This window comes from Pseudomonas sp. SWRI81, assembly GCF_014268545.1.
Taxonomy (GTDB): Bacteria; Pseudomonadota; Gammaproteobacteria; order Pseudomonadales; family Pseudomonadaceae; genus Aquipseudomonas; species Aquipseudomonas hamedanensis.
In genome coordinates this window covers 1-55,066 of sequence record NZ_JABWQS010000043.1, presented here as the reverse complement: position 1 = coordinate 55,066, position 55,066 = coordinate 1, and the positions used below count along the sequence as shown (strand labels likewise).

The following is a 55,066-nucleotide window of genomic DNA, read 5'->3' as shown; positions in this document are numbered from 1 at the left end:
CAGATGGAGCGCCCTGATCAATAATCGGGTCTTTGTGTTCGCCTCCCTTCCAAAGCCAGTTGCTACTGACCTTCAAGGCTCTGCTGATCTTTTCGATATTTTCATGGCGTGGACTGGCTACCGCGTTCGTCACAATTCTATGAATTGTCGGTTGCGGAACACCGGAGCGTCGGCCGAGTTCGCCTTCTGACAGCCCCAATTCCTGCATGCGTTGGGCGATGCGGTCTCCGATCACTTTTTCTATGCCTTGATTCAAAAACGTATCGGCAAGTGTATTGAATCATTCAATACGTTTGTGTATTGTTGTGGTCAATGCGAAAGCGCATCGGTGAACGATATGACTATCCAAGAAATGCTTGCGGAGCTGCTGCGGTCTGGTTTGTCCCAGAGAGTTATTGCAGATCGCGTAGGAACAACACAGCCGACTATCAATCGCGCCGCGAAAGGTGCAGATGTTCGATACGTAACGGGTAAGGCAATCGAATGCCTATACACCCAAGAGAAAGAAGCGGCCGATCTTAAGTCGGCTGCTTAAAAGGTGCTGAGCTGGGGCCTCTCACCAAAGAATCCCCCAGCCCAGCTACGACGATACACAGCACATGCACATCGGTCGTGGTCGTAGGATAGGGTTTACCCTGGGCTATGGCTACACCGTAAACAGGGGATTTACGGTTATGAGTCGCACAGATCTTTTGCCGGACGCTGGTCCGGTCCTGCCACTACGCCAAGCGATTTATCGCGCTGGTCGTGACTACAAGGGCGGAATCACCGCCCTTGCCTTTGAAATGGTGTTGGACAACGACACCCTCCAGAAGAAACTCAAGCTCGATGAAGAACGCCGCTGGCTGAATCCAGATGAGCTTGAGGAAGTGATCAGGCTGACCGCTGATCCACGCTTGCTGGACGCATTGATGCGTCCAGCAAGTGCGGTTTGGTACCGGCCCGTGCCCGTACCGGCAACCCGTGATGCCTTGAAAGCGGTTGGTAAGCTACTCGGAGAAACCGGTGAATTCGTGGCCAAGATGCACGACGGCGCGGCGGACAACGTCTGGGAGCTTCATGAAGTCGTGGATCTCGAAAAGCACGGAATGGATGTGATACGCGAAGTCCTTGGAATCATGGCGGGCGCTCGTCAGGCGATGGAGGATCGCATCAATGGCTGATGATATCGACCGCGCAAACGAGCAGGCGCAATACCTGCTTGATGTTGCTATTCATCGCAGTCGCCGCGTGCCATCGAGCCGCCCTAGCGCGCAGTTCTGTGACGACTGCGACGAACCAATCCCGTTGCTTCGACAGCAGAAGGTTGAAGGTTGCGAGACCTGCATCTCTTGTCAGGAGTTGCGGGAGGCCCGGCGATGAGTGAATCGGGCAAAGGAACAGCCATCGCTATATGGGCAAAGCGTTACATCAGTACTTTTGACTTGGCACTCGTATCGATTGATCCAGGTGAAAAGGCTCCGAAAGGCCTAGGGTGGAATAAGCCCGGTGGCTATATCACCGACGCCAACACGGCCGAGGCGTTCTGGCAACGAAACCCAAATCACAACCTTGGTGTCGTGCTGGGGCCGAGCCGCGTTTGTTCACTGGATGTTGATGACGTTCAATGGACGCGGCATGTTCTGTATGAACTGTTGGGCCTTGACCTTGATGCGATGGCAGTAGTGTTCCCGACTATCGTCGGGAATCCGCTGCGATTCCGGGTGGTGTTCAAGGTGCCGGAAGGCATCGAACTCACGCGTCATTCACTTTCATGGCCGAATGAAAAAGACCCGGACGGTTCTATTTTCAAACGGTTGATGGACAAGGCTAAGGTTGCGAAAGAGCAGGGTGATCTTGCCGCAGAAGCTGCTGCACGAACCGAAGCCGAGCCGTTCAAACGCTTCACGGTCTTTGAACTACGTGCGGGATTGGTGCAAGACGTATTTCCACCATCAATTCATCCCGGTACCGGCAAACCTTACATCTGGAAAACCGCTCCAAGTGCTACTGACGGGCTGCCGATGCTGACCAACGAGCTGCTTACCATTTGGCAGAATTGGGAGTTTTTTAAGCGAGATGCTGAAGCTGCGTGTCCATGGGCGATTGTGCCACCAAAGCCACCGGTTAAAACCCAAAAGCGTCCTGCACTTGGTGGCGGCAAACAGCCCTCGGTAATTGATGAATTCAACCGTTGTCACGATGTTGCGGAGCTTCTTCGTGCCCATGGATACATCAAGCGAGGCAATAAGTGGCTGTACCCTCAAAGCGGCACCGGTCTGCCAGGGGTGACGATCAGTGAGGACAAGGTTTATTCGCACCACGGTGCTGACCCTCTCGCGAACGGGCATCAGAACGACGCCTTTGAAGTGTTCTGCTTACTCGAGCACGGTGGCGACCAGTCGAAGGCTGTGAAGGATGCTGCGCGAATGTTGGGCATGCAATACGCCGCTCGTCCAGATCCGAATGATCTTCCCCCCACCCCTTCCGGTGAATTGAGCGGGCCGATCTCCGACGAAACATGCCCGTCCAGCGAGGCCGCTCCTGCTCCTGACGGGGGGGCGGGGGAGGTCATAACGTTGGATCACATTCTGCGTCGTTTTGCGTTGGTCGAGGGCACCACGCACGTGTGGGACTGCGACCAATCGAAGGTAATGAAGAAGTCCGCCTTCGAAGCTCGCGTGGGCAAGACTCTAGCTAAAGCCTGGTTGGACGACACCGGAAAGAGGCTGATTTCTGACGACCATGTTCGCGACATCGAGCAGGCGCGCCGCATGGCCGGGAAGAAAGGCGGCGCATTCGGGATGTCTCCAACTGATCGCTACGTTTACATCGATGGCACCAAAGACGTTTGGGATCGCGAAAAGAAGCGGCGCATAGCCGAGGGCGCGGTGAAGATGGCTCTGGGAGACACTTATCCGTTGTGGTTGAACAGCAGCGAGCGCCGCACCGTCGATGTTGAGCACATCGTGTTTGATCCGACCATGACGAAGGATCCTGCGGTGTACATCAATACCTTTGACGGGTTGCCGCTTGAGCCAGTCAGGGATGATGCAGCGTGTGCCAACCTGCGTTGGCTGATCTCATTTCTTTGTAACCATGATGAGGCGGCAACCGATTGGTTAACTCGCTGGCTGGCGTATCCGCTTCAGCACTTGGGCGCCAAGATGGATACCGCTGTGTTGATGCATTCGATTATGGAAGGTTCGGGCAAGAGCCTTTTGTTCGCTGACGCGCTCGGCATGCTTTACGGCCAATATGCGGCGACTGTTGGTCAAACGCAGTTAGAAAGCAGTTTCAACGCTTGGCAAAGCCGAAAATTGTGGTCGGTCTTTGAAGAAGTCGTCAGTCGCGATCAACGTTACAACCAGGTGGGCAAGATCAAGCACCTGATCACTGGTAAAACTGTGCGAATGGAGTCGAAATTCATTAATGGCTGGGAAGAAGCCAACCACATGAACGCGGTGTTTCTCAGTAACGAGATTCTTCCGTGGCCAATCAGCGACAGTGATCGACGAATGCTGGTCATGTGGCCTATGGAGACCCTGCCAGTCGCAAGGCAAAAGGCGATTGGTCGTGAACTGGAGCAGGGTGGGGTGGCGGCGCTCTATGGTTGGTTATTGTCGGTCGATCTCGGGGACTTCAACCAGCGCACGCGGCCGCCATCGACCGAGGCGCGTGAGCGTTTGGTGGCCTTGAGCCGGGCCGGCTGGCAAACATTCTTGCATCTGTGGAAGTACAGCGAGCTGGGGCATGGGCTTTGGGCGCCGTGTCTTTCGACCGACCTCTATTCGTTGTTTCTCGAATGGTGCCAGCGCAACAAAGAGCACGTGATGAGTCAGACCAAGTTCTCTCTATTCATCAGTTCCGAGGTGGATAAAACGCGGGCGATACCCTGGACTGACGGCAATAACCGTCGCTTCGGCGCGTTTTTCTTTCCCGTGGATCTGGATGCTTCCCCGCCCCCATCACTCAAAGCGGCAGAGCTGGGCAAGCAGGTGGAGAACTGGCGGGCGAAGGCCAAGCTGGCGGGCTGGCACGTGGACAGCTGGGATCACATCAAGGCGCTTGCAGCATGACTATTTTCAAAAGTGTGTTGGGTGTGTTGAGTGTGTGTCGAGTTGATTTTGAATACCCCACACAATTTGAGTGCCCTAATTACATGCCTTCGCGGGTGTTGTGTGGGGTGTGTTGGGTTTTGTGTCGCGCACGCGCATGCAAGACGTTCTTTGCAACGAATTCAACGGAAGGAATTTTTTCTTATGCGAAGACTGATAAACCCAACAAACCCAACACACTCAACTCAAGTTTGATTGAAGCATTGAATTTAAAGGGATTTATCTGTGTTGGGTTTGTGTCAGGTTGCGGTTTTTCTGTGTTGGGTTCGGTTTTTCGGGGGGAGGAGCAATGATCGATGACATTGAAAGCCTGATGCGGCACTGGGGGGAGCAGCAAGCCCGGTTCGGCCATGAGGCCAGCTTGGGCAGTCAAATGGGCGTCATCATGGATTGGAAGGGGAGTGCACCACGCGGAACACCTGGCCCCCGCCCGCTTCTCGGGGGCGGTACAGGCATGGACTACGCGGCCGCGGAGGTCGACGCGGCTATTGCTGAGATGGAGAGTGGTGCAGGGCGTGGGCCAGCCTTGGCGAAGTTAGCTCGGTTTCGATACCACTACGGGGTATCAGTGCGTGAGCAGATGCGTGAAGTTGGTTTGGCCGAAGGCGCTGACCGGACTTACCGAAACTGGGTGCAGGCACTGCACCAGAAGGTGATGGTGATCTTGATGGCGCGTATGGGCGTTGCTCATGGCTATACCGTTCGTCGGCGTAATTTACCTCAGAGTTGCGTCAAGGTTGCGTCAAAGTCGCGTCGAGGCGGATGACCGAAAATAGCCTCTTTTCGGTTTTTCCGGAGGCGGGTAAAAAGTCACCACGATATGGAATTTGCGCCTCGGCGCTGACCTCGCACGTGCTGTGCAGCTTCACTCGGCCTTCCCTGTGCCGGTCACCCAACCCCGCTTCGGTGGGGTTTTTTATGCCCGACTCATTTTGCTCAACAATTCTTCACGCAGATATTTTTTGAGCACCAACGCCACGAGGAACAGTACGAGTAAACCAATGGCGGCTAGGTTCAATGCGGCATACCGCACCCAGAACTCCATCTGACTATTTGTGAAAAGCAAATAGATGCTGTGAATGTGGCTCGTAATCAGCACCAGTAGTCCGGTCCAGATGACACAGACTTTGAAGTCCACGAGCCGCTCTCCACTGATCGTGAAGTAACCAATTACAAGTGGGAGGAATAGTTGAGCTGCTTCGATTTTAGTCATTGCGACACCGTGCTGGAGTTGAGTTGAGTGCTCAGCTTAAGGCCACTCACGAGCGCCAACAAATCAAAATACAGGCCATAAATTCACCCCAGTTCAAACTAACTATCGAATGCAAAAATTGGTTTAGGAGGAGTAATGACAAGCGAGCAGCATGCGTTGGCAGAGATGCCTATTTGGCTGGTGATCGTGCTGGCCTTGGTCGGAGGCGTATCGGGGGAGATGTGGCGAGCCGACAAGGATGGGGCGCGGGGTTGGGCGTTGTTGCGCCGTCTCGCGCTTCGGTCCGGGGCCTGCATTGTCTGCGGTGTGTCGGCGATGATGTTGATGATCGCCGCGGGCATGACGATCTGGACGGCGGGCGCCTTGGGTTGCCTCACGGCAATGGCCGGCGCGGATGTGGCCATCGGATTGTACGAACGCTGGGCCGCCAAGCGGCTTGGCCTTTCCGAGTCGGCATCGACCGACCGAACCTAGGTGCGGGGCCGACCGGGGGAGGCGATTTTTCCGGGTCCTCCCCGAGGGTCGCCCCCTACACGGGTTACGGAACTCACGATCAAGCGCGGGCTAGGATGTACCAGGGCTGTCTGACTTATTTTCGAGGACGACCTAGTTTTGTTGGCAGGTGTAACTGAATTGAGCGGATGGTCTGGAGATCTTCGTGAGTCTCAGTGTGCAGGTATCGTCCAAGATATTTACGGACTTGTAGTTACCAATATTCAGCCTGACAGTCTCGTTGTTGATATTCCCAACCACCCATGTTGGATAGATGTCCTCAACGCCGAATGTGATGTGATTCTTCACGAGTTCAGCGCTTGACCCAGCGGTCAGCACAAGCTCCTGCGGAGTAATCGAGACTTGCTTCAGCTGTTCGGTGAGCAGCTTTGACTTCGCGCGAAGGTCATCGTTTTCGGCTTTCGCTGTATTGAGCTTCTCAGTTAGCTGATCGTTGTTTTTCTCAAGCTCTTCGTTTTCATTTCCGAGCTTGACAAGGTCGCCTTGAGTCTGGAGTTGCTTATCTAGCTTCTCGCTCACGGAATTCAGCTGCTTCAACGTTTCTGGGAGTTTCCATGTGCTGGACTTCTCATACGCCTTTATCTGGTTGTTAAGGTCGTTGATATGGTTTTGAGTCGAGCTTTGGTTGTGCTGGTCTAGCCAAACTCCCAAGGGAATCAGAACGAGGAGTGCCGCCCCAGTTCGTTGCCACGTAATGTTGATCTGCATCGCTTCTCAATTCTGTGAAAAAGGCCGGAATATACTATGAAACCTGATAGGAAAGTATTGGTTGCAGCACCGCGTTCGTGGGGACCCTGGCAAGTTACGTCAGGTACGGGGTCGGAAACCCGCGGGAAAGCGTTAGCGGGAGCGCCCCCAGCTTACTGAAATTTCAATCATTGAAATCTTGAAAGGATTCATTGAAATACGTTGAAAAAGGAGGGCTCATGACAGAACCAACCTACCTGTCGAAGAGCGCCTTCGCGGCCCGGCTCGGCAGGTCGCCGAGTTACATCACCTGGCTGAAAGACAACAACCGTCTGGTGCTTTCGCCCAACGGTAAACAGGTTGATGTGCATGCCACCGAAGCGCTGATTCGCGACACCGCAGACCCGAGCAAGGTCGCCGTCGCCGAACGACACCAGCAGGACCGGATTCAGCGTGACGTTTACAGCCAACTCTCCACGTCGGTCGAGCCGACTTCCACGGCTGCGCCGCCGCAGGTGCTTACCGGCGACGGCAAGCTTCCTGACTTTCAAAAGGCCCGCGCTCTGCGCGAACACAACATGGCCATGCTTGCCGAGATCGAGCGGCTGAAGGCTCAGGGTTCTTTGGTGTCCAAGAAAGCGGTCGAAACTGGAGCCTACGACGCGGGTCGACTGCTGCGAGATCAATTGTTCGGGCCGCTGCCTCAGCTGTCCCATGACCTGGCCACCATGACCGACCCTTGGTTGATCGAAAAACATCTTGCGGCCACGTTTCGCAAAACGCTGGAAGAGGCTGAGCGCCTCTCTTCAGCAGATCTTGAACATGCCCTGACACCGGACTGAACCCATGCACACGGAATTTTCTGACGGTGCAAAGGTGTACCGTGAGAACTATTTCCGTGGACTGCGCCCGGATCCAGATCTTTGGATTGATGAATGGGCCGACGAGTACATGCGGATCCCGCGAGACACTGGCGCCCCTGAGCCTGGCCAGTACCGCACCTCACGGACACCTTATGCCCGCGAGCCAATGCGTTGCCTGTCGCCGGCTCACCCTTGCAGACGCGTGATCACCATGGTGGCCTCGCAGTTGATGAAAACGCAGATCGCCCTGAACTGGATGGGTGGCCTGATCCATATGGCGCCGTCAAACATCCTAGCGCTGCTCCCCAGCCTTGGTCTTTCCAAGCGGGTTTCGGGGCGGATCAGCAAGACCATCAAGGCCACTCCCGTCCTGCGCGAGCGGGTCGCGGCCACCCGCTCGCGGGACGCACGCAACACGATGGACACCAAGGAATTCGAGGGTGGCTCGTTGTATGTCACCACCGCCGGTTCTGCGGCCAACCTTTCGGAGCTGTCGGCGCGTTATATCTACGGCGACGAAGTCGACCGCTGGGAGAATGACGTCGGCCAAGAGGGTGACCCCATCAAGCTGGCAGAGACGCGGGCGACCAACTTCGGTCGCAACGCCAAGATCTACTTTTCCAGCTCGCCGACGATCAAAGGCGCCTCGCGGATCGCTGACCTGTTCGAGTCCAGCGACCAGCGCTATTACTACGTGCCATGCCCTACCTGCGGTCACATGCAAGTGCTGGAGTGGGAGCGGCTGCATTACAGCAAGGACTTCAGCACTGTTCATTACGAGTGCGCTGCCCCTGAATGCGACGTGCTGATTGAGGAACACCACAAGAGCGACATGCTTGCCCGAGGCGAGTGGCGCGCCCATGCGGCTGGTGACGGAAAGACCGTTGGCTTTCATCTCAATGCACTTTATTCGCCAACCGGCTGGATGGACTGGGCTTCACTTGCCATCGAATTTGAGGACGCCAAGAAAGCACAGGCTCAAGGTGATACGAGCCTAATGCAGGTGTTCTACAACACCCGTCTCGCGAAGGTCTGGGACAGCGCACTCGAACAGACCAAGGCGGAAGTGCTGATTGCTCGGGCGCGGCTGGAAAACTACACCCTCGGTGCGATGCCGGTCGGTGTGCTGATGCTGACCGGCGCCGTCGACGTCCAAGCCAACCGTCTGGAGTTGATGGTGATGGGCTTCGGCGTCGGGATGGAGCGCTGGGTTGTTGACCACCAAATCATCTGGGGCGACCCGGCAGACGAACGCACCTGGGCGGTGCTGGACGAGAAACTCAAGGCTCGTTACAGGCATCCCTGCGGTGTGGGTCTGGCGATTCTCGCCGTGGGTGTCGACTCCGGCGGCCACCACACCGATGAGGTCTACCAGTTCTGCCGCGTTCGCCGCTGGCGCAACATCTTCGCCATCAAGGGCGCAAGTAAGCCGGGCAGGCCGGTGATTGCACAGCGCCCATCCATGGTTGACGTAACCTGGAAAGGCCAGACCGAACGCAACGGCGCCGAGCTGTGGTTCGTCGGCACCGACACCGCCAAAGACTGGATCTACAACCGTTATCCATTCCCGGACGGTCCTGGATCGCTGCACTTTGCCAACGACCTACCGGACGAATTCTTCGCCCAGTGCGTCGCCGAACGCAAAGTTGTGCGCTACGTGCGCGGCCACAAGCGCATCGAATGGGTGAAGGGCAAGGCAGAGCGCAACGAAGCGCTCGATTTGATGGTGTACTGCCTCGCCATGGCGCATTACCTCGGCATCAACCGCTACCAGGAACACGATTGGGACCGGGTGCGACAAGCCCTGGCCCAGTCCGGTTTGTTCGATGACGCCTTGAACATCAAGCCTGTTCAGGGCGAGCGACTTGATGTTGAGCAAACACCGGCGCCTGCTGCTGTACGTCAAGCCCAGCCCGCACCAACACCCGCTGCACCGGTTACGCAAGCGCGACCGGCAGCACCCCCTCAACGCCGCAGCTCTGCCAGCGGCTATCTGAAGAGACGCTGATATGTCCTTTACAAAAAAGCACCTCGACGCGGTTGAGGCGGCCATTGCTCGCGGTGAGAAAACTGTGCGCTACACCGACCGTACCGTGGAATACCGTACGGTGGATGAACTGCTCAAGGCGCGTGAAGAAATACGCTCGTCACTCGCCAGCGCCGCCGGACCGCGGTCACGTGTGGTCCGGTTGTACCACGCAGGGAAGGGGCTCTGATGGCCCGACATTTTCCAACGTTGACCCGTAACGGATTTGTCCTGCCGTCCAACATCAAGGCTAGCTACGAGGGCGCTGGGGAAGGGCGCCGCTCCACCGGCTGGGACGCTCCCGACAACGGGATCAACAGCATCAACACCCCGGCACTGCGCAACCTGCGGTCGCGCTCCCGGGCGGCGGTTCGCAATGACCCGTATGCCTTCAACGTCATCGACAAGCGCGTCAGCAACCTGATCGGCACGGGCATCACACCTCGGCCAACGACTGATGACGATGCCTTGCGCAAGCTGCTGCAGGAGCTGTGGGGGGATTGGGTCGATGAGTCGGACGCGGATGATCGCACCGACTTCTACGGCCAGCAGGCGCTGGTGGCGCGCACGGTGGAAACATCGGGCGAGTGCTTCGTGCGGTTGCGGCCGCGCGGGCTTGATGAAGGCTTGGCCGTTCCGCTGCAGTTGCAGATCCTCGCACCGGAATTTGTGCCGCACGACAAATTCGAATCCACCAAAAACGGCAACGTGATCCGCGCCGGTATCGAGTTCACCCCAGGCGGCAAGCGTGTGGCGTACTGGATGTATTTGTCGCATCCGCGTGATGCGGCCTCGCTGAACGCCGGGTACAACCAGCTGGTTCGCGTGCCGGCGACTCAGGTGCTGCACATCTTCGAACCGGTGGAGCCTGGCCAGTTGCGGGGTGTGCCGCGTCTGTCGCCGGTGCTTAAACGCCTGCGCAGTCTGGACAACTACGACGACGCGGTGCTGTTTCGTCAGGAAGTGGCCAACCTGTTCGCCGGTTTCATCAAGCGTCCGGCGCCGGACTCGGGACCACTTCCCAGAGATCCGGTGACCGGTCAGCCGCTCGATCTGGACCGCGATGGCTTCACCCCGATGGTCGCGCTCGAACCCGGCACCATGCAGGAACTTGGGGCGGGCGAAGAGGTTGAGTTCTCCAAACCACCGGACGCCGGCAACAACTACCCGGACTTCATGCGGCAGCAACTGATGGCCGCTGCAGCGGGGTCGGGGACGCCTTACGAAATCCTCACCGGCGATATGCGCGGCATCAACGACCGAGCGCTTCGGGTGGTGCTCAACGAGTTTCGGCGCCGTCTGGAACAACTGCAATTCAGCGTGTACGTCCATCAACTTTGCCGTCCTGTACGGGCTGCGTGGATGGACATGGCGGTGCTGTCTGGCGTTCTGGTGCTGGACGATTACGCACAGAAACGCCGCCAGTACCTGCGCACTCGCTGGGTCCCGCAAGGCTGGGCCTACATCCAGCCAGTGCAGGACGTGCAGGCACGCCGTATGGAAGTGCAAGCCGGCTTTGCCTCGCGCAGTGAGATGGTGCTGCGCACCGGCTACGACGCCGAAACGGTCGATTTGGAAAACGCCGCCGATCTGGCACGGGCCTCAAAACTGGGCCTCAACTACAACACCCTTGATGCCGTCGAAGACACCGACGACAAGGAGCAACCATGAGCAAAAAAGCGCGACCGCGCATTTACAACCGCGCAGGCAAACGCGTCGAAGTTCAGGACAAGACCTGGTACGCCCTGCAGGCCAGCGGCGAGGCCACTGAGCGAGTGATTGAGGTTTTCGTCTATGGCGAGATCGGCGCGTGGGGCATCACTGCCAACCAGTTCGTGCAGGATCTGCGCGCCATGGATGATGGTGTGTCTCCGGTGATCGCCGCGTTCAACAGTATCGGCGGCGACCTGTTCGACGGACTGGCCATGCACAATGCGCTGTCGCGTCTGGGCGAGCGCTGCACCGGGCGAATCGATGCACTGGCCGCGAGTGCGGCCAGTGTGGCCGTATGCGGTGCACACCGCGTAGTAATCGCGGCGAACGCCATGTTGATGATCCACAACCCATACACCTATGCAGGCGGTGGCGCTGAGGACTTCCGCCGGGTCGCTGATGTATTGGATCAAACTTTGGAGGCCATCATCGCGGCCTATAAGGCTAAGGCGCCTGACATCGATGATGCCGAGCTGCGGCGGATGGTTGATGCCGAAACCTGGCTGACTGCTAACGAAGCGGTGGCTCTTGGTCTTGCAGACGAAGTCGGCGACGGCATCAAGGTCAAAGCATGCCTCGGTCAAGGCGCGGTGTTGCAACGGTTCCAGCACGCTCCGGTTGAGTTGGTGGCCCAGCTCGACGAGCAACCTGAACCGGATCCCGAACTTGAACCTGTCGATCCTCCCCTGGTGCCGCCTGTAGTCGACTCGGCAAAGTTGGCACTGATGATTACTCAGCGTTGCACGGCGGCGGGCATCAGCAATCTGGTCGAGCCGCTGCTCAATTCTACCCAGCTCGAAAGCGAGGAAATCGTTCTCGCCGGCCTGGCTCGCGCCAAGGCGGTGAACGACCTCTGCGTCGCCGCGCGTCTGCCGGAATTCAGCGGCGAGTATGTCGCGGCCGGTCTGGATGCGGCGGCGGTCCGGGCGCGTCTGTTCGACAAGATTGTCACCAGCGGCAAAGGCTTTGAAATCGACAACAGTCTGCCGCTGGCGGACGACCCGGCACCCAAGGTGCTGGCCAAACAACCTGACCCCAACTCGATTTGGGCTGCTCGGCAAGCGGCTCAAACTGGAACCGCGCGCGGCGCGAAAGGAGCATGAGCATGACCATCAAACAGGAACCGATGCACGCAGGTGAATTCCTGCTGTCCGAGGGCGCCGGCACGATCTCGCGCGAAGCGATCAATGTCGCGGCGGGTCCAGCATTGTGGCCGGGCCAAATTCTGGGACTGGTGACTGCCACCGGCGAATTCGCACCGTACGAACCGACTGCTGAGGACGGCACTGAAAATGCAGTCGCCATTCTCTACGGCCCGCTCGGTGAATCCGACGTTGTACGTCGCGGTCGCGCCGTAGTGCGGCTGGCCGAGGTCAGCGAAGCACATTTGACCGGCCTCGATCTGGCCGCCGAGAAAGCACTCGCCACTCACTTGGTGATCGTCCGCTAACTCGATCCCTCTTTTTATATGCATCCCGCCGCGTGCGGGATTTTTCGTTTCTGGAGAGTACCCATGGCCGATATCGCCATTTTTGATGACGAAGCGTTTACCGTTACCTCGCTGACCGCTGCACTCAATGATCAACCATACCTGCCCGGTCGCATCAGCGCCTTGGGGCTGTTCCGCGAGGAGGGCATTACCACCCTGACCGTGCAGATTGAAAAGGACGGCGACACCCTGGCACTGGTACCCGCTGGTGAACGTGGTGGTTCTGGCCTGGTAGTTGCGGCGAGCAAGCGCAACCTGATCCCATTCAACACTGTGCACCTGCCTGAGCGCTTCACGATCAAGGCTGACGAGATCCAAGGCATCCGTGCCTTCGGTACTCGCACTGAGTTGCAGGCGGTGCAGGACGTGGTCAATGCGCGGCTGGCTAAGGCGCGGCGTCAGTTGGACGCCACGCACGAATTCCAGCGTATGGGCGCACTGAATGGCCAGATCCTCGACGCCGATGGCAAAACCGTACTGCTCGACCTCTACGACCGTTTCGGTGTGGACCGTCAGAGACTGTCCATGGGACTCACGGATGCGGGCACCGAACTGCGGGTCAAATGCGGTGAAGCGCTGGATATGCAGGAAGACGCGCTCGGCAGCGTGACCAGCACCGGTTCTCGCGCCTTCTGCGGCAAGAACTTCTGGAACAAGCTGATTGTTCACAAGTCGGTCAAAGAGACCTACCTCAACAGTCAGCAGGCAGCAGCCCTTCGCGGTGATGCCCGTGAAAGCTTCGAGTTCGGCGGCATCATCTGGGAACGCTACCGTGGCAAGGTCGCTGGCGTATCGTTCGTCCATGACGACAAGGCGTTGCTGGTTCCGGAAGGCGTGCCGGATCTGTATATCTCGGTGTTCGCGCCGGCTGACTACATGGAAACGGTCAACACCCAAGGCATCCCGTACTACAGCATGATCGAGCCGCTGCCCTTCAACAAAGGCATGGCCGGTGAAGCCCAGTCCAACCCGCTGCACCTGTGCACCCGACCGCGTGCGCAGGTCCTGCTGGAACTCTGACCGTGGGCTTTCGCGATCTGATCGCCGAGGTCGACGCGGTGGTGTTCGAAACGCTGGGCGATACCGCACGGATTGAGGGTCGCGAAGAGCCGGTGTTCGGCATGTTCGCCGCGCCCTGGCTGCAACCCAAGTTCGGCAAGCTCAACACCGGGTTGCGCGAGCCTCGCTTCGAGATCCGCGTCAGCGATTCGCAAGGTCTGGAACAGGGCATGCTGGTCAGCGTTGACTTGCCTGCCTTGGACGGCGGCGGTGACTACGACTTGATACAGCTCGAACCGAGCGGCGACGGACTGGTCGCCCTGATTCTGAGGTTACGGCCATGAGCGTCGGCAGCTATTTCAAACCCTCGGCCGGGGGCGGGATGATCTCTATCCAGTCATCGGCCGCAGATTTTCAAGCGTTCCAGGATTTTGCCAAGGTGGTGCCGAAAGCGGCTGCTGCGGCGCATCGGCGCGCGATCAACAAGACGTTGGGCTGGTTGCGCACGCACATCGCCCGAGCTGTCAGCCGGTCGGAGCGTATTGCTGTTGCGGCGGTGCGTCAGCGGTTGCGCAGCTATCCAGTTTCCGGCGCGGCTGCGAGCGGCAAACTGTGGTTTGGTTTGAACGCCATCGAGTCCAGCCGGATCGGCCGGGCGCGGCAAAGCGGCACCGGCGTGTCAGTGGCGGGGCGGCGTTACCAAGGTGCCTTTCTCAAAAAGGTCTACGGCAATAAACCAGACATCTGGATCCGCACAGCCAGCAAGCATTTCAACGCGGATGACTACCCCGACAGCACGGTGTCACCCGGTCGCGGGCCGAGTTCGGGTTGGGTCGCCGAAAACGGTAGTCGTTTCCCGCTGGCCAAGGCCAAGGTATCGCTGGAGCAAGCCCGACCGCACTTTGAAAGCTGGGTAAAAAAAGCGGATGAGCGCCTGCTGGAGATCCTCAAGCAGGAACTCAACTTTGAGCTGCAGAAATACCTAAAGAGGATCGGCAATGTCTGAAGAACCGTTCAGCCTGGACCAGCTTTACCGGGCGGTAGAACAGCATCTGCGTACCAACTTGCCGGGCGTGCAGGCCGTCACAGCCTGGCCAGACATTAAGGATCGCGTCTTGCTGCCAGCGGTGTTTCTGGAGGTGGCCGAGATCGAGCCAGGTACCGATATCGGCACCGGCGAAACCTCGCTGGTTTGCAAGTTCGAGGCTCGAATCATTGTTGACCCGATCAAGCCGCACCATCATCAACAGGCCGTGCAATTGGCGACCCAGTTGGCGGTGCTGCTGCGCGCGCAGACGTGGGGGTTGCCAGTTGAACCCGCCGAGTTTGTGCAATCGCTGCAGGACTGGACCCAGCCGCACCTGGATGGATACACGGTGTGGCTGGTGGAGTGGACTCAGCAGGTTTATCTCGGCGTTGAAGAGTGGCCGTGGCCGGACGAACCGCCGGGGATGTTGCTTATTGGCTTCGAGGACGACGTCAAAGAGGACTTTGTCCCCGCGGAGGCGATGTGAGCAGCTACGCGAGCGCCCAGCATGACCGCATGATCGCGGGGGCGGTGAAGGCTTGCTACGTGGTTGCGGTGGATCTGTCCGCTTCGCCGCCGGTATGTCGCGTGTCGGACGGTAGTGAGTGGGTCAGCGCTTGGGTGCGCTGGCACAGCATCGCAGCGGGCAAGGCCAGGCACTGGCGGGCGCCGTCTTTGGGCGAGCAGGGCAGTTTGATCAGTCCCAGCGGTGACGTGTCACAAGGCACGTTTGTCCCGGGCTTGTATGGCAATGCCGGACCGCCGCCAGACAACCGCGACCATGTTGAGGTCTGGCGTTTCGATGATGGCGGCTCGCTGATCTACGATTGGCAGGCTAAGAGCTACACCATCACCCTGCCGAGCGGTACGGTCACCATCAAAGTGGCCAGCACCGAAGCGGTCGTAACCGATAGCGCCGTGAGCGTGACCACCGGCAACATCAATCTGAAAGCGGCGGTGATGATCGACGGTGCGCTACATGTCACCAAGGGCATCACCAGTGCCGGCGCGATCATTGACGCCACTGGCAACAGTAACCACCACACGCATTAATTCATTCACGACAGCCCGCCCAGTGCGGGCTTTTTCATACCCGGAGAAACACATGGCCAAGATCGATACGACTGTCACCGAGGTGCAAGCGTCCTCGGAACCGGCGACTGCATCCTCAGCGTTCTCATCGCCTGAATTCTTGAAATTCCGCGACAAGCTCTACACGTCGCGACTGTTGATCGTCCCTGGCACTGACCGTTCCTACCCGGTCGACAAGGCAACTGTCGTGGTGCCGGCCTCCGACATCGAAGCAATCAAGTTCCTGAAGGCCAGCGAAGAACACGAGCCGTTCAAGGAGTGATATCGATGATCGGAATGGATCGCCACACCGGCCTACCCATATCCGGCATCGAGCATCTTCGGCAATCCATTGCCGACATCTTGAGCACGCCGCTGGGCAGTCGCCGGCACCGTATGGAATACGGCAGCAAGCTCCGGCGGTTTGTCGATCTACCCATCAACGAAGGCTGGAAAAGCGCCGTACAGGCTGAGATTGCCCGCGCCCTCGGGCGCTGGGAGCCGCGTTTGAAGTTGGATCAAGTGCGGGTCACTTCCGTCATTGGCGTGAAAATCAATTTGCAAATCGTCGGGAAATACCTGGGCGACAGCGTCACGTTGGAGGTGGCCGCATGAGTGCCGTAGATCTGTCGTCGCTGCCGGCGCCGACTGTGCTGGAGCCTTTGGACTTCGAAGAGGTTTATCAGGACGGGCTGAGCGTGTTTCGCGGGTACATGGGCGGTAACTGGACGGCGGCGCTGGAAAGCGATCCAGTGGTCAAAGTGCTTGAGGTCGGGGCTTACAACAAGGTCAGCAACCGCGCCCGAGTCAATGACGCCGGCAAGGCGCTGTTACTGGCGCACGCCATTCGCGGCGACCTCGATCACTTAGGGGCCAACGTCAATCTGCAGCGCCTGGTTATTCAGGCCGAGGATCTGCTGGCAGTGCCACCGGTGCCTAAGGTCATGGAAGACGACGATCCGTTTCGCGAGCGTATTCAGTTGGCCTATGAGGGGTTGACCACGGCCGGCCCGCGTAACAGCTACATCCTGCATGCACGCAATGCCTCAGGGCTAGTGGCAGATGCCACGGCCGAAAGCCCGAAGCCCTGTTACGTCACGGTCACGGTGCTGGGGTTGGATGGGGAAGGTGAAGCGCCTCCGGAACTGCTGGCCACTGTGGCCGCTGCTCTCAATGACGATGACGTGCGGCCGGTTGGTGATCGGGTGACTGTGCAGAGCGCAGAGGTGATCCGTTACGAGATCGACGCCATTTTGCACATGGCCAGCGCCGGCCCGGAAGCGGATGCCAGTTTGGCCGAGGCGAAAAGCCGCCTAGCTGCCTGGATCAATCCACGCAAGCGGCTGGGTGTAGAAGTCGCACGCTCCGCTGTCGACGCCCAGCTGCATGTTGCCGGCGTTGCGCGGGTTGAGTTGGTCGGGTGGCAGGATCTGTCCCCGACCAAGGCGCAAGCGGCGTTCTGTACCCGCTACAACGTGAGGCTGGCGAGCTGACATGAAAAGTCTCCTGCCGCTCAACAGCACACAACTGGAACGGGCCATGGAGGCCGCGTTCTTCGAAAAGACAATTGTCCCTCTGCGCGACCTCTACAACGCTGATACCTGCCCGGTGCATTTACTACCGCACCTGGCATGGGCGTGGTCGGTGGATCGCTGGGATTACCGGTGGAGCGAAGCTACCAAGCGCGCGGCCATCAAGGCGTCGTACTACATCCACAAACATAAGGGCACCATCGGCGCCCTGCGCCGCGTGGTCGAGCCGCTGGGCTATCTGATCGAGATTGTCGAGTGGTTCCAGACCGTGCCGGAAGGCGTGCCGGGCACCTTCGCGCTGAAGGTCGGGGTGCTGGATACCGGCATCACGGAGGAAATGTATCAGGAACTGGATCGCCTGATTGACGATGCAAAACCAGTCAGCCGACAACTGACCGGACTGGCGATCAGCCTCGAAACTCAAGGCAATTTGAATGTCGGTGTGGCCCTCTACGACGGAGATGTGCTCGACATCTACCCACCTGAAATGCAGGACATTGAAATCACCGGCAGCTTCGGCGTGGTCGGCTGTGAGCACTCCATAGACATCATGGATATTTATTAAATGATTGATGCGAATTCAAAGTTTTCCGCGATCCTGACGGACGTGGGGGCGGCCAAGCTGGCGAATGCCAATGTGCTGGGCGTGCCTTGGAACATCACGGAAATGGGCTTGGGCGATGCTAACGAGACCGACCCGCAGCCCAGCGCCAAGCAAACCAAGCTGATCAACGAGTGGCGCCGCCGCCCGCTGAATCAACTACGCATTGACCCGGTCAACCCGGCGGTGATCATCGCCGAGCAGGTTATCCCGGACAACGAGGGTGGGCGCTGGATTCGTGAGGTCGGGCTGTATGACGCTGACGGTGATCTGGTGGCGGTGGCCAACTGCGCGCCGACCTTCAAGCCAGTGCTGTCGCAGGGAGCGGGCCGCACGCAAGTGGTACGGGTGAACCTGATTGTTTCCAGCACGGCGCAAATCAGCCTCAAGATCGACCCGTCGGTGGTGCTGGCGACGCGTGAGTATGTCGATTCGCGCATTCTGGAAGAACTGAGCAAGCTCGACATTAAGCAGTCTGTACGCGCGGCTACCACGGCCAATATCGCCCTGGTCGGTTTGCAGGTAGTGGACGGTGTTTCGCTGAATGCCGGCGATCGTGTGCTGGTGAAGAATCAGGCGGCCGCCAAGGATAACGGCCCTTATGTGGTGGCTGTCGGTGCTTGGTCGCGGGCCAAGGATGCCGACAACAACGCGAAGGTCACGCCGAATCTGACGGTAGCGATCGAGGCTGGCGCAACGCAGGCCGACACGATCTGGCAACTGGTGACGGATGGTCCGATTGTCGTGGGCACCACGGCGCTCACGTTCAAGGACATTACAGATGGTTTGGCCCGGCTGTTTTCGCCAAGCTTTGCCGGGAACCCCACGGCCCCGACGCCGGAACAATTCGACGGCAGCAAGTCAATTGCGACGACGGAGTTTGTAAAGCGTAGTGGTGTCGAGTTCTCGGGCTTCACCACGAACGCCGCGAGCTTGGTTTTGACGGACGTGCACGTCGGCGGCCTTCACAGCTTTTCCGGTGTCGCGCAGCTTCAGGCTACTTTGCCGCCGACGGCAGGTGTCGCGCAGGCCGCTACCATCACGCTTGTTTGTGCCGGCAATGGTGGGCTGAAAATTGTCCCGGCCGGCGCTGACGTCGTGTACACCTCGACCGGTGTGGCTGGGCCGTTGGTCCTCGCCCTGGGTGACACGGCTGAATTCATCCGTCTGGAAAATCAGTGGCGACTGGTGGGGGGAACGGCTGCGCTCGCCTTCGCTGGTGTCATGTCGGGAGCCAACTTCATCACGCGACCGCAGTTCGACTCAGGTAAGGCGCTGGCGACTACGGAGTTTGTGCAGAGGGCGTTAGGCAATCACGCGGGAGCAGCTATCGCGAATGCCAACACCACGTTAACCGCCAGTGTTTTCGGAAAATTGCTGCTGCTAAATTCGGGAACCACCTTCTCGGTTACGCTGCCGCCTTCTTCTGTTGGCTCAACACCAGTCGGAAGCTCGATCACGGTGCAAAACGTCGGCTCGGCTTCAGCGACGATTGTGCCTGCTGCTGGAGATACCTTGGGGGTGATTGCAACGCAGCCAATGACCAGTTTGGTCGTTCCCCCCGGCTCTTCGGTAGAGCTGGTATTACAAGGCACGAATTACTTTATTTCTGGCACATCGGCTCTGAAATTTTCACCAGAGTTCGCCCTGAATTCGGCCGTCGCCGGTTGGCTAAAACATCCAAGCGGGGCGGTAGAGCAATGGGGGATGGGCACCACTGATGCTAACGGCCAGATTTACATTGCCTATCCCATGTCGTTTCCGACAGCGATGCGCTGTATCAGTGCGACGCATACAGGCAGCTCGGGGCTTATGCCTCTTGTTGTTTACGGAACCGACACAAGAAACGGTTGCACTCTCCGCCTGAACAACAAGGACGGTGCCGCGCTTCCGGGATGGGTAGTGTATTGGCGGGCAATAGGGGTTTAAGTATGAATGAGAAAGTCTATTTCAGTCCGTCAGAGTGCGGAGCGTATTCGGTGGCTATGCATGGCAATGAAATGCCGGCGGACGTGGTCGAAGTGTCCGCGAGTGTTTGGCAATCGCTGCTGATTGAATTGTCGAACAGCCCCAAGAAATTGTCGTCCCGGCCCGACGGTCAGCCGGTGTTGATTGACCCGCCACCTTTAGATGCGGAGGCGCTGGCCGTTGCTGAGCGCGCCTGGCGTGATACGCGATTGGCGCTGACGGATCCGCTGGTGTCCCGACACCGCGACGAGATCGAGGAGGGCGGCGCAACTTCACTCACGGCCGACCAGTACACGGAGTTGCAGGCCTACCGCCGACAGTTACGCGACTGGCCGCAGGGGAATCAGTTCCCGCTCGCCGAACACCGCCCGGTCGCGCCGCCTTGGCTGATCGAGCAAACCCAATAGACGCTCCGCACTGACGGGGCGTTTTATTTTCCGTTACGCGTAACACGAACACCCTCACAGCCTCGCTTAAGCGGGGCTTTTTCGTTTCTGGAGACTGACCCTTATGAGTTTTTTCCACGGCGTCACGACCACATCGGTCGACACCGGCGCGCGCACTATTTCGCTACCATCGTCATCGATTATCGGTTTGTGCGATACCTTCACCCCGGGCGTTCTCGGCGGCGGTACGGCGAAAGCCGGCGAGTTGAAGTTGATCACCACCGAGCGCGAAGCCATTGCCGCCTTCGGCGCTGATTCGGCGATCACCAAGGCCTGTCAGGCCGTCTACGTCAAAGCCAAGGCGGTGATCGTCGCCATTGGTGTCCCCAAGCTGGAAGACGCTGCGCTGCAAACCTCGGCGATCATTGGCGGCGTTCTGGCCTCGGGTCAGCGTACCGGCTTGCAGGCGCTGCTCGACGGTAAGAGCCTGTTCAACGCGCAGCCGCGGCTGTTGATCGCGCCGGGCCATACGGCGACTCAGGCGGTGGCCACGGCCATCGACAGCGTGGCGCAGAAGCTGCGCGCTATCGGCATCATCGACGGCCCTGGTACGACCGACGAGGCCGCTATTGCCTACGCTGAGAACTTTGGCAGTCGCAACCTGTTCATGGTCGACCCGGGCGTCAAATACTGGGACACCGTTACCAGCTCGACGGTCGACGCGCCCGGCTCGGCTTGGGCGGCAGGTCTGTTTGCCTGGACGGACGCTGAGTACGGCTTCTGGGCGTCGCCATCGAACAAGGAGTTTACCGGCATCACCGGCACGGGACGCGCGGTCGAGTACCTGGACGGCGACGAGACCTGCCGGGCCAACCTGCTCAACAACGCCAATATCACCACGATCATTCGCGATGACGGCTACCGCCTGTGGGGCAACCGCACGCTGTCGAGCGATCCGAAGTGGGCGTTCGTGACCCGCGTTCGCACGCTGTTCATCCTCATGGACGCGGTGCAGGCTGGGCATAAGTGGGCGGTCGACCGCTCGATCACCAAGACCTACGTGACCGATGTCACCAACGGTCTGGATGCGTTCATGGCTGACCTGAAAGCCCAGGGCGCAATCATCAACTTTCAAGTGTTCCCCGACACCGAACTGAACACGGCCAGCCAGATCGCCCAGGGCAAGGTGTACTGGCGTATCCGTTTCACCGACGTGCCGCCGGCAGAAAACCCGAATTTCCTTTTCGAAGTCACCGATCAGTGGATGACCGAAGTGCTTGAAGCAGCCTAAGGGGGCGTAGCAAATGATTCCTCAAACCTTGTTCAACACCAACCTGTTCGTCGACGGCGTGAACTTCTCCGGCGACGTGCCGAGCCTGACGTTGCCCAAGCTGACCACCAAGACAGACGAATATCGCGGGGGCGGCATGGCCGGCCCCATCGAGATGGATCAGGGTCTTGAAAAAATGGAAGCGTCTTTTGTTACCAAGGGCGTGCGCCGTGAGTCGCTGAAGTATTTCGGTCTGGCCGATGGCACGGCGTTCAATGCCACCTTTCGGGGTGCCTTCAAGGGCCAAAAGGGCGCGGTGACAGCGGTCGTTGCCACTCTGCGGGGGCGGCTCAAAGAGATCGATCTGGGTGACTGGAAAGCCGGTGATCCGGCCGAGATCAAACACGCGATTGCGGTCACCTACTACAAGCTCGAAGTCGACGGGCGCCTGATGTACGAAATCGACATGGTCGCCGGTATTCAGGTGATCGACGGCAAGGACCAACTCCTCGAAGTGCGCAACGCGCTCGGCCTGTAAGGAAGATTCAGATGACTCAAGCAATCGCTAAAAACCTGCCGGCCTGGCTGTCGCTCAGTGCACTCGGCGCTGTTGTAACGTTGACCCGTCCAAGCAAGGCCAACAGCATCGACGTCGAGACGTTGAACCTGCGCAACCCGACCGTGCGTGAGGTGCGGGCGGCCGACCGCGCAGCCAACGGGGACGATGAACAGCGCGAACTGATGCTGTTCGCAGGTCTGGCCGAGGTCGGACTGAAGGATCTGGAAGGCCTCAAGCTGACCGATTATCGCCGCGTGCAAACGGCGTATTCGCACCTGGCACCGAAAACCGATTATTCGGACTCGATGCCGGCGTGGTTGTCGCTAACCACCGATCAGGTGCTGGTGACGCTGTCGTGTCCGAGTGTAATCAACGGCGTGACCGTAGATAAGCTGGCCTTGCGTTCGCCGACCGTGGGCGACGTGCGGGCGGCGAACCGTGAAGTGGGTGGCGATGATGAGCAGCGCGAGCTGGTGTTGTTTGCTGCGTTGTCCGGTGCGCCTGTCGCGGATCTGGAGGGGCTGAAGCTGGTGGATTTTAACCGCTTGCAGGCCGGCTATTTTCGCATGGACAACGACGACGGGCTTTAACCCCAGCGTGATCAAGTCGGCGGCGAAGCGTCTGGCGGCGGAAACCGGATTTTCCGCCGCCGAGATCCAGTCGATGCCGTTCGCGGACATGGTGTGGTGGCTCACGGATTGAGCCGCCACCGGTAGTTCTGGGCACATGAGGGCCATGACATGGCAAACAAACTCGCCCTCGGGCTGGTGATCGGCGGCGCCGTCAGTTCCACGGTCGGCGGCGCGTTCAAGGACGTGACCGGGCGCATCAAGCGCCTTGAGGCAGAAGGCAATAAAGCGCGCGTGCTGCAGCGCACGATTGGCGACACCATCCGCCTGCGCGAAGAGTGGAAAAAGGCTCACGACACCGGCGCTGCCGGTGCGTCCAAATTACTCAGCCGTTTGAACTCAAACCTCGACAGCCTGAAAAAACAGGGGGTCGAGGTCGGGCGGCTGGAAAAAGCCTATCGTTCGATGGGGCAGACGGCCAGCAAAGCCGAGCTGAAAGCCAAGGGGCATCAGCAGATTGATTCTGGCGTAAACGGCATGAAGGGCGCCGTCGGTGCGGCGGTGGTCGGTGTCGGTGCGATGGCGGTGCCGACCAAGGTCAGCGCTGACTTTGGCGCGATTGTCCGTGACATCGCGATCAAGGCCGGCATTGCCAACAAGCCGCAAGAACAGGAGATGTCGCGCAAGATCATCGACACTTCACGCGACACCGGCATGGCGCGCAACGATGTGGCCGACGTGGTCAATCAGTTGGTCGGCGCCGGCATGGACTTGAGCAAGGCGCTGGAATACGCGCCTGTCGCGGCCAAGTTTGTCGTGGGGCAGGGATCCAGCGGTGTCGACACGGCGAAGATGATCAACGCCTTGGGGCAGAACGCCAAGATCACCGACCCCAAGCAGATGCAGCAGGCGCTGGAAGCGATCGCCTACCAAGGTCAGGCGGGCAGCTTTGAAGCGGCCGACATGGCCAAGTGGTTCCCGGAACTGCTGGCCAACATGGCCAGCAACGGCATCACCGGCCTGGATGCGGTGACGCAACTGGGCGCCATGTTGCAGGTTCAGATGAAGCAGGCCGGCAGTTCGGACGAAGCGGCCAACAACCTGAAAAACTGGATGGGCAAAATCGGTTCGACCGATACGGTCAAGGCTTACGAAAAAGCCGGGATCGATTACAAGGGGTCGATGCAGACCGGCTTGCAAAACGGAATGTCGACGCTTGAGACCAGTATGGCGCTGGCTCAGAAATACATTCAGGCCACCGATCCGGCGCGCGCGGCGAAAATGGCCGAGGCCACGGCAAAGATCAGCGAGCAGGCCAATCCAGAAAAGGCCAAGGCCATGATGGCCTCGCTGGAAGAATCGTTGCGCACCGGCGACCTGTTCGCCGACATGCAAGTCAAGGCCGCGCTGTCGGCCTACATGCAGAACAAGGCGCTGTACAGCCAGCTCAAAAATGATTCGCGCGACGCGACCGGGATCCTCGATAAAAACCTCGCCGAGCGGCGTGAGTCGTCGTCGCAGAAGTGGGCCGAGATGGCCCAGTCGATGGATGACGCAATGCGCAGCATCGGCGATGCGCTGCGCCCGGTGACGGACACCGTGGCCGAGTCGTTGACCAAGGTTACTAAAGGCATTACGTCGCTGGCTGATAGCGCGCCTGGGGTAGTTGCCGGTATCGCCACGGTCGGGGCGGGGCTGATCGCCTTAAAAGGTATCTTCAGCACGATCAAGATCAGCAAGGGGCTGCTAAACCTTGCGCGTGGGTCGCGCGGTGGCCGGGGTGGGAGCGAAGCCCGCCATAAAAAATCCGGGGAGCTTGATCTGGTAGCGACTGGACTGGATGTTGTTTCGCGGGTTAAGGAAGCGGCAACGGGCGGTGGCCTTGGTACTGCAAGTGATGCAGGTAACGACGGCATCCAAAAGGTTTTTGTCGTCAATGCCGGCGCTATGGATGGCGGTGTGGATGCGTCGGGCGAATCGCGCCGACGTGGACGTGGGGCAAGGCGCAGTGTTCGGCGCCGGTCGTTGCCGAGTTCGAGAGGCCCTCGCCCGTCTGTGCCTCGTCCACCTGTTCCGGTTTCACGGCCGCCTGTACCGGTTTCACGTCCCCCTGTTTCGGTCCCATCAGGCCCTTCCGTTCCAAGTGGAGCATTGTCCAAGCTCGGCGTCGTCGCAGAAACGGTCGGTAAGGTCGGCAAGGCGGCCAAGGCCATTCCTGGTGGCACGCTGCTGGAGTCCGGCGCGATGGCTTTTGAAACCTTTCAAAACGCCAAGACCAAGGATGAAAAAGCCGAGGGCTACGGTGCGGCCGCTGGCAACCTGGCCGGCACCATGGCGGGTGCAGCAGCTGGTGCTGCCATCGGTTCGGTGGTACCGATCATCGGTACGGCCATTGGCGGTCTGATCGGTGCCTACCTCGGCAGTCAAGGCGGTGCGGCACTGGGCGGATCGTTGGGTAAGTCGCTGTTCGGTGGCGAGGATCAAAAGCCCGAGCAAACGGCGAAGGCGCCGGTGCCGACCACGCCGCTCATGATGGCGTCTGCGGCGCAGCAAGGCCCGGTGCTGGGGGATGTCGCGCGCTCGATGGCGGTAACGGCGCCGCTCAAGTCGGCGGCGATGGCGATTCAGCCCAAAGAGTCAGAAAAACCGGTGCCGGCCAAAGTGGATCAGCAGTTTCAGTATTCGCTGAACATGCCGGTCACGGTGCAAGGTGATGTCAAAGATCCGCAGCGCCTGGCACAGGATCTGCTGCCGCACATGCAGCGAATGATGGAAGGCGCTGCGAAGCAGAATGCCGCCAAGCTGTACGACGAACCCCATGTGTAAGGAGGCCTCATGGCTTATATGGAAAGCATGCAATCGAGTCTGAAGTACCTGGTCGAGGCAGCGGAAACCGGGCGGCGTAGCGCGGATGGCATGCTGACCCCGGTGAACGGTGCGATTCGCGAACTGACAGGCGCCGCGTCCGAGCTGGAGAACATCCCGATTGTTGGCCCGGCCATCGGCGCCAAACTTCAGCGGGTGATGCGCGGCGTCGACGCCGCTCAAGCCAAGGTCGGTCAGGTGGTAGCGGTGTACGGCCGCGCCACTCGGGCGGCCGCCGAGGTGCAGGAGCGGCTAGGGACGTTGAAGGAACAGGCGGGCAAGGCGGCCACGGCGATCAACAACGTCGCCGGCAAAGTCAGCCCGGCGCTGGCCAACATCGTGCCCACCAGTTCCTTTGCCGCGGACGCCACGCCGGCGCCGGAGGCGGTGAAGCCGTTTCCCCACCTGATGATCATTCAGCCGCGCGATCCGAAGATTGAGCCGTACTACTTCAACCTGGACACGGCAGCTTTCGACGAGCTGAGCCGTTCGACCGAATTCCGCTGGGCTTCGCAGGAGCGGTTGTCGCGTCGGCCGGCAAAGCAGGCCGTTGGTATGGGCGACGAAAAGTTAACGCTCAAAGGCACGATCTACCCGGGCTTCAAGGGCGGTTTAAAGCAGCTCGACACGCTGCGTTCCATTGGGTCCGGGCTACAACCGCTGACCCTGACCACGGGTTATGGCGAAGTGATCGGAACGTGGTGCTTGAAAAATATCAATGAGGAACAGTCCGCACTTCTGCACGGCGGGATTGCTCGCAAACAGGGTTTTACATTGGAGTTTGAGCGCTATGGCGACGACATGCAGGACGTCTGATGGCGACATGCTTGATGTCATTTGCAACAACGTTTACGGCCATCTGAATGGCAGCGTCGAGGCCGTGCTCGATGCCAATCAGGGGCTGGCCGATGAGCCTCAGCCGTTCCGGTCGGGCGTGATTATCGTCCTGCCAAATCTGCCAAGTCCGACAAGTGAGGACATTAGCTTGTGGGATTGAGCCGGGGCGATGCCTTCGCCGGTTCCGCTCCGCCTCACGACACCTTGTTTTTCTGACCCGCCTTGTGCGGGTTTTTATTGGAAAGAATCCATGACTCCCATGTTTCGAATCGTCGCCGATGGCGCCGATGTCACGGCCAAGATCAATGATCGGCTGTTGTTACTGCGTACCTCTGACAAGCCGGGTATGGAGTCCGACGAGTTTGAGTTGCGTATCGACGACCGTGATGGGCAAGTGCAATTGCCACGGCGTGGCAGCTCAATCGAGATTTACCTGGGTTATGCCGAAACGACCTTGGCGCGCATGGGTAGCTACACCGTGGACACCGTCGAGGTGTCAGGCCCGCCGGATACCATCGTGATCAAGGGCAAGGCCAGCGACATGCGTGGCAGCGGCAAGACCATCCGTAGCGGAAGCTGGGAAGACGTGCCGCTGTCGAAGATCGTGGCTGACGTTGCCGCGCGCAATGGCTGGACGCCGGTGTGTCCGGTGTCGACCAAGGTCGCCCGGGTCGACCAGCTCAACGAGTCTGATTTTAATTTCATCACCCGTCTGGCCAAGCAATACGACTGCACGGCCAAGGTGGCCGACGGCAAGCTGCTGGTGATGCCGCGCCAAGGTGGCCAGACTGCCAGTGGTAAGGCGTTTGGCGCCATTACCCTGACCCGACGCGACCTCAGCCGCTGGCAGTTCAGTCTCGGTGATCGCAATTCGCACAAAGCGGTGGCCGCCAAACATCAGGACAAAAAGAACGGCAAGCTCGCGGTGGTCACCATCGACAATGATGATGCGCCGGACGGCCTGCCGGCAGTGCATACCGACCGCCATATCTACCCAAATAAGACCGCTGCTGAAGCGGCGGCTAAGGCCCGTCTGTCGGCGTTCAATCGCTCAACCGCGGATGTGCGGCTTGAGATGCCCGGCCGCACGGACATCTTCGCAGAGCGTCCCATCATCGCTCAGGGTTTCAAGGTCGGGCTTGATGGTGAATACCTGGCGGATTCGGTCGAGCAGGTGTTCACCCAGTCCGGCTGGTCGACCACGGTCGAATGCAACGCCGGCAAAGCCGGTAAATCCAAGGGCAAGAAAAAGAAAGGGCCGAAACCACCCCTCAAGGTTGTGAACATCGAGAAGCAGTAACCCTATCCCATTGCCGCCTGAGTGCGGTTTTTTTATGTCTGGAGTTTGTATGTCCATCACTGAACAAAAACTGCAAAGCATCATGCCCAACGCCCGCCGCCAAGCGGGCGTTTTTGTATCCGCCCTCAACGCAGCCATGGCTCATCGACAGATCAACACGCCGAAGCGCCAAGCCGCGTTTCTGGCGCAAGTCGGTCACGAGTCGGGTCAGTTGCAGTACGTCCGGGAACTGGGCGGCGATCAGTACCTGAGCAAATACGACACCGGCAACCTGGCTGCAAAACTGGGTAACACGCCGGCAGCAGATGGTGATGGCCAGCGCTATCGCGGTCGCGGCCTGATCCAGGTCACAGGCCACGACAATTACCTGCGCTGCAGCTTGGCGCTGTTCGGTGACGAGCGATTGCTGCGCACGCCTGAACTCCTGGAGCTGCCGCAGTGGGCTGCCGAGTCGGCGGCATGGTTCTGGTCGGTGAATGGGCTGAACGCGCTGGCCGATCAAAACGAATTCAACACGATCACCCGCCGGATCAACGGCGGCCTCAATGGCCTGCAAGATCGGCTGGAGTTGTGGGGGCGGGCGAGGGCGGTGCTATGCGTCTCGGCGAACTGATCCCGGCGCCGTATCGGCTACTGGCAAAAGGAGTGCTGCTGATCGTCTTGGTCGGTGGTTCTGCGTCCGTTACCTGGCAAGTACAGGATTGGCGCTACGGCAAACAGCTCGCAGAGCAGGCCCGACTCCACACCGAAACCCTTAACCAGTTGGCCCTGGCCACGGTGGCGCAGCAGCGTGCCGAACAGGACAAACGCCTCGCGCTCGAGCAGCGCTTGGCTACCAGCGAACAGACCCATTATCGAGCCTTGAGCGATGTCCAACGTGATCAAGGTCGCCTGCGCGACCGCCTTGCCACTGCTGATCTGCGCTTGTCAGTCCTACTCGACGCCACCACCGGCGCCGGCAACGGATCGCTGTCAGCCACCACCGCCACCGGCGGCGTGGTTCATGGCCCCACAAGAGCCGAACTTGACCCAGCGCATGCTCAACGAATTATCGGCGTCACCGACGACGGCGACCGGGGGCTGATTGCCCTCGCGGCCTGTCAGGCATACGCCAAAGAAGTCTCAACACCGAAGTGAAAAAGAGCGGCCGGTCCAGATGCGTCAACATCCGGATCGACCGCCGTCCCTGCAGATGGTCCCTGCAAGTCCAGCCAAGGCTCTTGCTCCGTGCACAAAGCGCGGCGAGCCTAGCACCTGTTTATATATACAGTAAAGGTCTTGCTCTCAATGTCTTCACCCATCATCCCTTGGATGGGCGGCAAACGCCGCCTGGCCGACCGCCTCATTCCGCTTTTTCCGCCACACGAATGCTACGTCGAAGTCTTTGCCGGCGGTGCCGCGCTCTACTTCATGAAGCCCCAGCCATCGCCGGTCGAAGTCCTTAACGACATTAACGGCGACCTGGTCACGCTTTACCGCGTCGTGCAGAACCACCTTGAAGAGTTCGTGCGCCAGTTTAAATGGGCGCTGAGTTCTCGACAGGTGTTCGAATGGCAGAAAATGACCCGCCCCGAAACCCTCACCGATATCCAGCGTGCCGCCCGATTCTTCTACCTGCAGCACCACGCCTTCGCCGGCAAGGTCTCGGGTCAGACGTTCGGCACGGCGACGACTGCCCCGGCCATCAACCTACTGCGGATCGAGGAAAACCTCTCGGCTGCGTGGCAGCGCCTGTCCGGCACCTACGTCGAAAACCTCCCTTGGCTTGAATGTGCTGAACGCTACGACCGTGCCCACACCTTCCACTACATGGATCCGCCTTATTGGCAGACCGCCGGCTATGGAGTGGACTTCCCGTTCGAGAACTACGAACGGATGGCCGACTTCATGCGCCGCTGCAAAGGCAAAGTGATGGTCAGTATCAACGACCATCCGGATATCCGCCGCGTGTTCAAAGGCTTCCACTTCGAGACCTTGGACATTCGCTACACCACGACCAACCAGCGACAGGGGAAGGCTGAAGTCAGTGGGGAGCTAGTAATCATGAATTGGGAGCCAGCAGAGTTGGGCGGATTGTTCTGATCACCATGGGGCATACCCAGGACACCCGATGCCCCAGAGCTGCAACAGTTCGGTGAGTTTGATAAGAAACTCGACAGTCGCCATTAGAAGAATCAGAACATTCATTTTTTATTCTCGCAAAGAAACATGCCGCGCTTTTGGGCGCGGTAGCGGAAAGGAGTAGGTCGATCTGTTTTTAAACTAGATGTTTATTGCGGTATTCGTCAATGGTTGATCGAAATTAATTACCTCTGCTTCCGCGACTCCACTCAGGGAAGTTGTAGTAGGGCTGAATGTGTATGCGCCCGCATCACCTTGTAGGTACTAGGGCTAGGGGTGTATATGGCGGTCGGGGATTAGGGCAATGGGTGTATATCGCAAGCTGGTATCGGGCAAAGGGTGTATATGACGGATCTGACCTATTTTTCGAATTCGTCCTACACCTGTTTATTACACGCAAAGTGGAAATTACGTACATACGTATGTAAGTGAGGCGTGGTCTTTTTCCGGCTGAGGGAGATCGAAGCGCTTGTTATTACTGGCTTCGCAAGTATTCGCTACGCGTAAACAGTTAATCTGTTATTTACACGAAAGTTGTAAATCGAGTTGCAAGCAATCAACGTGCGCAGGTTAGCCCGGCGTTGGGTTCGCGGGTGCGATGAGCGCAGCCCCTTGGTTGCGAACGTTGCCAATCGATCGATCCACCTTGAACCATTCAAATGCATCTGTCGGCTCGCCCTCATTCAGCACCAACTCTTCGGCGCGCTCTTTGGGTGTTGCTGGATCCAGCCATTCACGCGCTAGCTCAGGTGAAAGCGCTACCGGCCGTCGATCATGGATATCCACCATACCGCCGGCACTGTCGGCGGTGATGATCACGAAGCCGTCGTGTTCGCTGGGTGCTCGCCCAACGCTTGGATATTGCCCAATTGCAGCGCACAGAATTGGCGCCCGGTTCCGGCGGCGAATCAAGTACGGTTGCTTTTTAGGTCCTCCTTCATCCACCCATTCGAACCAGTTATTGATCGCGACGATAGCTCGATGCGGCCAGATGGCACGAAAGAATGGGCCGTGCGCGACTTTCTCTACCGAGCATTGATGGGGGCTGCACGATCTTTCGCCCAATGGGGCCGCCATCCCCAGCGGACCATATCTGCATGCAGAAATCCTTCCTCCTGGTGAAAGAGCGCAAGCTGTGTTGTGGGAGCTGCGTTGTAGCGTTCGAGCGGCAAATCCCCGATGTGGTTGACGAGCGCGTTGGGCATGCTCAATGCGGCAACGAAGTCGTGAATGCCGCTGTACTGCGAAAGTCGTCCGCACATTGCCCGCCCGCCTATCTGATATTTCCTACAAAAATTGACCGCAAGCCATTCAGAAAGTTAACTGTATATTCGTACAGTTCTGGAAGTCGTGCGTCATGAGTTACTCAATTCTAGGTCCCATCAGTCAGGGCGGCTTGAAGGTGCCGCTGTGTCTCTTCCGAGTCCCGGCCGGCTTTCCTTCGCCGGCAGCGGATCACATCGAAGCGCAGATATCGTTGGACGAAGTGCTGAACATTCGTGCGCCACATGTCTATCTGGTGTCGCTCACAGGCGAAAGTATGCAGGGCGCCGGGATCTACGAAGGAGACCTGGCCATTGTCGATCGATCAATCGAGCCAGCTCACGGCCACATCGTCATTGCGTTGCTGAACAACGAACCCGTGTGCAAGCGCCTGTGCCTTCGCGGTAGAGACGTCATCCTGATGTCAGAAAATCCCAAGTATCCGCCACGGTATGTCCTCGAAGGCGACGAGCTGGCAATTTGGGGTGTGATCACCAGCAGCGTGCGCAGCCATGTCTAAGACGCTGCCAGTATTCGGCCTGATCGATTGCAACAGCTTCTATGCCAGCTGTGAACGCGTGTTCCGCCCAGACCTGGCCAAGGTGCCTATCGTGGTTCTGTCGAACAACGACGGCTGCGTCATCGCGCGGAGTTACGATGCCAAGCCTTACGTGAAAATGGGCGAGCCGTACTTCCAGATCAAGCAAAAGCTCAAACAGCACGGCATCGTCCCGTTCTCCTCTAACTACGCGCTATACGGCGACATGAGTGAGCGTGTCATGACACTTATCGAGTCGATGGTACCGGCCGTTGAGGTCTACAGCATCGACGAAGCCTTCGTCGACCTAACCGGCATTAATGACCTGGACGCCCTCGGCCGCAAGATCCGGAGCCGGGTGCTGCGCTGCACGGGCATCCCGGTCGGTGTCGGCATCGCTCACACCAAAACCTTGGCCAAGCTGGCCAACCACACCGCCAAACGCCTGCAGGCGCAAACCGGTGGTGTCGTGAACATCTGCGACCCAATTAAGCGCGACTGGGTGCTGCGCAATACGGACGTAGCGGAGGTGTGGGGAGTAGGCCGGCGCATGAAAATGCATTTGGATGGCTTAGGTATCAAAACCGCCATGGATCTGGCCAAGGCCGACCCGTGGACGTTGAGAAAAAACTTCAGCGTTGTGATCGAGAAAACTGCTCGGGAGTTGGCTGGCACGCCGTGCCTGGAACTGGACGAGCCGGATCCGCCAAAGCAGGAGATCTGCTGCAGCCGGATGTTCGGCAAAAGACTGAAGGAGCTGCCGCCAATCAAGGAGGCAGTGGCAACCTACATGATGCGGGCATCGGAAAAGCTGCGGGCACAAACGTCTCTGTGCAAGAAAATCCGGGTGAGCATCCGCACCGGAATGTTCAATCCCGATGAGGCTAAATACGCAAACGGTGTCGTGATCGATTTACCCTATCCAACGGACGACGTGCGGCTGCTAACGACGGCGGCCGTCGATGCACTTGACCGCATTTTCCGTCCTGGTTTCAGTTACAGCAAAGCAGAAGTGCTGCTGCTTAATCTCTGCCAGCCGGGTGAATACACGGACGATCTGTTCGCCATTTCTCAGCCCACTGAGGCAACAAGGGTGATGGCGGTATTGGACGAAATCAATGGGCGATGGGGTAGGGGTACGCTCCGGTCCGCGAGTGTGCCGAGCAACCCTGATTGGGGGATGCGGAGGGAGATGATGAGCCAAAGTTATACAACCCGTCTGGATCAATTGTGGACAGTTAGCTGTAGATAATTGACGGGCCAAGCATAAGATATCTTAACGCAATAGTCCTGACAAAATACCTTAATAAGGATATGGTTTTATTTTCATGTAGGGTTTGGTTTGAACACTTCCATTATCGCTTGAAAGAATTGCGCCATTTTTGTGAGGTGCGTATGGCCAATTGGGGTCTACTGTAACTCCTGCACGTAAATGAATATTAGCTTTTCGGTCCAGTGGGCCGTTGAGAAAGGAAGAAACGTCTAGAATACCGTCCAATTTGTAAGCGGGATTGAGGACAGGGTCTGAGATGGAAAAGGCTAACGGAAACGTCTTGTATGCCGATATACCGAAAGGATCATACCCGCTACCGAAAACGGTGTGGAAAAGATCTTTTAAAAGAGCTTGTTGCTTAAACGGGTAGAGCCACATCTGAAAACGGTATTGCTGGGGAAATGCTTGATCAAAGTTCAGAATGTAGCGACGCAGCGCCCTGCTTAGGGGGTGTCGCCACTGCGCTGTGTCACTCGCTGCCAAAAAGTGCCCTGCTACTGATCTCGAAACTTTGTTCAATTGGACGTCTGTAGCCAGCAGGTTAGGAGTCATCAGAAAGCGTACATTGCGTAGCTCGTTGGATATCTTTTTGCAAATGTCTTCTAAGGCTGGATCTAATGTAGATCCAAGTAGCGTGTTGTTGCATTCGCTGCAAAGTGTTTTTTTGAATAATCCATTTTGGAAAAGTCGTGAATGCGGTTTTCCATTTCTATTTTTGATATGTTTGAGGATTTCAGTGACTTGTCGTTGTTGTGGTATGGCAATTGACTTTGGAAAAATATGATCTTCCGTCATCCTCCTGCGCTTGAGGCATATATTGCATCTTCTGAGTGTTGTCATTCTTTTCCTTCCGTTCGTCTTGCCGTTTTACAGGCCTGTGCGACCTTGACGTTTTTCAGCTTATATTGGTTGAAGCGGCTAAGGAGTCGCGACCCCAAATTTGGCGAATACTAAGGGTCAACGTAGGAGGATAGCTCTAGCTGGAAGGAGTGGCTAGCTGGAGTCGCCTGAAGGATTTCAGCGTGTGGGTAAAGTCGGCCGATCTTCGAGGCCAAGACTGATCGTTGATCAGGCAGCATGCGACATCCGAAGATAACACCTGTGAGTTCTTTAGCTGCAAATCGTACGTCTTCATGAGGTGCATCTTTAGTTCGACCATCACCCGAAAATATTCTCCACTCGTTCTCATGTTTCCAAGCATCAGATTTGGTATAAATGAGAGTGTTAATCCTTTTTGCTTGGTCAAAGTTAATAATGCCTGACAAAAAGTCTGATAGTTCATCATCTTCAAATAATAGGGGGATTTCTTTTATGTAAGACATTTGCTGGGCTGTTGTGTAGGGGCTGTCGGCTCCAGGTTCATTTTGGAAGCGGAGAACTACCCCTTTGTTACTGTCAGCGTAATATGCCCACATAAGCTGGTTGATTGGAGAATCAGTCAAGCATAGAATTTTTGTAGTAGAGAGTTGGTCTCTGGTATGGCGGTATGTCCGTTGGATGTTCTCGTCGATGACTGAAAACGATTTTCTTATCCCGATTTCCATATCGCGCATGAAGTTTTTCTTTGGTATGTGTTTGAGGTAAGGTCTCATAATTTCGAATGCAGCGGACATTTTATTATCCGGGTGGGTTTTGAGTTCGCCCAGATGTACCTTCCAAAGTTTTTCCAACGTATCGCGAAGTACTTTCTCACGGTCAAATTTTATACTGAGGTCGAATTGAATGTCGTAAGGATCATTCAAGGTAGCAGGCGTACTCCAACGCAGAGTCTGATTATCTAAGACAATGTTGGCGGTGCTGTAGGTCATGTACTTAAAAAAGGCGTCGGGCATCATTATGGCTCAAGGTGTCGTTCGGCCTGATGCCATCATGCTTTGTCCTGACTGTCAATTGGTGCAGCGCGGTCGAAGTGATTGCTATGTCATAGAGATTTTGACGGCTTCGATCGACAGGGTCTGTGTTGTTCTACGTCAGTGTGATTTGATTCGCAGTGCAAGTCAGGAAGGCATGTAACTAGTCAGGAGTTTGTTCGGAAGGAACGGTTAGGATCAGGGGGGAGGTATCCCTCCCCCCGTCAGCCTAGGAATAAAATCTGTCTAGAAGGCTTCCAGCAATGAATGCTAGCGCCCAAAGACTGACTTCCACCCGTACTGCTTTAGTCTGCAACTTAAACATGGCAATAGCCCTGCGAAGTGCTGACAGCGCTGCCAACTTTTGAGGGTTGGTTATTTATAAAGCGCCTTGCACCGGGCGCTTGCTTTTGGCTTACCGCGAATGGCCGCAAGCATCGGCTCGAGTGCACGAGGTATCCGATCGGCACAGCCGGAAACGGGCTCGAACACAGTCACCTTAAGCGACTTGACGGGTCGCAGTCAGAGGAGTCACCCCCCTAGAACGTCCTGGCTTAGCGAGAATCGCCCTGGGCCAATCCTACCTCAGGTAATTGAGCCTGGGTGCGAAAATCAACAGCAGTGGAGAAATATAAGACTAAGAGCCAATGCTCTGCCGATGAAAAGAGGCGGACATGGCAACATCATGGCTGACCTATTTTTCCTTACATCAGAGGAGATAGCCGAACCGGTCAATGCATTTTGAGAGCGAAGACGGTAAGAGCGGATGGGGAAAAAATGGGGCAAATTGTACGCCAAACAATGCCACTCAGTGCCAATCATGCATAAATGCATGCGAACCAAATTGGCGTCCCAACCCAGTAAACACTAGGGGCAGGGGCCTAAAAGCTGAATTACTCCAACACAATTGGGGTGTGCAAGATGCAGCCCAGCCCGGCTGTTCGAAACCAGTCAAGCTTCGAATTTTCCCCATGGACCTATTCGAGGATGAAAAGATCATTAGTCCCTGAAGCATGAAGCGGGCTTCTGCATGGGGAGTATGGGGCGCGAGGTGCCGTCCTGATTACGCACTAGGTGGGGCCCCCATGCATGGGCAAGGTCTGGGGGCATGTTGAACATAAACGGCGTTCCACCCACTGGACGTCACATGCCGCTACCGTCCTAAGCGGTGGTCCGCCCATATGCGCTGTATCAACCGACAGGTGGTTATTCCAATCACTGCTTTGCATTGAACCTGATTTTTCCTGGCGCAATCCATTAGTCATCGAGGAGCGACTTATGAAGTGTATGTGCTGGATATGTTGGGAAAATGCAGAGTGTCGAGCTATTGCGGGAGACTGGTTGAGTATCGAATGTAACGCCTGTGGGCGGTATTTCATCAGCAGGCGATTCATGCGCGAGAACGTAGGCAGAACGCTTGACGTGCGGACTATGAGATACCTGAACGCCTATGCGATGTCTGCGGGAGTATTACCGACTATCAGCTACGGAACGGCTCGTTTTACGACGTCACGTAAGCACTCCCTGTGACTGGGGAGGTAAAGAAGGCTGCTCTGCCGAATCCGCATCCTGAACAAATGGAAAATTCTCCCGGTCCCCTAGCACTGTCGTAAACGCATGATCGCATTGGTAATCGCTGTTGCATTTGTATCTAGCGTTTCCAACGCCGCAACAGCGTTATCCGCAACAATGTCAGCGCCAGCCCCCGAGATCCAGGCAGTTATCTCTTCTATCGCCGCGCCCAGCGCATGCTGGTTGTGCAACAGCAGTGTCAGCGCATCGGCAATGGTGATGTTGGTATCTGAGTTACCCGGCATCTGGATCGTCCTTGAGCGAAAGGTTCCGAAATCGTAGTTCGTGCCCGCCAGATCAGGTTAGCCCAAACACTCATTCCTTGAGGAGAAAGCATTTACGTATTTTCCCTACTATGCGAGCTCTCTCGTCCGGGCAACCCTTTGGAGGTATTGATTGCAAGATGCTTAGAAGTTGCTACAACGCGATGCTACTGTGAGACTTTAGCCAAGCAGTACAGGGAGCAGCTGGGTCGCTCCACCCAATCCATCATCGGAGCAACAGAAAAACGGCGGGACAGTGGCGCGGGTTGTAGAGGCATTTTGGGGCATCTGAATCAGCGAGGCGAAGGCGGGGGAGTTTATCAGGAATGCGGTCGGGCAAAGATCCGCTCAGCGCTATTTTTGCGTTCGGTATGGCGCTGTCGCCCTCAGCTCACAAGATGCTGAACCGGTGCTGTCGGCCAAGCAAATTTCATGTTGGCGCGCGTGGTACGGGCCTAGGATGTTCGGACAAGACCATCGCTTTTCATCCAGAGGGGAATCGTGCGATGAACGTTCATGTCGTCAGGGTGCTGTTGATTTCTGCTGCGGTATCGGTGCTGAGTGCTTGTTCAGGTGGGGCAGGCCTGACCACGACCAGTTGCTTCTCCGGCGACTGCCAGTCGCCGCAGAGCCGTAATGCCAATACGTTGAACTTCGGCGGCAACAGTATCGGCAGCAGCCTGAGTCAATACAGCTCCGGCATGCTGCACGACGATTAGCCTTTACTGCGTCGCAGGCACGGCAATCCACTCACTCAAAGCCTTCTGGTACTTGCCAGTGACTTTGCTCAAATGCAGCCACTGATCGACATACAGTTTCCAGCTGATGTCGTCGCGCGGCAGCAAGTAAGCCTTTTCGCCGTATTGCATGTACTGATGCGGATTGACCGCGCACAAGCCGGGTTTTAGCTTCTGCTGATACAGCGCTTCCGAGGCGTCGGTGATCATGACGTCGGCCTTGTTGTCGAGCAGTTGCTGGAAGATCGTTACGTTGTCGTGCAGGGCCAGTTGTGCCTTGGGCAGGAAGGCGTGGACGAAGGCTTCGTTGGTGCCGCCGGCGGGTTCGACCAGGCGCACGTCGGGCTGGTTGATCTGGTCGATGGTCTGGTATTTGGATTGATCGGCGCAGCGTACCAGCGGGATTTTGCCGTCGGTGTCGAGGGTGTTGCTGAAGTAAGCTTTTTTCTGCCGTTCCAGCGTGACCGAGATGCCGCCCATGCCGATGTCGCATTTGCCGGCCTGCATATCGGGCATCAGGGTTTTCCAGGTGGTTTGCACCCATTGGACTTTGACGCCGAGGCTGTCGGCCAATGAGCGGGCCATGCTGATGTCGATGCCCTCGAAATCACCGTCGGTGCGCTTGAAGGTGTAGGGCTTGTAGTCGCCCGTGGTGCAGACGCGCAGTTGGCCTTGTTGCTGGATGCGGTCGAGGTGGCTGGCGCTTGGCTCGGCGTGGACGCCGGTGGCCAGGGTCAGCAGAGCGCAGGCGATCATCGTGCTTTTTGGTGTTGTCATGGAGATCGGACTTCTGAGAGGGAAGGTGGCCCAGTGTAGTGAAAGCCCTTCCCGGGTGTCATCCCGGCTCCGGACTCAATGTACCCAGCCACGCCACCAGCGCCACGACCAGCAGGGCCATGAGCAGCTCCACCACCAGACTGCGCTTCAACGCGGTCGCTGCGATGAGGTGTTGACCGTCGCGTAACGAGCGCTCCAGCAACGGTCCAAGGTGCAAGCGATTCAACGCGGCGAGCATCAGCATTGCCATAAACAGCAGAACCTTGATCGCCAGCAGCAGCCCATAACTGCCAGGCAACAGCCGCGGGCCGACGATGAACAGGTAGTTCACCACGCCGCTGATCGTCAGGGTCAGCACGATCACTGCGCCCACCGATTCGAAGCGCTTGACCGCCTCGGCCAGCCGCCGAATATGGGTGTCACCGACCCGCCGCGCCATCAACAGCAACGCCAGCATCGCGCCCAGCCACGCCCCAGCCGCGAGCAGGTGCAGAATGTCGCTGAGGAAATGCCAGAATCGCGACAACCCTTCATCCATCGCGCCGTGTCCGCTCCAGGCCAGAGAGGCGAGGGCGACTGCACTGGCGATCGAGGCAATCCACCCACTCGGCCGGAACAGCACGATGATCAGCGCCGTCATCCGCAGCGCCCACGCCAGCCCGACCTCCGTCTCCAGGAGCATCATTTGCAGGTGCGGCCAGAGTGCCGCGAGCTGCGTTTCGCCGCTCATGGTGCGGGTCATCAGCACCAGCCCTGCGACTGACAGCAGTGCCCCGATCAACGCCATCCTGCGCAACAGCGGTGGAAACCGCAGCGCCGCATTAACGTTGTACAGCCCGAACAAGGGCAGGCCGAACAACAGCAGCAAATCTAGATACAGCGCGAACCGCAGGACGATGTTGACCAGTTCATCCATCGCTCACTTCACTTTGAACGTGACGTTGCCGGTGATTGGATGCGTGTCGGATGACACCGCGCGCCACTGCACCTGGTAGGTCCCGGCAGGCAATGGCGCGAGCGGGGTGATCAGCATGGTTTTCGGGTCGCTGCCGGCACTGACTTTGGCTTTCATCGGCATCGGCGGGTGGGCCATGCCGGGCATTTCAGTCATGAGCAGTTTGGCGCCGGAAAACTGCGTGACGAGGTTTTCCGAGAAGCGCAGCTCGATCTTGCCGGGGGCGGCGCCATCCGCGCCTTCGGCAGGGGTGGATGACAGCAGCTTCGGGTGGGCCTGGGCGAGGCTGCTCAGGAGCAATCCGCTGGCAAGCAGGAGGGTGGTGATCAAGGTGCGCATGCAAGTCTCCGGTTTGTTTTTAGAGGGAATTCAGAACCACATCCGCACGCCCAGGACGAGGCGCGCTTCACTGCGATCCTCGCCTTCGTCGCGGGCGTAGTCGGCGGTGTTGCCGTAGGTGCGGTTCCACGTCACGCCGATATAAGGCGCAAATTCGCGGCGGATTTCATAGCGCAAACGCAGGCCCGCCTCGGTGTTGGACAGCCCGGAGCCAATGCCTCGCTGCGGATCGTTTTTGCCGTAGACGTTGAGTTCGGCGGTCGGTTGCAGGATCAGCCGGTTGGTCAGCAAGATGTCGTAATCGCCTTCCAGGCGCACCGCACTCTGGCCGCCCTCACCGAGAAATGCGGTGGCTTCGGCCTCGAAGTTGTACAACGCCATGCCCTGCACGCCGAACGCGGCCCAGGTTTGCGGGGCGCCAGGTTTGAAGTCCTGACGCACGCCGCTGACCACGTCCCACCACGGCGAGATCGCATGGCCCCAGAGCGCCTGAATTTCCGCGTCTTCGGTCTTGCCGTTGCTGCGCTCGCCTTCGGAACGCAGCCACAGCCGGTCGATGTCACCGCCGATCCAGCCGGACAGATCCCATGCCAGAGCGCTGCCGTCGTCGGCGTCCTGCCATTCGAGTTTGTCGGCGAGGAAATAGCTGTTGATGACGCGGTCATGTACCTGATGGCCGCCGGGACTGGTGAACACGGCAGCGCGGTCGGCGTCGGTCAGTGGCGGGATCGGCGTGCGGCTTTCAGCAGGCGCGGCGGGCTGCATCATGCCGTCGTCCATGCTTTGCATGGCCGAATGGTCCATGCCGGGCATCTGGCTGTGGTCCATGCCATGCATGTCGCTGGCGGCCAGAGCTGGGGCGCCGATGAGCAGCAGGGAAAACGCGCTGAATCGAGTCATGGTCGGTCCCTTCATTCTTCCACCCGCACTTCGCGAAACATCCCCATTTCCATGTGATACAGCAAATGGCAGTGATAGGCCCAGCGGCCGAGGGCATCGGCAGTGACGCGGTAGCTGCGGCGGCTGCCGGGCGGCATGTCGATGGTGTGTTTGCGCACCTGGAAATTACCGCTCTCGTCTTCCAGGTCGCTCCACATGCCATGCAGGTGAATGGGGTGGGTCATCATCGTGTCGTTGACCAGCACCAGACGGATACGCTCGCCGTACTTGAGCAGCAACGGTTCGGCGTCGGAGAATTTGATGCCGTTGAACGACCAGGCGAATTTCTCCATGTGCCCGGTCAGGTGCAACTCGAGGGTGCGGCCCGGGTCGCGGCCGTCCGGGTCTTCGAAGGTGCTGCGCAGGTCGGCGTACGTCAGCACGCGACGGCCGTTGTTGCGCAGGCCAAGGCCGGGATCGTCGAGTTTTGGCGCGGTGGTCATGGCTTGCATGTCCACCAGCGGATTGTCTGTCTCGCTGGCCGGATGCGATTGCATCGGCCCCATGGCCGAGTGGTCCATGGCGCTCATGTCCATGCCGCCCATGCCCATGTCGTCCATGCTGACCAGGGGACGCGGGTCGAGCGCGGGCACCGGCGCGGATAATCCGGCGCGTGTGGCGAGGGTGCCGCGCGCATAACCGCTGCGGTCCATGGCTTGGGCGAACACGGTGTGGGCGTCACCATCAGGCTCGACGATGACGTCGTAAGTCTCGGCTACCGCGATGCGCAATTCATCGACGCTGACCGGATTGACGTGCAAGCCATCGGCGGCCACCACAGTCATTTTCAGCCCCGGAATGCGCACGTCGAAGTAGGTCATCGCCGAGCCGTTGATCAGGCGCAGGCGCAGTTTTTCGCCAGGGCGGAACAGGCAGGTAAAGTTGTCATCGGGCGCCTGGCCGTTCATCAGGAAGGTGTACGTGGCGCCACTGACGTCGGCGATGTCGGTGGGGTTCATGTTCATTTGCGCCCACATTTTGCGATCGGCGACGGTGGCGCCCCAGCCTTTTTCCCCGACATCATTGATGAAGTCGCCGACGGTGCGTTTGTGGAAGTTGTAGTAGTCGGACTGTTTTTTCAGAGTCTTCATCAGGCTGGCCGGGTCTTCGTCGGTCCAGTCACTGAGCATCACCACGCAGTCGCGGTCGTACTGGAAGGGCTCCGGCTCCTTGGCCTCGATCACCAGCGGTCCGTAGACACCGGCCTGTTCCTGAAGCCCGGAATGGCTGTGGTACCAGTAGGTGCCGTGTTGGCGAACCTTGAACTGATAGACGTACACGCCGCCCGGTTCGATGCCATGGAAACTCAGGCCCGGCACACCGTCCATGTTTGCCGGCAACAGAATGCCGTGCCAGTGGATCGAGGTGCTGGCCGAGAGCCGATTGCGCACCCGCAGCGTGACCGTGTCACCTTCGCGCCAGCGCAGCAGCGGGCCGGGCAGGCTACCGTTGATGGTCATGGCGGTACGCGGGGAACCGCTGAAGTTGACCGCGGTTTCGCCGATAAACAGCTCGAACTGATTACCGCTCAGCTCGTTGAGCGGCCCGGCGCCGTTCAGCGCCCAGACTGGCGTGCGCCACAGGCCGAGGCCGCCGAGCAGGCTGCCGGCAGCAAGGCCTTTGACGAAGGTGCGGCGAGACGTGGTGGAAGACATGCGCTGGAAGTCCTTGTTTGACCCATGACGGGGAGGCTAACCAGTGCCAGCTTTCAGTTGGCTGAGGGGTGGATTACAGTTTTGTCAGTTTCGCGATGGCCCTACAAACCGAGACCTTCCTCTACCAGCTGCAGCAAGTTGTTTTCCGTCATGGCAATCGCATCCAGCTCCTGCCCGGTTTCAACGGTCTGCAACCACCAGTGACTTTCGCCATGTTCATCCACCGTGCGCAGCAACGACTGATCGCGCTCTGGCACGTTGATCTGCACTCGGCCGCAGCCGTCCTCGGTAAACCGCGCGATAGGATCAAAGGTCAGGCTATGGTGGTTGGCTTCGATCACCAACTGATCGATGGCGTAGTCATGGGATTCGCCATCCGGTGAAGTCTCGCAAACGTGCGTAGGAATTCGCCGAATCTTCAGTCCTACCTCGGTGACTGGCTGTAGCCATGCCTCGATGCGGTGGTACAAGTCGTACACCTGAGCAGGCCAGCAATCGATCTCAAGCGCAGCGCAGGTACTGTCGTCGGCCTGGGTGTGCCGGGTTTGTTTGAGTTTGGCGGCGAGTTCGTCTGCTTTACTCATTTCGGTTCCCTTGTTGGATGTCTGCCTGTTCAGCGTAGACCTTTGCACGGCGCAGAGCCTTGCCTTGCGTCATGCGCTTGCAATACAAGCGTGTCGAAATCAGCACTGGCCAAGTCTGGCCGGCAACGACAACCACGGACGCTGGCGTCCCAAGGAATGGGTACATGAAAAAGCTGTTTACAATTTTGACAGTGATCGCACTGACGATCGGTAGCATCGGCATCAGTTCGGCGCGTCAATCGCAATCCAGAGTGCAGGCGGAATCGGTGGCGGGGGTGTTCGACTACTACCTGTTGGCGCTGTCCTGGTCGCCGACTTTCTGCCTCACTCACAAGGACGATGCGCAGTGCACCGGCAAAGGCTACGGTTTCGTCCTGCACGGCCTGTGGCCACAATATGCCGGCGGCGGCTGGCCGCAATCCTGCCCGCCGCTGACCCGATTATCAGCCGCCGAGACCAACAAGGGGCTGACGCTGTTTCCAACAAAAAAACTGCTTGATCACGAATGGTCCAAGCACGGCACCCGCAGTGGCCTCGGCGCGATGGGCTATCTGGACAAATCCGACCAGGCCGTTGCGGCGGTGAACGTGCCGGCAGAACTGCAACCGTTCAGTTCTTCGTACTACTTCGAGGCGCAAGAAATTGCCGATCTGTTCCGCAAGGCCAACCCGGGCATCCCGGCAGACGGCATCGCGGTGATTTGCAGCGGCCCGCAGCTGTCGGAAGTGCGAGTGTGCATGGACAAGGATTTGCAGTTCGGCGCGTGCGGCAAAGGCGTGAAGAATCAGTGCCGGGCGGGGGACATCCGGGTGCCCCCGGCGCGGTGAGCCATGGGTAACGGCCAATCAAAACAGGCGCTCATCTGAGCGCCTGTTTTGTTTGCCTGAAGGTTTGAAGCGCCTGCAAATTCACGCATGCTGCGCGCCCTAAAGGATCTTCACGTCACACCGCAAGGAGCTGTTCATGAGCGGAAAATCCGCTGCCCGCGTCACCGATCCCATCGCATTATGTTTGATGAGATCAACAAGGAAACCTGCTGATATGAAGAAATTGTTGGCAGTACTCCTGATCATCTTCTGTGCCTCTTGCGCCAAGGATCACAGTGTTCCTCCCGCGAACCTTAACTTTCTTAGCGTAGAAAAGGAGGGAAATAGCTCCCTTTACGCTGTGTATTATGGCTCTGACGTCGATCTATTGAATTTATTCAACAGGGGCAAGAGGGTAGGTGCCGCTTCGACAATGCTGGAATGCGCACTGGGTGATGACCAGGATTTTTCGATTACTAACCGGCTCAGGTATTCCGCATACGGTGTGATCGACGAGGATGCATCGAACAAAGCACGGGGGAGATTCAACTATGTAACAAGTGCCTTTCTGCGCCAAACCCCAGATAACGGCAGCACGCAGGACAATCTCTCGGTACCGGAACTCAACGCTCTGCTATCCCAAAGAAAAAGCGTCCCCTGCAAAGTCGTCGTCACCGCCTACGGCTACAAACCCTACTACTCAAACACCATGAACATCCCCACCGCCGACCTGCTGCGGGAAATCAACAAACCCGAATAACCCACCGGGGGATCTCAGGCAAATCCCCCCGCATCCACCCCCAATTCCCCACGCAAAAACTCCACCAGCCCACGCTGCAACGCACTCAACACTCCCTCGCGGCTGACCAACGCCAGTTCCGTCGGCGCCAACTCAGGCAAGTCCGTACACAACTGATGCTCCGGCAACACCGCCGAGACCGGCAGCACTGAAATCCCCAATCCCGATGCCACCGCCGCTTGAATCCCGGTCAGGCTATGGCTGCCGAACGCTACCCGCCAGGGTCGCTGGGCTACATCCAGCAGGCGAATCGCTCGCTGCCGATACAGGCAGCCTTGCGGAAACAGCGCCAACGGCAGTACACCGCTCGACGTATCGAACTCGGCGCCTTTGACCCACACCAGCCGTTCCGGCCAGGTCGCCCACGCCGGGCCGCTGTCGGGTTCGCGTTTGATCAGGGCGATGTCGATGTCGCCGGCATCGAGGCGTTGGCGCAAGTCGAGGCTCATGCCGCTGAGGGTTTCCAGGCGTGCCTGTGGATGGCTACGGGTGAAACCGGCGAGGATCAGCGCCATGCGCCGGGCGTCGAAGTCCTCCGGCATGCCAATGCGCAGCACCTCCAGGTCGACCTCGCTGGCCAGCGCTTGCGTGGCTTCGGCGGACAGCGCGAGCAAGCGGCGGGCGTAGTGGATCAGCAGTTCGCCATGTTCGGTGACGGCGACGTTCAGCCCGGTGCGGTCGCGCAGCAGCAAAGCATGGCCGACCAGATCCTCCAGTTTTCGCACCTGCTGGCTGACCGTCGATTGGGTGCGGTGTACCCGTTCGGCGGCTCGGGTGAAGCTGCCTTCGTCGACCACGCATACAAAGGTTTTCAGCAATTCCAGATCCAGCATGGCGGTGTTCTCGATATTGGTTTTACAACTGACGATCGTCTGTTTATTTAATTTCACACTATCACCGGTCGCTCATAAGCTGAAACCCTCACCATCGAGGAACCGACCAATGACCCTGACCAACACGGCACGCCCCGAATGGCTGACCTTCGATTGTTACGGCACGCTGATCCAATGGGATGAGGGCCTGAAGGCCGTCGTCGGGGAAATCCTCAGCGAGAAGGGCGAGCACCACGTCGACGCGAACCAGTTGATTGAAGTGTACGACCGTCACGAACACCGTCTCGAACAAACCCCGCCGCATCGTTCGTTTCGCGAGCTGAGCAGTCTCGGTCTGCAATTGGCCCTGGAAGAATTGGGTTTGCCGAGCCTGGCCGAGGACAGTCAGCGCCTTGCCGCCGCCATCCCGAAAATGCCGCCGTTTGCCGAAGTGATCGAGACCTTGGCGCAGCTCAAGCGGCACGGCTTCAAACTGTGCATCGTCTCCAATACCGACGACGACATTATTGCCGGTAACGTTGCGCAGCTCGGCGGCCATATCGACCGGGTGATCACTGCGCAACAGGCCGGCGCCTACAAGCCCGCGCCCCGGCTGTTCGACTACGCTCATGAGCAATTGGGCGTGACGCGTGATGAAACAGTGCACATCTGCGCCAGTCCCATGCTCGATCACACGGCAGCGCGGGACATGGGATTTCGCTGCGTCTGGATCGATCGCGGCACTGGCCGTCAGTTGTTGCCGGACTATCGCCCCGACGCAACGCTGAGCGCGCTTGATCACGTGCTGCCCCTGTTCAAATCCCTCGGCTGGATGCAAGGAGAATTGCCATGGCGCACACCTTGAGCGGCAGCGTTCGGCCCCGGTCGACATCGGCACTCAACCTTGAGACCGAGGCAATCGTCACCGCCCGTCACGAACTCGCCGCGTGCTTTCAACTGGCTGCGTTGCATGGACTGGAGGAGGGCATCTGCAATCATTTTTCGGCGATGCTGCCGGGGCATGACGAGCTGTTTCTGGTCAACCCGTACGGCTACGCATTTGCCGAAGTGACCGCGCAGAATCTGCTGGTCTGCGACTTCGATGGCCACGTGGTCGACGGCGCGGGCGAACCCGAGGCGACAGCGTTCTATATCCATGCGCGTCTGCATAAACAGCTGCCGCGGGTGAAAGCCGCCTTCCACACGCACATGCCGCACGCCACCGCGTTGTGCCTGCTGCAAGGACCGCCGCTGTTGTGGCTGGGGCAAACCGCGCTGAAGTTTTATGGGCGCACAGCGGTGGATGAAGATTACAACGGCCTGGCGCTGGATGAGTCCGAGGGCGACCGCATCGCCGGCGTCATGGGCGACGCCGATATCCTGTTCCTGAAAAACCACGGTGTGATCGTCGCCGCGCCCACTATCGCCCAGGCTTGGGATGATCTGTATTACCTGGAACGCGCCGCGCAGGTGCAACTGCTGGCCATGGCCACGCAGCGCGAATTGAAACCGGTGCCCCACACGATCGCGCAACGTGCCTGCGAGCAAATGCGTGCGAGCGATGCGCAGAGTGCCCAGGCACATCTACGCAGCGCGATGCGTCGACTGTGGCACAACTGACTGGCGTTGAAGCAGCCACAAATAAATTGGCAAACAGCGATCATCCAAACGGACAACGCGCCGATATAACTGGGCGGGAGGCGGGCGTTTGCCCCGTACACCCCGGTGGGCTACGCTCACAAACATAAGGGTTTCGGGCTCGCGCCCTGTCGTACCTGCCCAGGACATGCTTTTGCCTATCTCCCCTCAAGATCCGCATCAGGCCCCCGGCGCGCTCAAGCGCCTGCCCCTGCGCAAAGCGGCGGTGCTGTTTATCGTTGCCGTGAGCCTGTGCCTGTGCGGTCTGTTGTACCTGCAACTGGAGCAGTCGCGGCGTCAGGACCTGGCGGTGGCGCAAGTGGCATCGAGCAACCTGACGCGGGCGATGGCGCAGCAGGCCGAGGACACGATCATGGCGGCGGACCTGGTGCTGACCAGTCTGGTCGACTGGATTCAGGACGATGGTTACGGCGCCGCGCAGAGACCGCGTCTACAGAGGGTTTTCGCCCGTCGCGCGCAGCAGCTGGAGCAACTGCACGGCCTGTTTCTTTTCGACCGCGGGGGGCAATGGGTCATCACCTCCTTCGCCGATCTGCCCCGTGGCAACGGCGTGGCCGATCGCGAATATTTCAAGTTCCATCAGCAGAATGTCTCGACCGTGGCCCACATCGGTCCAGCGATTCGCAGCCGCGAGAACGGCGAGTGGATCATCCCGGTGTCCAGGCGCATCAACGACCGCGTCGGCAACTTTCAGGGCGTGCTGCTGGCCGGTATCCGGATGTCCTACTTCGACCGGTTTTTCAAGAGTTTCAGCCTGGACGACAGCGGCATCATGTTTCTCGCCTTGACCGACGGCACCTTGCTTGCCCGAAGGCCGTTCGACGAATCGCTGATCGGCACCTCGGTGGCCCACGGTGAGATCTATCAGACCCTGCTACCGAACGCGACGGCGGGCACGGCAATGCTCGACTCGGTGGTCGACGGCGTTACCCGGTTGTATGGCTATCGGCAACTGGCGTCGTATCCGCTGGTGGTGTCCGCGGCGACTTCGCGCGAGACGATTCTGCAGGGCTGGTCGGAGCGCGCGTTTCAGTCCAGCGTGATCGTTGCGTTGGTGATCCTCGGGGTGGGGCTGTTCGGTTGGGTGTTCATCCATCAAGTGCGCAACGGTGAGCGCATTGAAAAAAACCTGCGCAAGGCGCAACGGGCGCTGGAGCAGATCGCGACCCATGACAGCCTCACTGGCCTGGCCAATCGGCGCTTGTTCGAGCGCTCGCTGGAAATCGAATTTGCCCGCTGTGCGCGGCAGGTCAGTCCGGTCAGCCTGATCATGCTCGATATCGATTTTTTCAAGCGCTACAACGATGCCTACGGGCATGTCGCCGGCGATCAATGCCTGGCGCAAGTGGCGCAGGTGGTCAAGACGTGTTGCCAGCGCAAGTCGGACCTGGCGGTGCGTTACGGCGGTGAAGAGTTTGCCGTGCTGTTACCGGACACCGACATCAACGGCGCGCTGGCGATTGCCGGGCAGATTCGGCGCAGCGTGATCGACAAACACATCGTCCACAGTGGTTCGCCCACTGGATATCTCACTGTGAGTCTGGGCTGTTATTCATTTATCCCGAACGGTAACGACAGCCTGGAGATGTTTATCCGGCGCGCGGATGCGGCGTTGTATGAGGCAAAAAATGCCGGCCGCAACAGGGCGGCGGTGTTCTCGCCGGAGGAAGGTTTTGCCGCGCTGATGCGCTCTGATCGCTGATCTTTGAAACAACACATTCCAACTGTGGGAGCGGGCTTGCTCGCGAATGCGGTGTGTCAGCGTGCATCATTATTGACTGACAAATCGCTTTCGCGAGCAGGCTCGCTCCCACAGTAGATTTCTTCGTTTACAGGCTACTTGGGATGGCTCTTGTTCGTTCAGCCGCCCGTGCCGCCACCCGCACCGCCTGTGCCACCGCCGGCCGAACCGGTGCCGCCGCCCGCGCCCGAGCCGGAACTGCTGGCGCCGCCATTGGTGCCTGTCCCGGTGCCCATGCCAGTGCCTGAGCCGGTACCCGATTTGCTGCCGTTGTTCGAGCCACCAGACCCGCTGCCACCGGACGGCGAACCCGGCGTATTGTCCGGCGGCATGGTCGAGCCGCTGGTGGCGCCGGACTTGGTGCCGGTGGCGTCGGTGCTGTCATTGGCGGCGAAGGTTGCTGCCGAACCCGCAGCGAGCAGACCGGCGAGCAAGAACGAAGTGAGTGTGCGCATAGTCATGGTGCATCTCCTGATAAAGGGATTACCTGATGTTGGTCTGGCGTGCTGAACCCTTGGTGCCGGGTGAGTGACGAGTGGTCGATGGCGATACCGGTGGCCTACTGTTCTTGCGCACAATTGGCTATTTGCCGAGCCACGGCCCGGGGCTAACGTAGCCGCACATTCATTCGCAACCCCGGAGCCACAGATGCAGCCTCGTACCGATTTCTACACCGCGTCCCCTGATGCCCTGAAAGCGATGATGGCGCTGGAAACCGCTGTCTCGAAATTGCCACTGGAAAAAAGCCTGATCGAGCTGGTCAAGCTGCGCGCCTCGCAAATCAACGGCTGCGCATTCTGCATCGACATGCACACCAGCGATGCGATCAAGGACGGCGAAACCCCGCGCCGCTTGTTCGCGGTCACGGCATGGCGCGAAGCGCCGTTCTTCAGCGATCGCGAACGCGCCGCGCTGCTGTGGACCGAATCGCTGACGCAACTGAGCCTGACCCATGCCCCGGACGAAGATTACGCCATCGTCGCCGCGCAATTCACGCCCACGGAAATGGTCGACCTGACCGTGGCGATCAACACCATTAACGGTTGGAATCGTCTCGCGGTGGGCTTCCGTAAACTCCCGCAGGCCTAAGCTGCCTACATCCCCTGTAGGAGCTGCCGAAGGCTGCGATCTTTTGATCTTGTCTTTTAAAAGTCAAAGATCGCAGCCTTCGGCAGCTCCTACAGAGAGATCTTCAGGGTGCTTGTGCACTCGGCGTCGTCGGTGGTTGCACCTTGCGCATCAGTACACCGTCGCAGCGTGCATTGCTTTGTATTAATACGAAGCATTACTATTCACGCCCCTTTCCTCAGCTTGCCGCTCATACCCCATGCGCTCCCGCAGATCCGGCTTTTTCGAGCATTACGAAGAGTTGATCGGCACCTGGACTCGCCGCCTGCGCAATCGCGCGCAGGCCGAGGACCTGGCGCACGACACCTTTGTGCGGGTGCTTGAGTCGGATTCGGCGGTGGTGCAACAACCTCGGGCGTATCTGCACCAGACCGCGCGCAATATAGCGGTTGACGGTTATCGGCGGGAGGATCGACGTGGCGCCATGGAATCGGGCGTGGTGGATGAAAGTGCGTCGTCAGCGGGCGACCCGGAGCATTACATGCACGCGATCCAACTGGCCGATTCCATCGAGCGCGCGCTCAGCGAGCTGCCGCTCAACTGCCGGAAGATTTTTGTCTGGCAGAAGATCGAAGGCCTGACGCAGGCGGAAATCGCCGAGCGCCTGGGGCTGTCCAAGAACATGGTCGAAAAGTATATGATCCGCACCCTGCGGCATCTGCGAGAGCGTCTCGACGGGTTGCAGTCATGAACGCTCGGACCTTTTCATCTTCAGCCGGACAGGACATTCCATGATGGAGACGGGTGATTGCGCCTGTGGGCAAGCGACGGTACGCGACGAGGCAGCGAGCTGGTTCGTGCGCTTGCAGGAGCCGGCGGTCAGTGCCGAAGAACAGCAACGCTTCGACGCCTGGCTGAATGAGCACCCGCAACATCGCGAAGAATTCCAGTTGTTACAGGTCCTGTGGACGGCGGCGGATCTGCTGCCGGTGTCACGCCTCAAAGCGCTTGCCGAAACCCCGCCACCCCGCCGCCAGCGGCGACCGCTGCTGCGTTATGCCGTCGCTGCGAGTGTGGTGGCCGTTGCGCTGGGGCTTGGCCTGTTCAGTGGTTTGCATGATCCGGGCGGTTACCGCGCCGAGTTCGCCACGGCACTGGGCGAGCGCAAACACGTGGCATTGCCGGATGGCTCGGTGATCGACCTGAACAGCCGCAGCCGTGTGCAGGTGCGTTACGAGCACAATCGTCGGCTTATCGAGTTGAGCGAAGGCGAGGCGATGTTCAGCGTCGAGCATGACAGCGCCCGTCCGTTTGTGGTCGAGGCCGGCAGTGGCAAGGTCACGGTCACCGGCACGCGCTTCGATGTGCGCCGCGATGCTGCGCAAACCCGCGTGGCGGTGGAGCAGGGCACGGTGAAAGTGCAGGGGCGCAATGCCCCGGACGGAGCGTTCATCAGTCTGACCGCCGGCTTGGGCACCTACGTCGACGGCCAAGGCAAAGTCGCTGCAGCCTATGCGGTCAACCCGGCAGAACTGACGGCATGGCGCAACGGCAAGCTGGTGTTCAACAACGCCAGCCTCAGCGAAGTGACCGCCGAAGTGTCGCGTTACCGCGAAAAGCCGCTGACGGTCGCCAATCCGAGCGTGGCCAGTCTGCGCCTGACCAGCGTGTTCAGATCCGACGACACCGACGCCTTGCTCAAAGCCTTGCCGAGCATTCTGCCAGTGGCCGTTCGGACCCTCGCCGATGGCAGCCAGGAAATAATTTCAAAATAGCATTCAGGTTTTTTTCGAGTTCATCGTCTTCCTGTTCAACTGCAACTGGTTTGCATTAACAGCCGCACACTCTTGCGATCCACAGGACTCCGTACGACGTGAAAAACACCACAAACCACAATAAAAAATCTCCCTGGTTGCCGCTCGCCCTCGTGCTGGCGGTCAATGCTGCGATGCCGCTGGCCGTTGCCGCCGAGGCCATCCATATCCGCGCCCAGCCGCTGGGCCAGGCGCTCAGCGAACTCGGTCAGCAGACGTCGCTGCAAGTGTTTTTCAGCCCGGAGCTGGTGGCCGGCAAGCAGGCCCCGGCGGTCGAGGGGAATGTCTCGCCGGAGCAGGCGCTGCGTCAGCTGTTGCAGGGCAGCGGCCTCGATTATCAGATCAACGAAGGCTCGGTGACGCTCGCCCCTGCAGCGCCGTCCGCCGCCAGCAATGGCCCGCTGGAACTGGGCGTGACCGACATCAAGGTCGTCGGTGACTGGCTCGGTGACGCCGACGCCGCCGTGGTGCAGAACCACCCTGGCGCCCGTACCGTGATTCGCCGCGAGGCGATGGTCGAGCAAGGCGCGATGAACGTCAGTGACGTGCTCAAGCGTGTACCCGGCGTGCAGGTGCAAGACTCTAACGGCACTGGTGGCAGTGACATTTCCCTCAACGTCGGCGTGCGCGGCCTGACCTCGCGACTGTCGCCGCGCTCCACCGTGCTGATCGACGGCGTACCGGCCGCATTCGCCCCGTACGGCCAGCCGCAGCTGTCGATGGCGCCGATTTCCTCGGGCAACCTCGACAGCATCGATGTCGTGCGCGGCGCCGGCTCGGTGCGTTACGGGCCGCAAAACGTCGGGGGCGTGATCAACTTCGTGACCCGCGCGATTCCGGAAAAAACCACCGGTGAAATCGGCACGACTCTGGAGACTACCCAGTACGGCGGCTGGAAGCACATCGACACCGCGTTCCTTGGTGGCACGGCCGACAACGGCATGGGCGTGGCGTTGCTGTATTCGGGCGTCAACGGTCACGGTTATCGCGAGCGCAATAACGGCAACGACATCGACGACGTGCTGCTCAAGACCCACTGGGCGCCGACCGATCAGGACGACTTCAGCCTCAACTTCCACTACTACGACGCCAGCGCCGACATGCCCGGCGGTCTGACGCAGAAGCAGTACGACGACAAACCGTATGAATCGGTGCGCGACTATGACCAGTTCACGGGTCGGCGCAAAGACGTGTCGTTCAAGTGGATTCGGCAGATCGACGAGCGCACCCAGGCAGAGATCCTCACCTATTACACCGACAGCTTCCGTGGCAGCACCATCGCTGCGCGCGATCAGAAAACCCTCAGCTCGTACCCGCGTTCGTATTACACCCTGGGCATCGAACCTCGGGTATCGCGGGTGTTCGATGTCGGCCCGACCACTCAAGAAGTCAGCGTTGGTTATCGTTATCTGAAAGAGGCGATGCACGAAGAATCGAGCCGTCTGGCGCTGGTCAACAATCAGCCGGTGGTCAGGCCGACGTCCGACGGTCATGTGTTCCAGGACCGCACCGGCGGCACCGAGGCCAACTCGGTGTATGTCGACAACAAGATCGACGTCGGCCAGTGGACGATCACCCCGGGTATCCGCTTCGAACACATCAGCACCGACTGGCATGACCGCGCCGTACTCGACACCGCCGGGCGGCCGGTGCCGGAAAAAAACCGCAGCATCGAAAGCAACGAACCGCTGCCGGCACTGAGCGTGATGTATCACCTGTCCGATGCCTGGAAACTGTTCGCCAACTACGAAACCTCGTTCGGCAGCCTGCAGTATTTCCAGCTCGGCCAGGGCGGTTCGGGTGACAGCACCGCCAACGGTCTGCAGCCGGAGAAAGCCAAGAGCTACGAAATCGGTACGCGCTACAACGATGACGTCTGGGGCGGGGAAGTGACGCTGTTCTACATCGACTTCGATGACGAGCTGCAATACATCAGTAACGATGTCGGCTGGACCAACCTCGGCGCGACCAAGCACCAGGGCCTCGAAGCATCGGTGCATTACGACATGGCCGCGCTCGATCCACGCCTCGATGGCCTGACCGCCAACGCCGGATTCACCTACACCCGCGCCACCTATGAAGGCGAGATTCCCGGCTTCAAGGGCCGCGATCTGCCGTTCTACTCGCGGCAGGTGGCGACCGTGGGCCTGCGTTACGACATCAACCGCTGGACCTACAACATTGATGGTTTTGCCCAATCGAAACAGCGCTCACCCGGCACTGGCGTGAACGCCGACGGCAGCTTCAACGGCAATTACATCACCGAAGGCACGGCGGACGGGCAGTACGGTGACATTCCAGGCTACGTGACCTGGAACGTGCGCGGCGGCTATGACTTCGGCGCGCAGCTGTCGAACCTCAAGCTCGGTGCCGGGGTGAAGAACGTCTTCGACAAGCAGTACTTCACTCGCTCCAGTGACAACAACTCGGGGATGTATGTCGGTGCGCCGCGCACGTTCTTTGTGCAGGCCAGCGTCGGTTTCTAGCCGCTGCCACTGTGGCGAGGGAGCTTGCTCCCGCTGGACTGCGCAGCAGGCCCCAAAGCGGGGGGCGCTGCGCAACCCAGCGGGAGCAAGCTCCCTCGCCACAGATCAGACTTTAAGGACTTTGCCGCCAATCGCGACAGCCACCAGCAACACCGCCATCAGCCCAAAGGCAAAACTCAGGCTGCTGGCATGGGCGACAAAACCGATCACCGCTGGCCCCGCGAGAATCCCGGCATACCCCAGTGTGGTAATCGCCGGCACTGCGATGCTTTCCGGCATCACCGTCTGCTTGCCCACCGCCGTGTACAGCACCGGCACGATGTTCGAACAGCCGGCACCGACCAGCGCGTAGCCGACCAGCGCCGCTTGCCAGCTCGGCGCGAACGTCGCCAGAAACAATCCCGCCGCTGCCAGCAGGCCGCCAAACAGAATGATCCGCGTAGCACCGAGCTTGCGCACGATGCGATCACCGAGCAGACGCCCGACCGTCATGGTCAAGGCAAACGCTGCGTAACCCAATCCTGCATACGCCGTGTCGATCCCGCGCTCCTGTGCCAGAAACACCGCGCTCCAGTCCAGCGCCGCGCCTTCGGTGAGGAAAACGATAAAGCACATGCCGCCGATAAACAGCACGATGCCGTGGGGAATGGCGAAGGCCGGGCCGGAGCTTTCGCTGCCGTAGGGCAACATGTGCGGCACGCACTTGAGCAGGGCGCCGATCAGCAATACGACCACCACCAGCATCGCCGCAAGCGGTGTCAGGCCGAGGCCGAGCAGGGCGCTGACGCCGGCCGCGCCGACGATTCCGCCCAGGCTGAACAGACCGTGAAAACCCGACATCATGTGCTTGCCACTGGCGCGCTCGACGATGACCGCTTGCAAGTTCACCGTCGAATCCACCGTGCCCAGGCCTGCGCCAAACATGAACAGCGTGGCGATCAGCGCCGGAATCGACGACACCGTCGCCAGCAAGGGCAGCGCGGCGCAGATCAGCAACGTGCCGCCGGTGGCCACGCGCCGGCAACCGAAGCGCGTGGCAAGAATCCCCGCCAGCGGCATCGCCAGAATCGAACCGACGCCCAGGCACAGCAGCAATAACCCCAGCGTGCCTTCATCCAGCCCGGCGCGTGCCTTGGCGTACGGCACCAGCGGCGCCCACGCGGCGATGCCGAGACCGGCGATGAAGAAGGCGATGCGCGTGGACATCTGTTGCAGGCGTCCGGGGACAAAAGTGTCTTGGGGGTTGAGGCTGGTCATATCGATCCTTGGCAAAAAAACAACGGCATCCCGAGTGACATTCTGACTGCGTCGAGGTTCGATCGCAGTCTGTTCGAGGGCGTGCAGCCGACATCGTAACCTGTAGGAGTGAGCCTGCTCGCGATGGCGGTATTCCAGTCGATATTTTATAAACCTGACACGCCGCCATCGCG

General features: G+C 58.9%; 60 protein-coding genes and 1 pseudogene (1 of these 61 cut by a window edge). 45 read left to right on the top strand and 16 right to left on the bottom strand.

Translation table 11 applies throughout. From position 1 onward, the window contains the following. Positions 1-256, bottom strand: partial view of a S24 family peptidase gene (locus HU765_RS22090; protein ID WP_238344752.1) — the 5' portion only. 443 nt of this gene lie to the left of the window's left edge; 256 of the gene's 699 nt are visible here — the first part of the coding sequence; its start codon is at positions 254-256; its stop codon lies off the left edge, out of view. Positions 257-674: 418 nt separating this feature from the next. Between HU765_RS22090 and HU765_RS22085 the strand changes: the two genes are divergently transcribed. The 5 genes from HU765_RS22085 to HU765_RS22065 are packed head-to-tail and all read left to right on the top strand — an operon-like array spanning position 675 to position 4,863. Then, positions 675-1,163, top strand: coding sequence for a phage regulatory CII family protein (locus HU765_RS22085; RefSeq protein WP_186622965.1), 489 nt, complete (start codon positions 675-677; stop codon positions 1,161-1,163). Next, on the top strand, positions 1,156-1,362 hold the full coding sequence (locus HU765_RS22080; RefSeq protein ID WP_186622954.1) for a TraR/DksA C4-type zinc finger protein: 207 nt from the start codon (positions 1,156-1,158) through the stop codon (positions 1,360-1,362). The genes HU765_RS22085 and HU765_RS22080 overlap by 8 nt, the downstream gene beginning before the upstream one ends. Further along, positions 1,359-4,058: a DUF5906 domain-containing protein gene (locus tag HU765_RS22075; protein ID WP_186622953.1), complete on the top strand. Its 2,700-nt coding sequence runs from the start codon at positions 1,359-1,361 to the stop codon at positions 4,056-4,058. Before HU765_RS22080 ends, HU765_RS22075 begins: the two co-directional genes overlap by 4 nt. After that, a complete protein-coding gene (locus tag HU765_RS22070) occupies positions 4,055-4,390 on the top strand; it encodes a hypothetical protein (protein ID WP_186622952.1) in 336 nt (111 codons plus the stop codon). The genes HU765_RS22075 and HU765_RS22070 overlap by 4 nt, the downstream gene beginning before the upstream one ends. After that, the gene (locus tag HU765_RS22065) at positions 4,387-4,863 is read left to right on the top strand and encodes a hypothetical protein (RefSeq protein WP_238344751.1); all 477 of its coding nucleotides are present in this window, start codon (positions 4,387-4,389) and stop codon (positions 4,861-4,863) included. Before HU765_RS22070 ends, HU765_RS22065 begins: the two co-directional genes overlap by 4 nt. A 150-nt stretch (positions 4,864-5,013) precedes the next feature. On the opposite strand, the gene HU765_RS22060 is transcribed toward HU765_RS22065, so the two are convergent. Next, positions 5,014-5,310 carry a hypothetical protein gene (locus HU765_RS22060; protein ID WP_186622951.1) on the bottom strand — a complete coding sequence of 99 codons (297 nt, stop codon included), beginning with the start codon at positions 5,308-5,310 and terminating at the stop codon, positions 5,014-5,016. A gap of 135 nt (positions 5,311-5,445) precedes the next feature. Here HU765_RS22060 and HU765_RS22055 point away from each other — a divergent pair, with 135 nt between their 5' ends. Continuing rightward, a complete protein-coding gene (locus HU765_RS22055) occupies positions 5,446-5,784 on the top strand; it encodes a phage holin family protein (protein ID WP_186622950.1) in 339 nt (112 codons plus the stop codon). 132 nt (positions 5,785-5,916) lie between these two features. Here the strand turns inward: HU765_RS22055 and HU765_RS22050 are convergent, their stop codons facing one another. Continuing rightward, the gene (locus HU765_RS22050) at positions 5,917-6,531 is read right to left on the bottom strand and encodes a hypothetical protein (RefSeq protein ID WP_186622949.1); all 615 of its coding nucleotides are present in this window, start codon (positions 6,529-6,531) and stop codon (positions 5,917-5,919) included. A 218-nt stretch (positions 6,532-6,749) separates the two neighbouring features. Here HU765_RS22050 and HU765_RS22045 point away from each other — a divergent pair, with 218 nt between their 5' ends. The 27 genes from HU765_RS22045 to HU765_RS21915 all read left to right on the top strand — a co-directional run bounded on the left by HU765_RS22045 (position 6,750) and on the right by HU765_RS21915 (position 29,667). Beyond that, positions 6,750-7,352 carry a terminase small subunit gene (locus HU765_RS22045; protein WP_186622961.1) on the top strand — a complete coding sequence of 201 codons (603 nt, stop codon included), beginning with the start codon at positions 6,750-6,752 and terminating at the stop codon, positions 7,350-7,352. Positions 7,353-7,356: 4 nt separating this feature from the next. After that, positions 7,357-9,381: a phage terminase large subunit family protein gene (locus tag HU765_RS22040; RefSeq protein ID WP_186622948.1), complete on the top strand. Its 2,025-nt coding sequence runs from the start codon at positions 7,357-7,359 to the stop codon at positions 9,379-9,381. A gap of 1 nt (position 9,382) precedes the next feature. Further along, positions 9,383-9,589, top strand: a complete 207-nt coding sequence (locus tag HU765_RS22035) for a hypothetical protein (RefSeq protein ID WP_186622947.1) — start codon at positions 9,383-9,385, stop codon at positions 9,587-9,589. Continuing rightward, positions 9,589-11,070, top strand: coding sequence for a phage portal protein (locus HU765_RS22030; protein ID WP_186622945.1), 1,482 nt, complete (start codon positions 9,589-9,591; stop codon positions 11,068-11,070). Before HU765_RS22035 ends, HU765_RS22030 begins: the two co-directional genes overlap by 1 nt. Continuing rightward, positions 11,067-12,215, top strand: a complete 1,149-nt coding sequence (locus HU765_RS22025) for a head maturation protease, ClpP-related (protein WP_186622943.1) — start codon at positions 11,067-11,069, stop codon at positions 12,213-12,215. Before HU765_RS22030 ends, HU765_RS22025 begins: the two co-directional genes overlap by 4 nt. Positions 12,216-12,217: 2 nt before the next feature. Further along, a complete protein-coding gene (locus tag HU765_RS22020; protein WP_186622942.1) occupies positions 12,218-12,562 on the top strand; it encodes a head decoration protein in 345 nt (114 codons plus the stop codon). Between the two features lie 63 nt (positions 12,563-12,625). Continuing rightward, complete coding sequence (locus HU765_RS22015) at positions 12,626-13,621, top strand: major capsid protein (protein ID WP_186622940.1); 996 nt, start codon at positions 12,626-12,628, stop codon at positions 13,619-13,621. A 2-nt stretch (positions 13,622-13,623) separates the two neighbouring features. After that, positions 13,624-13,944 carry a hypothetical protein gene (locus HU765_RS22010; RefSeq protein ID WP_186622938.1) on the top strand — a complete coding sequence of 107 codons (321 nt, stop codon included), beginning with the start codon at positions 13,624-13,626 and terminating at the stop codon, positions 13,942-13,944. Next, entirely contained in the window at positions 13,941-14,606 is a 666-nt protein-coding gene (locus tag HU765_RS22005) for a hypothetical protein (protein ID WP_186622936.1), read from the top strand. The genes HU765_RS22010 and HU765_RS22005 overlap by 4 nt, the downstream gene beginning before the upstream one ends. After that, positions 14,599-15,114, top strand: a complete 516-nt coding sequence (locus HU765_RS22000; protein ID WP_186622934.1) for a hypothetical protein — start codon at positions 14,599-14,601, stop codon at positions 15,112-15,114. Before HU765_RS22005 ends, HU765_RS22000 begins: the two co-directional genes overlap by 8 nt. Positions 15,115-15,143: 29 nt before the next feature. Then, positions 15,144-15,680: a phage baseplate assembly protein V gene (locus tag HU765_RS21995; protein WP_186622959.1), complete on the top strand. Its 537-nt coding sequence runs from the start codon at positions 15,144-15,146 to the stop codon at positions 15,678-15,680. 52 nt (positions 15,681-15,732) lie between these two features. After that, positions 15,733-15,981 (top strand): hypothetical protein, encoded by a 249-nt coding sequence (locus HU765_RS21990; protein ID WP_186622932.1) that lies wholly within the window; start codon positions 15,733-15,735, stop codon positions 15,979-15,981. Between the two features lie 5 nt (positions 15,982-15,986). Further along, positions 15,987-16,313: a GPW/gp25 family protein gene (locus HU765_RS21985; RefSeq protein ID WP_186622930.1), complete on the top strand. Its 327-nt coding sequence runs from the start codon at positions 15,987-15,989 to the stop codon at positions 16,311-16,313. After that, the gene (locus HU765_RS21980) at positions 16,310-17,191 is read left to right on the top strand and encodes a baseplate J/gp47 family protein (protein ID WP_186622928.1); all 882 of its coding nucleotides are present in this window, start codon (positions 16,310-16,312) and stop codon (positions 17,189-17,191) included. Before HU765_RS21985 ends, HU765_RS21980 begins: the two co-directional genes overlap by 4 nt. Before the next feature lies 1 nt (position 17,192). Beyond that, entirely contained in the window at positions 17,193-17,795 is a 603-nt protein-coding gene (locus tag HU765_RS21975; RefSeq protein ID WP_186622926.1) for a phage tail protein I, read from the top strand. Beyond that, a complete protein-coding gene (locus HU765_RS21970; protein ID WP_186622924.1) occupies positions 17,796-19,760 on the top strand; it encodes a phage tail protein in 1,965 nt (654 codons plus the stop codon). Between the two features lie 2 nt (positions 19,761-19,762). After that, on the top strand, positions 19,763-20,206 hold the full coding sequence (locus tag HU765_RS21965) for a phage tail assembly chaperone (RefSeq protein ID WP_186622922.1): 444 nt from the start codon (positions 19,763-19,765) through the stop codon (positions 20,204-20,206). A gap of 103 nt (positions 20,207-20,309) precedes the next feature. Further along, positions 20,310-21,476 carry a phage tail sheath family protein gene (locus HU765_RS21960; protein ID WP_186622920.1) on the top strand — a complete coding sequence of 389 codons (1,167 nt, stop codon included), beginning with the start codon at positions 20,310-20,312 and terminating at the stop codon, positions 21,474-21,476. 13 nt (positions 21,477-21,489) lie between these two features. Further along, positions 21,490-21,993, top strand: coding sequence for a phage major tail tube protein (locus HU765_RS21955; RefSeq protein WP_186622918.1), 504 nt, complete (start codon positions 21,490-21,492; stop codon positions 21,991-21,993). Between the two features lie 11 nt (positions 21,994-22,004). Then, a complete protein-coding gene (locus tag HU765_RS27110; RefSeq protein ID WP_186622917.1) occupies positions 22,005-22,604 on the top strand; it encodes a phage tail assembly protein in 600 nt (199 codons plus the stop codon). A 150-nt stretch (positions 22,605-22,754) separates the two neighbouring features. Next, a complete protein-coding gene (locus tag HU765_RS21945) occupies positions 22,755-25,409 on the top strand; it encodes a phage tail tape measure protein (protein WP_186622915.1) in 2,655 nt (884 codons plus the stop codon). A gap of 9 nt (positions 25,410-25,418) precedes the next feature. Next, positions 25,419-26,264, top strand: coding sequence for a phage tail protein (locus HU765_RS21940; protein WP_186622913.1), 846 nt, complete (start codon positions 25,419-25,421; stop codon positions 26,262-26,264). Further along, positions 26,239-26,445, top strand: coding sequence for a tail protein X (locus HU765_RS21935; RefSeq protein WP_186622911.1), 207 nt, complete (start codon positions 26,239-26,241; stop codon positions 26,443-26,445). The genes HU765_RS21940 and HU765_RS21935 overlap by 26 nt, the downstream gene beginning before the upstream one ends. A 90-nt stretch (positions 26,446-26,535) precedes the next feature. Continuing rightward, positions 26,536-27,585 carry a contractile injection system protein, VgrG/Pvc8 family gene (locus HU765_RS21930; protein WP_186622909.1) on the top strand — a complete coding sequence of 350 codons (1,050 nt, stop codon included), beginning with the start codon at positions 26,536-26,538 and terminating at the stop codon, positions 27,583-27,585. 49 nt (positions 27,586-27,634) lie between these two features. Continuing rightward, the gene (locus tag HU765_RS21925; RefSeq protein ID WP_186622907.1) at positions 27,635-28,198 is read left to right on the top strand and encodes a glycoside hydrolase family 19 protein; all 564 of its coding nucleotides are present in this window, start codon (positions 27,635-27,637) and stop codon (positions 28,196-28,198) included. Next, positions 28,180-28,722: a lysis system i-spanin subunit Rz gene (locus tag HU765_RS21920; protein WP_186622905.1), complete on the top strand. Its 543-nt coding sequence runs from the start codon at positions 28,180-28,182 to the stop codon at positions 28,720-28,722. The genes HU765_RS21925 and HU765_RS21920 overlap by 19 nt, the downstream gene beginning before the upstream one ends. Positions 28,723-28,872: 150 nt before the next feature. Next, positions 28,873-29,667 carry a DNA adenine methylase gene (locus HU765_RS21915; protein ID WP_186622903.1) on the top strand — a complete coding sequence of 265 codons (795 nt, stop codon included), beginning with the start codon at positions 28,873-28,875 and terminating at the stop codon, positions 29,665-29,667. Positions 29,668-30,276: 609 nt separating this feature from the next. Here the strand turns inward: HU765_RS21915 and HU765_RS21910 are convergent. Beyond that, positions 30,277-30,911: pseudogene (locus HU765_RS21910) on the bottom strand (SOS response-associated peptidase family protein). 152 nt (positions 30,912-31,063) lie between these two features. On the opposite strand from HU765_RS21910, the gene HU765_RS21905 reads away from it, so the two are divergent. Continuing rightward, entirely contained in the window at positions 31,064-31,489 is a 426-nt protein-coding gene (locus HU765_RS21905) for a S24 family peptidase (protein WP_186622902.1), read from the top strand. Then, positions 31,482-32,759 carry a translesion error-prone DNA polymerase V subunit UmuC gene (gene umuC / locus HU765_RS21900; RefSeq protein WP_186622901.1) on the top strand — a complete coding sequence of 426 codons (1,278 nt, stop codon included), beginning with the start codon at positions 31,482-31,484 and terminating at the stop codon, positions 32,757-32,759. Before HU765_RS21905 ends, umuC begins: the two co-directional genes overlap by 8 nt. A 51-nt stretch (positions 32,760-32,810) precedes the next feature. Here the strand turns inward: umuC and HU765_RS21895 are convergent, their stop codons facing one another. The 3 genes from HU765_RS21895 to HU765_RS21885 form a co-directional block, all read right to left on the bottom strand. Beyond that, positions 32,811-33,575 carry a hypothetical protein gene (locus tag HU765_RS21895; protein ID WP_186622900.1) on the bottom strand — a complete coding sequence of 255 codons (765 nt, stop codon included), beginning with the start codon at positions 33,573-33,575 and terminating at the stop codon, positions 32,811-32,813. A gap of 155 nt (positions 33,576-33,730) precedes the next feature. Beyond that, on the bottom strand, positions 33,731-34,612 hold the full coding sequence (locus tag HU765_RS21890) for a DUF2971 domain-containing protein (RefSeq protein WP_186622899.1): 882 nt from the start codon (positions 34,610-34,612) through the stop codon (positions 33,731-33,733). Between the two features lie 1,616 nt (positions 34,613-36,228). Then, on the bottom strand, positions 36,229-36,447 hold the full coding sequence (locus HU765_RS21885; protein ID WP_186622898.1) for a hypothetical protein: 219 nt from the start codon (positions 36,445-36,447) through the stop codon (positions 36,229-36,231). 524 nt (positions 36,448-36,971) lie between these two features. Here HU765_RS21885 and HU765_RS21880 point away from each other — a divergent pair. After that, a complete protein-coding gene (locus HU765_RS21880) occupies positions 36,972-37,184 on the top strand; it encodes a hypothetical protein (RefSeq protein ID WP_186622897.1) in 213 nt (70 codons plus the stop codon). Between the two features lie 3 nt (positions 37,185-37,187). On the opposite strand, the gene HU765_RS21875 is transcribed toward HU765_RS21880, so the two are convergent. The 6 genes from HU765_RS21875 to HU765_RS21850 all read right to left on the bottom strand — a co-directional run bounded on the left by HU765_RS21875 (position 37,188) and on the right by HU765_RS21850 (position 42,451). Further along, entirely contained in the window at positions 37,188-37,979 is a 792-nt protein-coding gene (locus HU765_RS21875) for a transporter substrate-binding domain-containing protein (RefSeq protein WP_186622896.1), read from the bottom strand. A gap of 58 nt (positions 37,980-38,037) precedes the next feature. Next, a complete protein-coding gene (copD, locus tag HU765_RS21870; RefSeq protein WP_186622894.1) occupies positions 38,038-38,895 on the bottom strand; it encodes a copper homeostasis membrane protein CopD in 858 nt (285 codons plus the stop codon). 3 nt (positions 38,896-38,898) lie between these two features. Beyond that, positions 38,899-39,273, bottom strand: a complete 375-nt coding sequence (gene copC, locus HU765_RS21865; protein ID WP_186622892.1) for a copper homeostasis periplasmic binding protein CopC — start codon at positions 39,271-39,273, stop codon at positions 38,899-38,901. A 30-nt stretch (positions 39,274-39,303) separates the two neighbouring features. Further along, positions 39,304-40,173, bottom strand: coding sequence for a copper resistance protein B (locus HU765_RS21860; protein ID WP_186622890.1), 870 nt, complete (start codon positions 40,171-40,173; stop codon positions 39,304-39,306). A gap of 11 nt (positions 40,174-40,184) precedes the next feature. Beyond that, on the bottom strand, positions 40,185-41,867 hold the full coding sequence (locus HU765_RS21855) for a copper resistance system multicopper oxidase (RefSeq protein ID WP_186622888.1): 1,683 nt from the start codon (positions 41,865-41,867) through the stop codon (positions 40,185-40,187). 101 nt (positions 41,868-41,968) lie between these two features. Further along, a complete protein-coding gene (locus HU765_RS21850; protein ID WP_186622886.1) occupies positions 41,969-42,451 on the bottom strand; it encodes a hypothetical protein in 483 nt (160 codons plus the stop codon). Between the two features lie 164 nt (positions 42,452-42,615). Here HU765_RS21850 and HU765_RS21845 point away from each other — a divergent pair, with 164 nt between their 5' ends. Both HU765_RS21845 and HU765_RS21840 read left to right on the top strand, forming a co-directional pair. After that, positions 42,616-43,278: a ribonuclease T2 gene (locus HU765_RS21845; RefSeq protein WP_186622883.1), complete on the top strand. Its 663-nt coding sequence runs from the start codon at positions 42,616-42,618 to the stop codon at positions 43,276-43,278. 136 nt (positions 43,279-43,414) lie between these two features. Then, positions 43,415-44,017: a hypothetical protein gene (locus tag HU765_RS21840; RefSeq protein WP_238344750.1), complete on the top strand. Its 603-nt coding sequence runs from the start codon at positions 43,415-43,417 to the stop codon at positions 44,015-44,017. A gap of 14 nt (positions 44,018-44,031) precedes the next feature. Here HU765_RS21840 and HU765_RS21835 read toward each other — a convergent pair whose 3' ends face one another. After that, the gene (locus tag HU765_RS21835) at positions 44,032-44,889 is read right to left on the bottom strand and encodes a LysR substrate-binding domain-containing protein (protein ID WP_186550486.1); all 858 of its coding nucleotides are present in this window, start codon (positions 44,887-44,889) and stop codon (positions 44,032-44,034) included. 109 nt (positions 44,890-44,998) lie between these two features. On the opposite strand from HU765_RS21835, the gene HU765_RS21830 reads away from it, so the two are divergent. The 3 genes from HU765_RS21830 (at position 44,999) to HU765_RS21820 (ending at position 48,229) form a co-directional block, all read left to right on the top strand. Then, the gene (locus HU765_RS21830) at positions 44,999-45,733 is read left to right on the top strand and encodes a haloacid dehalogenase type II (RefSeq protein WP_186622881.1); all 735 of its coding nucleotides are present in this window, start codon (positions 44,999-45,001) and stop codon (positions 45,731-45,733) included. Beyond that, a complete protein-coding gene (locus HU765_RS21825; RefSeq protein WP_186622879.1) occupies positions 45,718-46,488 on the top strand; it encodes an aldolase in 771 nt (256 codons plus the stop codon). Before HU765_RS21830 ends, HU765_RS21825 begins: the two co-directional genes overlap by 16 nt. Positions 46,489-46,660: 172 nt before the next feature. Next, positions 46,661-48,229 carry a sensor domain-containing diguanylate cyclase gene (locus HU765_RS21820; RefSeq protein WP_186622877.1) on the top strand — a complete coding sequence of 523 codons (1,569 nt, stop codon included), beginning with the start codon at positions 46,661-46,663 and terminating at the stop codon, positions 48,227-48,229. 158 nt (positions 48,230-48,387) lie between these two features. Here HU765_RS21820 and HU765_RS21815 read toward each other — a convergent pair whose 3' ends face one another. Beyond that, the gene (locus HU765_RS21815) at positions 48,388-48,729 is read right to left on the bottom strand and encodes a hypothetical protein (RefSeq protein ID WP_186550495.1); all 342 of its coding nucleotides are present in this window, start codon (positions 48,727-48,729) and stop codon (positions 48,388-48,390) included. 187 nt (positions 48,730-48,916) lie between these two features. Here HU765_RS21815 and HU765_RS21810 point away from each other — a divergent pair, with 187 nt between their 5' ends. The 4 genes from HU765_RS21810 to HU765_RS21795 all read left to right on the top strand — a co-directional run bounded on the left by HU765_RS21810 (position 48,917) and on the right by HU765_RS21795 (position 53,636). Then, positions 48,917-49,357 carry a carboxymuconolactone decarboxylase family protein gene (locus HU765_RS21810; RefSeq protein WP_186622876.1) on the top strand — a complete coding sequence of 147 codons (441 nt, stop codon included), beginning with the start codon at positions 48,917-48,919 and terminating at the stop codon, positions 49,355-49,357. A 238-nt stretch (positions 49,358-49,595) separates the two neighbouring features. Then, the gene (locus HU765_RS21805) at positions 49,596-50,087 is read left to right on the top strand and encodes a sigma-70 family RNA polymerase sigma factor (protein ID WP_186622875.1); all 492 of its coding nucleotides are present in this window, start codon (positions 49,596-49,598) and stop codon (positions 50,085-50,087) included. 40 nt (positions 50,088-50,127) lie between these two features. Continuing rightward, positions 50,128-51,111, top strand: a complete 984-nt coding sequence (locus HU765_RS21800) for a FecR family protein (RefSeq protein WP_186622874.1) — start codon at positions 50,128-50,130, stop codon at positions 51,109-51,111. 98 nt (positions 51,112-51,209) lie between these two features. Further along, on the top strand, positions 51,210-53,636 hold the full coding sequence (locus tag HU765_RS21795; protein ID WP_186622873.1) for a TonB-dependent siderophore receptor: 2,427 nt from the start codon (positions 51,210-51,212) through the stop codon (positions 53,634-53,636). A gap of 105 nt (positions 53,637-53,741) precedes the next feature. On the opposite strand, the gene HU765_RS21790 is transcribed toward HU765_RS21795, so the two are convergent. Continuing rightward, entirely contained in the window at positions 53,742-54,893 is a 1,152-nt protein-coding gene (locus HU765_RS21790) for an MFS transporter (RefSeq protein ID WP_130909827.1), read from the bottom strand. Between the last annotated feature and the right edge of the window lie 173 nt (positions 54,894-55,066).

What these genes read in the sequence shown, in the direction of transcription:
- HU765_RS21975 (WP_186622926.1), top strand. Translation starts at nt 17,193, where the DNA reads ATGAAAAGTCTCCTGCCGCTCAACAGCACACAACTGGAACGGGCCATG.
- HU765_RS21920 (WP_186622905.1), top strand. Translation starts at nt 28,180, where the DNA reads ATGCGTCTCGGCGAACTGATCCCGGCGCCGTATCGGCTACTGGCAAAA.
- HU765_RS21885 (WP_186622898.1), bottom strand. Translation starts at nt 36,447, where the DNA reads ATGCCGGGTAACTCAGATACCAACATCACCATTGCCGATGCGCTGACA.
- HU765_RS21970 (WP_186622924.1), top strand. Translation starts at nt 17,796, where the DNA reads ATGATTGATGCGAATTCAAAGTTTTCCGCGATCCTGACGGACGTGGGG.
- HU765_RS21960 (WP_186622920.1), top strand. Translation starts at nt 20,310, where the DNA reads ATGAGTTTTTTCCACGGCGTCACGACCACATCGGTCGACACCGGCGCG.
- HU765_RS21965 (WP_186622922.1), top strand. Translation starts at nt 19,763, where the DNA reads ATGAATGAGAAAGTCTATTTCAGTCCGTCAGAGTGCGGAGCGTATTCG.
- HU765_RS22015 (WP_186622940.1), top strand. Translation starts at nt 12,626, where the DNA reads ATGGCCGATATCGCCATTTTTGATGACGAAGCGTTTACCGTTACCTCG.
- HU765_RS22045 (WP_186622961.1), top strand. Translation starts at nt 6,750, where the DNA reads ATGACAGAACCAACCTACCTGTCGAAGAGCGCCTTCGCGGCCCGGCTC.
- HU765_RS22070 (WP_186622952.1), top strand. Translation starts at nt 4,055, where the DNA reads ATGACTATTTTCAAAAGTGTGTTGGGTGTGTTGAGTGTGTGTCGAGTT.
- HU765_RS22055 (WP_186622950.1), top strand. Translation starts at nt 5,446, where the DNA reads ATGACAAGCGAGCAGCATGCGTTGGCAGAGATGCCTATTTGGCTGGTG.
- HU765_RS21940 (WP_186622913.1), top strand. Translation starts at nt 25,419, where the DNA reads ATGGCTTATATGGAAAGCATGCAATCGAGTCTGAAGTACCTGGTCGAG.
- HU765_RS22075 (WP_186622953.1), top strand. Translation starts at nt 1,359, where the DNA reads ATGAGTGAATCGGGCAAAGGAACAGCCATCGCTATATGGGCAAAGCGT.
- HU765_RS22020 (WP_186622942.1), top strand. Translation starts at nt 12,218, where the DNA reads ATGACCATCAAACAGGAACCGATGCACGCAGGTGAATTCCTGCTGTCC.
- HU765_RS21840 (WP_238344750.1), top strand. Translation starts at nt 43,415, where the DNA reads ATGAGCGGAAAATCCGCTGCCCGCGTCACCGATCCCATCGCATTATGT.
- HU765_RS21815 (WP_186550495.1), bottom strand. Translation starts at nt 48,729, where the DNA reads ATGACTATGCGCACACTCACTTCGTTCTTGCTCGCCGGTCTGCTCGCT.
- HU765_RS21935 (WP_186622911.1), top strand. Translation starts at nt 26,239, where the DNA reads ATGGCGACGACATGCAGGACGTCTGATGGCGACATGCTTGATGTCATT.
- HU765_RS21980 (WP_186622928.1), top strand. Translation starts at nt 16,310, where the DNA reads ATGAGTGCCGTAGATCTGTCGTCGCTGCCGGCGCCGACTGTGCTGGAG.
- HU765_RS21835 (WP_186550486.1), bottom strand. Translation starts at nt 44,889, where the DNA reads ATGCTGGATCTGGAATTGCTGAAAACCTTTGTATGCGTGGTCGACGAA.
- HU765_RS21995 (WP_186622959.1), top strand. Translation starts at nt 15,144, where the DNA reads ATGATCGCGGGGGCGGTGAAGGCTTGCTACGTGGTTGCGGTGGATCTG.
- HU765_RS22050 (WP_186622949.1), bottom strand. Translation starts at nt 6,531, where the DNA reads ATGCAGATCAACATTACGTGGCAACGAACTGGGGCGGCACTCCTCGTT.
- HU765_RS21845 (WP_186622883.1), top strand. Translation starts at nt 42,616, where the DNA reads ATGAAAAAGCTGTTTACAATTTTGACAGTGATCGCACTGACGATCGGT.
- HU765_RS21875 (WP_186622896.1), bottom strand. Translation starts at nt 37,979, where the DNA reads ATGACAACACCAAAAAGCACGATGATCGCCTGCGCTCTGCTGACCCTG.
- HU765_RS22030 (WP_186622945.1), top strand. Translation starts at nt 9,589, where the DNA reads ATGGCCCGACATTTTCCAACGTTGACCCGTAACGGATTTGTCCTGCCG.
- HU765_RS22080 (WP_186622954.1), top strand. Translation starts at nt 1,156, where the DNA reads ATGGCTGATGATATCGACCGCGCAAACGAGCAGGCGCAATACCTGCTT.
- HU765_RS21860 (WP_186622890.1), bottom strand. Translation starts at nt 40,173, where the DNA reads ATGACTCGATTCAGCGCGTTTTCCCTGCTGCTCATCGGCGCCCCAGCT.
- HU765_RS21905 (WP_186622902.1), top strand. Translation starts at nt 31,064, where the DNA reads ATGAGTTACTCAATTCTAGGTCCCATCAGTCAGGGCGGCTTGAAGGTG.
- HU765_RS21800 (WP_186622874.1), top strand. Translation starts at nt 50,128, where the DNA reads ATGATGGAGACGGGTGATTGCGCCTGTGGGCAAGCGACGGTACGCGAC.
- HU765_RS22060 (WP_186622951.1), bottom strand. Translation starts at nt 5,310, where the DNA reads ATGACTAAAATCGAAGCAGCTCAACTATTCCTCCCACTTGTAATTGGT.
- umuC (WP_186622901.1), top strand. Translation starts at nt 31,482, where the DNA reads ATGTCTAAGACGCTGCCAGTATTCGGCCTGATCGATTGCAACAGCTTC.
- HU765_RS21810 (WP_186622876.1), top strand. Translation starts at nt 48,917, where the DNA reads ATGCAGCCTCGTACCGATTTCTACACCGCGTCCCCTGATGCCCTGAAA.
- HU765_RS21925 (WP_186622907.1), top strand. Translation starts at nt 27,635, where the DNA reads ATGTCCATCACTGAACAAAAACTGCAAAGCATCATGCCCAACGCCCGC.
- HU765_RS21985 (WP_186622930.1), top strand. Translation starts at nt 15,987, where the DNA reads ATGATCGGAATGGATCGCCACACCGGCCTACCCATATCCGGCATCGAG.
- HU765_RS22085 (WP_186622965.1), top strand. Translation starts at nt 675, where the DNA reads ATGAGTCGCACAGATCTTTTGCCGGACGCTGGTCCGGTCCTGCCACTA.
- HU765_RS21895 (WP_186622900.1), bottom strand. Translation starts at nt 33,575, where the DNA reads ATGACGGAAGATCATATTTTTCCAAAGTCAATTGCCATACCACAACAA.
- HU765_RS21915 (WP_186622903.1), top strand. Translation starts at nt 28,873, where the DNA reads ATGTCTTCACCCATCATCCCTTGGATGGGCGGCAAACGCCGCCTGGCC.
- HU765_RS21880 (WP_186622897.1), top strand. Translation starts at nt 36,972, where the DNA reads ATGAACGTTCATGTCGTCAGGGTGCTGTTGATTTCTGCTGCGGTATCG.
- HU765_RS21850 (WP_186622886.1), bottom strand. Translation starts at nt 42,451, where the DNA reads ATGAGTAAAGCAGACGAACTCGCCGCCAAACTCAAACAAACCCGGCAC.
- HU765_RS21825 (WP_186622879.1), top strand. Translation starts at nt 45,718, where the DNA reads ATGGCGCACACCTTGAGCGGCAGCGTTCGGCCCCGGTCGACATCGGCA.
- copD (WP_186622894.1), bottom strand. Translation starts at nt 38,895, where the DNA reads ATGGATGAACTGGTCAACATCGTCCTGCGGTTCGCGCTGTATCTAGAT.
- HU765_RS22005 (WP_186622936.1), top strand. Translation starts at nt 13,941, where the DNA reads ATGAGCGTCGGCAGCTATTTCAAACCCTCGGCCGGGGGCGGGATGATC.
- HU765_RS21830 (WP_186622881.1), top strand. Translation starts at nt 44,999, where the DNA reads ATGACCCTGACCAACACGGCACGCCCCGAATGGCTGACCTTCGATTGT.
- HU765_RS22025 (WP_186622943.1), top strand. Translation starts at nt 11,067, where the DNA reads ATGAGCAAAAAAGCGCGACCGCGCATTTACAACCGCGCAGGCAAACGC.
- HU765_RS21955 (WP_186622918.1), top strand. Translation starts at nt 21,490, where the DNA reads ATGATTCCTCAAACCTTGTTCAACACCAACCTGTTCGTCGACGGCGTG.
- HU765_RS21890 (WP_186622899.1), bottom strand. Translation starts at nt 34,612, where the DNA reads ATGCCCGACGCCTTTTTTAAGTACATGACCTACAGCACCGCCAACATT.
- HU765_RS22065 (WP_238344751.1), top strand. Translation starts at nt 4,387, where the DNA reads ATGATCGATGACATTGAAAGCCTGATGCGGCACTGGGGGGAGCAGCAA.
- HU765_RS22040 (WP_186622948.1), top strand. Translation starts at nt 7,357, where the DNA reads ATGCACACGGAATTTTCTGACGGTGCAAAGGTGTACCGTGAGAACTAT.
- copC (WP_186622892.1), bottom strand. Translation starts at nt 39,273, where the DNA reads ATGCGCACCTTGATCACCACCCTCCTGCTTGCCAGCGGATTGCTCCTG.
- HU765_RS21790 (WP_130909827.1), bottom strand. Translation starts at nt 54,893, where the DNA reads ATGACCAGCCTCAACCCCCAAGACACTTTTGTCCCCGGACGCCTGCAA.
- HU765_RS21855 (WP_186622888.1), bottom strand. Translation starts at nt 41,867, where the DNA reads ATGTCTTCCACCACGTCTCGCCGCACCTTCGTCAAAGGCCTTGCTGCC.
- HU765_RS22000 (WP_186622934.1), top strand. Translation starts at nt 14,599, where the DNA reads ATGTCTGAAGAACCGTTCAGCCTGGACCAGCTTTACCGGGCGGTAGAA.
- HU765_RS21930 (WP_186622909.1), top strand. Translation starts at nt 26,536, where the DNA reads ATGACTCCCATGTTTCGAATCGTCGCCGATGGCGCCGATGTCACGGCC.
- HU765_RS22035 (WP_186622947.1), top strand. Translation starts at nt 9,383, where the DNA reads ATGTCCTTTACAAAAAAGCACCTCGACGCGGTTGAGGCGGCCATTGCT.
- HU765_RS21990 (WP_186622932.1), top strand. Translation starts at nt 15,733, where the DNA reads ATGGCCAAGATCGATACGACTGTCACCGAGGTGCAAGCGTCCTCGGAA.
- HU765_RS21945 (WP_186622915.1), top strand. Translation starts at nt 22,755, where the DNA reads ATGGCAAACAAACTCGCCCTCGGGCTGGTGATCGGCGGCGCCGTCAGT.
- HU765_RS27110 (WP_186622917.1), top strand. Translation starts at nt 22,005, where the DNA reads ATGACTCAAGCAATCGCTAAAAACCTGCCGGCCTGGCTGTCGCTCAGT.
- HU765_RS21805 (WP_186622875.1), top strand. Translation starts at nt 49,596, where the DNA reads ATGCGCTCCCGCAGATCCGGCTTTTTCGAGCATTACGAAGAGTTGATC.